58 protein-coding genes and 2 pseudogenes (2 of these 60 cut by a window edge) are annotated in these 56,490 nt (G+C 50.4%); 30 read left to right on the forward strand and 30 right to left on the reverse strand.

What is annotated here, in order from left to right:
- Window positions 1–1,871, reverse strand: partial view of a YdbH family protein gene (locus ACLJRS_RS04250; RefSeq protein WP_000677017.1) — the 5' portion only. 766 nt of this gene lie to the left of the window's left edge; 1,871 of the gene's 2,637 nt are visible here — the first part of the coding sequence; it begins with the start codon at window positions 1,869–1,871; the stop codon falls past the left edge of the window.
- A gap of 239 nt (window positions 1,872–2,110) precedes the next feature.
- Here ACLJRS_RS04250 and ldhA point away from each other — a divergent pair, with 239 nt between their 5' ends.
- Both ldhA and hslJ read left to right on the forward strand, forming a co-directional pair.
- Window positions 2,111–3,100, forward strand: coding sequence for a D-lactate dehydrogenase (gene ldhA, locus ACLJRS_RS04255; protein WP_000762206.1), 990 nt, complete (start codon window positions 2,111–2,113; stop codon window positions 3,098–3,100).
- A gap of 110 nt (window positions 3,101–3,210) precedes the next feature.
- Entirely contained in the window at window positions 3,211–3,621 is a 411-nt protein-coding gene (hslJ, locus tag ACLJRS_RS04260) for a heat shock protein HslJ (RefSeq protein ID WP_000725242.1), read from the forward strand.
- 43 nt (window positions 3,622–3,664) lie between these two features.
- Here hslJ and ACLJRS_RS04265 read toward each other — a convergent pair whose 3' ends face one another.
- Entirely contained in the window at window positions 3,665–3,931 is a 267-nt protein-coding gene (locus ACLJRS_RS04265) for a DUF333 domain-containing protein (RefSeq protein ID WP_001200680.1), read from the reverse strand.
- On the opposite strand from ACLJRS_RS04265, the gene ACLJRS_RS04270 reads away from it, so the two are divergent.
- The 3 genes from ACLJRS_RS04270 to uspF all read left to right on the forward strand — a co-directional run bounded on the left by ACLJRS_RS04270 (window position 3,847) and on the right by uspF (window position 8,647).
- Entirely contained in the window at window positions 3,847–4,146 is a 300-nt protein-coding gene (locus tag ACLJRS_RS04270; RefSeq protein WP_001137722.1) for a hypothetical protein, read from the forward strand. The genes ACLJRS_RS04265 and ACLJRS_RS04270 overlap by 85 nt on opposite strands.
- A 60-nt stretch (window positions 4,147–4,206) precedes the next feature.
- Window positions 4,207–7,731, forward strand: coding sequence for a pyruvate:ferredoxin (flavodoxin) oxidoreductase (gene nifJ, locus ACLJRS_RS04275; RefSeq protein WP_001193260.1), 3,525 nt, complete (start codon window positions 4,207–4,209; stop codon window positions 7,729–7,731).
- 481 nt (window positions 7,732–8,212) lie between these two features.
- Complete coding sequence (uspF, locus tag ACLJRS_RS04280; RefSeq protein WP_001082296.1) at window positions 8,213–8,647, forward strand: universal stress protein UspF; 435 nt, start codon at window positions 8,213–8,215, stop codon at window positions 8,645–8,647.
- A gap of 52 nt (window positions 8,648–8,699) precedes the next feature.
- Here the strand turns inward: uspF and ACLJRS_RS04285 are convergent, their stop codons facing one another.
- Complete coding sequence (locus ACLJRS_RS04285) at window positions 8,700–9,038, reverse strand: SMR family transporter (protein ID WP_000159240.1); 339 nt, start codon at window positions 9,036–9,038, stop codon at window positions 8,700–8,702.
- The gene (locus ACLJRS_RS04290; protein ID WP_000089155.1) at window positions 9,031–9,183 is read right to left on the reverse strand and encodes a hypothetical protein; all 153 of its coding nucleotides are present in this window, start codon (window positions 9,181–9,183) and stop codon (window positions 9,031–9,033) included. The genes ACLJRS_RS04285 and ACLJRS_RS04290 overlap by 8 nt, the downstream gene beginning before the upstream one ends.
- On the opposite strand from ACLJRS_RS04290, the pseudogene ACLJRS_RS04295 reads away from it, so the two are divergent.
- Window positions 9,139–9,287 (forward strand): annotated as a pseudogene (locus tag ACLJRS_RS04295) (tyrosine-type recombinase/integrase); the annotation flags it as partial. The gene ACLJRS_RS04290 and the pseudogene ACLJRS_RS04295 sit on opposite strands and share 45 nt — an antisense overlap.
- A gap of 105 nt (window positions 9,288–9,392) precedes the next feature.
- Window positions 9,393–10,328, forward strand: coding sequence for a tRNA 2-thiocytidine(32) synthetase TtcA (gene ttcA / locus ACLJRS_RS04300; RefSeq protein ID WP_001156222.1), 936 nt, complete (start codon window positions 9,393–9,395; stop codon window positions 10,326–10,328).
- Window positions 10,329–10,371: 43 nt separating this feature from the next.
- On the opposite strand, the gene dbpA is transcribed toward ttcA, so the two are convergent.
- The 4 genes from dbpA to smrA all read right to left on the reverse strand — a co-directional run bounded on the left by dbpA (window position 10,372) and on the right by smrA (window position 15,471).
- Complete coding sequence (dbpA, locus tag ACLJRS_RS04305) at window positions 10,372–11,745, reverse strand: ATP-dependent RNA helicase DbpA (RefSeq protein WP_000123687.1); 1,374 nt, start codon at window positions 11,743–11,745, stop codon at window positions 10,372–10,374.
- Between the two features lie 486 nt (window positions 11,746–12,231).
- Window positions 12,232–13,215 (reverse strand): zinc transporter ZntB, encoded by a 984-nt coding sequence (gene zntB / locus ACLJRS_RS04310; protein ID WP_000387373.1) that lies wholly within the window; start codon window positions 13,213–13,215, stop codon window positions 12,232–12,234.
- Between the two features lie 145 nt (window positions 13,216–13,360).
- A complete protein-coding gene (locus tag ACLJRS_RS04315) occupies window positions 13,361–14,515 on the reverse strand; it encodes a methyl-accepting chemotaxis protein (protein ID WP_000945630.1) in 1,155 nt (384 codons plus the stop codon).
- A 392-nt stretch (window positions 14,516–14,907) separates the two neighbouring features.
- Window positions 14,908–15,471, reverse strand: coding sequence for a DNA endonuclease SmrA (gene smrA, locus ACLJRS_RS04320; protein WP_001046799.1), 564 nt, complete (start codon window positions 15,469–15,471; stop codon window positions 14,908–14,910).
- 257 nt (window positions 15,472–15,728) lie between these two features.
- On the opposite strand from smrA, the gene ogt reads away from it, so the two are divergent.
- From ogt to uspE, 3 genes are all read left to right on the forward strand, one after another.
- Window positions 15,729–16,244 carry a methylated-DNA--[protein]-cysteine S-methyltransferase gene (gene ogt, locus ACLJRS_RS04325; protein WP_000945031.1) on the forward strand — a complete coding sequence of 172 codons (516 nt, stop codon included), beginning with the start codon at window positions 15,729–15,731 and terminating at the stop codon, window positions 16,242–16,244.
- A 195-nt stretch (window positions 16,245–16,439) separates the two neighbouring features.
- Window positions 16,440–17,192: a fumarate/nitrate reduction transcriptional regulator Fnr gene (gene fnr / locus ACLJRS_RS04330; RefSeq protein ID WP_000611914.1), complete on the forward strand. Its 753-nt coding sequence runs from the start codon at window positions 16,440–16,442 to the stop codon at window positions 17,190–17,192.
- A gap of 150 nt (window positions 17,193–17,342) precedes the next feature.
- Window positions 17,343–18,290, forward strand: coding sequence for a universal stress protein UspE (gene uspE / locus ACLJRS_RS04335; RefSeq protein WP_001262138.1), 948 nt, complete (start codon window positions 17,343–17,345; stop codon window positions 18,288–18,290).
- Window positions 18,291–18,344: 54 nt separating this feature from the next.
- Here uspE and ACLJRS_RS04340 read toward each other — a convergent pair whose 3' ends face one another.
- The gene (locus ACLJRS_RS04340; RefSeq protein WP_000605645.1) at window positions 18,345–18,599 is read right to left on the reverse strand and encodes a DUF2534 family protein; all 255 of its coding nucleotides are present in this window, start codon (window positions 18,597–18,599) and stop codon (window positions 18,345–18,347) included.
- Window positions 18,600–18,837: 238 nt separating this feature from the next.
- Here ACLJRS_RS04340 and ACLJRS_RS04345 point away from each other — a divergent pair, with 238 nt between their 5' ends.
- A complete protein-coding gene (locus tag ACLJRS_RS04345; RefSeq protein WP_000493670.1) occupies window positions 18,838–19,869 on the forward strand; it encodes a mechanosensitive ion channel family protein in 1,032 nt (343 codons plus the stop codon).
- An 85-nt stretch (window positions 19,870–19,954) separates the two neighbouring features.
- On the opposite strand, the gene ACLJRS_RS04350 is transcribed toward ACLJRS_RS04345, so the two are convergent.
- Window positions 19,955–20,557, reverse strand: coding sequence for a helix-turn-helix domain-containing protein (locus ACLJRS_RS04350; protein WP_000163371.1), 603 nt, complete (start codon window positions 20,555–20,557; stop codon window positions 19,955–19,957).
- A 43-nt stretch (window positions 20,558–20,600) separates the two neighbouring features.
- On the opposite strand from ACLJRS_RS04350, the gene ACLJRS_RS04355 reads away from it, so the two are divergent.
- Together ACLJRS_RS04355 and ACLJRS_RS04360 are read left to right on the forward strand one after the other, a co-directional pair.
- Window positions 20,601–21,287, forward strand: a complete 687-nt coding sequence (locus ACLJRS_RS04355; protein WP_000097246.1) for a B3/4 domain-containing protein — start codon at window positions 20,601–20,603, stop codon at window positions 21,285–21,287.
- A 27-nt stretch (window positions 21,288–21,314) separates the two neighbouring features.
- Window positions 21,315–21,653 (forward strand): antibiotic biosynthesis monooxygenase family protein, encoded by a 339-nt coding sequence (locus ACLJRS_RS04360; protein ID WP_000051809.1) that lies wholly within the window; start codon window positions 21,315–21,317, stop codon window positions 21,651–21,653.
- Window positions 21,654–21,758: 105 nt separating this feature from the next.
- Here the strand turns inward: ACLJRS_RS04360 and ACLJRS_RS04365 are convergent, their stop codons facing one another.
- From ACLJRS_RS04365 to zirU, 4 genes are all read right to left on the reverse strand, one after another.
- Window positions 21,759–22,316: a redoxin family protein gene (locus tag ACLJRS_RS04365; RefSeq protein WP_001119107.1), complete on the reverse strand. Its 558-nt coding sequence runs from the start codon at window positions 22,314–22,316 to the stop codon at window positions 21,759–21,761.
- 98 nt (window positions 22,317–22,414) lie between these two features.
- A complete protein-coding gene (gene zirS, locus ACLJRS_RS04370) occupies window positions 22,415–23,245 on the reverse strand; it encodes a two-partner-like secretion system exoprotein ZirS (protein ID WP_001242918.1) in 831 nt (276 codons plus the stop codon).
- Between the two features lie 20 nt (window positions 23,246–23,265).
- Window positions 23,266–25,248, reverse strand: coding sequence for a two-partner secretion translocator ZirT (zirT, locus tag ACLJRS_RS04375; protein WP_000232052.1), 1,983 nt, complete (start codon window positions 25,246–25,248; stop codon window positions 23,266–23,268).
- A 74-nt stretch (window positions 25,249–25,322) separates the two neighbouring features.
- Window positions 25,323–26,168 carry a two-partner-like secretion system exoprotein ZirU gene (gene zirU / locus ACLJRS_RS04380; protein ID WP_000273685.1) on the reverse strand — a complete coding sequence of 282 codons (846 nt, stop codon included), beginning with the start codon at window positions 26,166–26,168 and terminating at the stop codon, window positions 25,323–25,325.
- A 293-nt stretch (window positions 26,169–26,461) separates the two neighbouring features.
- Between zirU and ACLJRS_RS04385 the strand changes: the two genes are divergently transcribed.
- Window positions 26,462–27,319 (forward strand): GyrI-like domain-containing protein, encoded by an 858-nt coding sequence (locus ACLJRS_RS04385; protein WP_012543356.1) that lies wholly within the window; start codon window positions 26,462–26,464, stop codon window positions 27,317–27,319.
- 392 nt (window positions 27,320–27,711) lie between these two features.
- A complete protein-coding gene (locus tag ACLJRS_RS04390) occupies window positions 27,712–28,821 on the forward strand; it encodes a hypothetical protein (protein WP_000275507.1) in 1,110 nt (369 codons plus the stop codon).
- Window positions 28,822–29,034: 213 nt separating this feature from the next.
- Here the strand turns inward: ACLJRS_RS04390 and ACLJRS_RS04395 are convergent, their stop codons facing one another.
- Together ACLJRS_RS04395 and ACLJRS_RS04400 are read right to left on the reverse strand one after the other, a co-directional pair.
- A complete protein-coding gene (locus tag ACLJRS_RS04395) occupies window positions 29,035–29,271 on the reverse strand; it encodes a YgdI/YgdR family lipoprotein (protein ID WP_001168017.1) in 237 nt (78 codons plus the stop codon).
- Between the two features lie 128 nt (window positions 29,272–29,399).
- Entirely contained in the window at window positions 29,400–29,990 is a 591-nt protein-coding gene (locus tag ACLJRS_RS04400) for a TetR/AcrR family transcriptional regulator (protein WP_000208474.1), read from the reverse strand.
- A gap of 77 nt (window positions 29,991–30,067) precedes the next feature.
- On the opposite strand from ACLJRS_RS04400, the gene bdcA reads away from it, so the two are divergent.
- A complete protein-coding gene (gene bdcA, locus ACLJRS_RS04405) occupies window positions 30,068–30,781 on the forward strand; it encodes an SDR family oxidoreductase (protein WP_000171955.1) in 714 nt (237 codons plus the stop codon).
- A gap of 90 nt (window positions 30,782–30,871) precedes the next feature.
- Here the strand turns inward: bdcA and ACLJRS_RS04410 are convergent, their stop codons facing one another.
- Together ACLJRS_RS04410 and ACLJRS_RS04415 are read right to left on the reverse strand one after the other, a co-directional pair.
- On the reverse strand, window positions 30,872–31,741 hold the full coding sequence (locus ACLJRS_RS04410) for an aldo/keto reductase (protein WP_000456779.1): 870 nt from the start codon (window positions 31,739–31,741) through the stop codon (window positions 30,872–30,874).
- 273 nt (window positions 31,742–32,014) lie between these two features.
- Window positions 32,015–32,920 (reverse strand): LysR family transcriptional regulator, encoded by a 906-nt coding sequence (locus ACLJRS_RS04415; protein ID WP_000359198.1) that lies wholly within the window; start codon window positions 32,918–32,920, stop codon window positions 32,015–32,017.
- 118 nt (window positions 32,921–33,038) lie between these two features.
- Here ACLJRS_RS04415 and ACLJRS_RS04420 point away from each other — a divergent pair, with 118 nt between their 5' ends.
- A complete protein-coding gene (locus ACLJRS_RS04420; protein ID WP_000814361.1) occupies window positions 33,039–33,968 on the forward strand; it encodes an aromatic alcohol reductase in 930 nt (309 codons plus the stop codon).
- Between the two features lie 96 nt (window positions 33,969–34,064).
- Here ACLJRS_RS04420 and ACLJRS_RS04425 read toward each other — a convergent pair whose 3' ends face one another.
- Window positions 34,065–35,678, reverse strand: a complete 1,614-nt coding sequence (locus ACLJRS_RS04425; RefSeq protein ID WP_001216550.1) for an ABC transporter substrate-binding protein — start codon at window positions 35,676–35,678, stop codon at window positions 34,065–34,067.
- A gap of 189 nt (window positions 35,679–35,867) precedes the next feature.
- On the opposite strand from ACLJRS_RS04425, the gene mpaA reads away from it, so the two are divergent.
- Entirely contained in the window at window positions 35,868–36,596 is a 729-nt protein-coding gene (mpaA, locus tag ACLJRS_RS04430) for a murein tripeptide amidase MpaA (RefSeq protein WP_000219106.1), read from the forward strand.
- Here mpaA and ycjG read toward each other — a convergent pair.
- A complete protein-coding gene (gene ycjG / locus ACLJRS_RS04435; RefSeq protein WP_001258073.1) occupies window positions 36,571–37,536 on the reverse strand; it encodes an L-Ala-D/L-Glu epimerase in 966 nt (321 codons plus the stop codon). The two genes, mpaA and ycjG, sit on opposite strands and share 26 nt — an antisense overlap.
- Window positions 37,537–37,651: 115 nt before the next feature.
- Here ycjG and tpx point away from each other — a divergent pair, with 115 nt between their 5' ends.
- Window positions 37,652–38,158 (forward strand): thiol peroxidase, encoded by a 507-nt coding sequence (gene tpx, locus ACLJRS_RS04440; RefSeq protein ID WP_000084401.1) that lies wholly within the window; start codon window positions 37,652–37,654, stop codon window positions 38,156–38,158.
- An 89-nt stretch (window positions 38,159–38,247) separates the two neighbouring features.
- On the opposite strand, the gene tyrR is transcribed toward tpx, so the two are convergent.
- The 8 genes from tyrR to pspA all read right to left on the reverse strand — a co-directional run bounded on the left by tyrR (window position 38,248) and on the right by pspA (window position 44,483).
- A complete protein-coding gene (gene tyrR, locus ACLJRS_RS04445; RefSeq protein WP_001235493.1) occupies window positions 38,248–39,789 on the reverse strand; it encodes a transcriptional regulator TyrR in 1,542 nt (513 codons plus the stop codon).
- A 147-nt stretch (window positions 39,790–39,936) separates the two neighbouring features.
- Window positions 39,937–40,998: a YcjF family protein gene (locus ACLJRS_RS04450; protein ID WP_001294467.1), complete on the reverse strand. Its 1,062-nt coding sequence runs from the start codon at window positions 40,996–40,998 to the stop codon at window positions 39,937–39,939.
- The gene (locus ACLJRS_RS04455) at window positions 40,995–42,392 is read right to left on the reverse strand and encodes a YcjX family protein (RefSeq protein WP_000825860.1); all 1,398 of its coding nucleotides are present in this window, start codon (window positions 42,390–42,392) and stop codon (window positions 40,995–40,997) included. The genes ACLJRS_RS04450 and ACLJRS_RS04455 overlap by 4 nt, the downstream gene beginning before the upstream one ends.
- Window positions 42,393–42,540: 148 nt before the next feature.
- On the reverse strand, window positions 42,541–42,855 hold the full coding sequence (gene pspE / locus ACLJRS_RS04460; RefSeq protein ID WP_000913430.1) for a thiosulfate sulfurtransferase PspE: 315 nt from the start codon (window positions 42,853–42,855) through the stop codon (window positions 42,541–42,543).
- A 75-nt stretch (window positions 42,856–42,930) separates the two neighbouring features.
- Window positions 42,931–43,149 carry a phage shock protein PspD gene (gene pspD, locus ACLJRS_RS04465; RefSeq protein ID WP_001097611.1) on the reverse strand — a complete coding sequence of 73 codons (219 nt, stop codon included), beginning with the start codon at window positions 43,147–43,149 and terminating at the stop codon, window positions 42,931–42,933.
- Between the two features lie 22 nt (window positions 43,150–43,171).
- The gene (gene pspC, locus ACLJRS_RS04470; RefSeq protein WP_000508938.1) at window positions 43,172–43,531 is read right to left on the reverse strand and encodes an envelope stress response membrane protein PspC; all 360 of its coding nucleotides are present in this window, start codon (window positions 43,529–43,531) and stop codon (window positions 43,172–43,174) included.
- Window positions 43,531–43,755, reverse strand: coding sequence for an envelope stress response membrane protein PspB (gene pspB, locus ACLJRS_RS04475; RefSeq protein WP_001274953.1), 225 nt, complete (start codon window positions 43,753–43,755; stop codon window positions 43,531–43,533). The genes pspC and pspB overlap by 1 nt, the downstream gene beginning before the upstream one ends.
- Window positions 43,756–43,814: 59 nt before the next feature.
- Window positions 43,815–44,483 carry a phage shock protein PspA gene (pspA, locus tag ACLJRS_RS04480; RefSeq protein WP_000511006.1) on the reverse strand — a complete coding sequence of 223 codons (669 nt, stop codon included), beginning with the start codon at window positions 44,481–44,483 and terminating at the stop codon, window positions 43,815–43,817.
- Between the two features lie 170 nt (window positions 44,484–44,653).
- Between pspA and pspF the strand changes: the two genes are divergently transcribed.
- The 6 genes from pspF to sapF all read left to right on the forward strand — a co-directional run bounded on the left by pspF (window position 44,654) and on the right by sapF (window position 51,034).
- Window positions 44,654–45,634 carry a phage shock protein operon transcriptional activator gene (pspF, locus tag ACLJRS_RS04485; RefSeq protein WP_001669191.1) on the forward strand — a complete coding sequence of 327 codons (981 nt, stop codon included), beginning with the start codon at window positions 44,654–44,656 and terminating at the stop codon, window positions 45,632–45,634.
- A gap of 111 nt (window positions 45,635–45,745) precedes the next feature.
- Window positions 45,746–47,395: a peptide ABC transporter substrate-binding protein SapA gene (sapA, locus tag ACLJRS_RS04490; protein ID WP_001241620.1), complete on the forward strand. Its 1,650-nt coding sequence runs from the start codon at window positions 45,746–45,748 to the stop codon at window positions 47,393–47,395.
- Window positions 47,392–48,357: a peptide ABC transporter permease SapB gene (gene sapB, locus ACLJRS_RS04495; protein ID WP_000583298.1), complete on the forward strand. Its 966-nt coding sequence runs from the start codon at window positions 47,392–47,394 to the stop codon at window positions 48,355–48,357. The genes sapA and sapB overlap by 4 nt, the downstream gene beginning before the upstream one ends.
- Window positions 48,344–49,234 (forward strand): peptide ABC transporter permease SapC, encoded by an 891-nt coding sequence (gene sapC / locus ACLJRS_RS04500; protein WP_001146150.1) that lies wholly within the window; start codon window positions 48,344–48,346, stop codon window positions 49,232–49,234. The genes sapB and sapC overlap by 14 nt, the downstream gene beginning before the upstream one ends.
- Window positions 49,234–50,226, forward strand: coding sequence for a peptide ABC transporter ATP-binding protein SapD (gene sapD, locus ACLJRS_RS04505; protein WP_001128869.1), 993 nt, complete (start codon window positions 49,234–49,236; stop codon window positions 50,224–50,226). The genes sapC and sapD overlap by 1 nt, the downstream gene beginning before the upstream one ends.
- 1 nt (window position 50,227) lies before the next feature.
- Window positions 50,228–51,034: a peptide ABC transporter ATP-binding protein SapF gene (gene sapF, locus ACLJRS_RS04510; RefSeq protein WP_000230462.1), complete on the forward strand. Its 807-nt coding sequence runs from the start codon at window positions 50,228–50,230 to the stop codon at window positions 51,032–51,034.
- A 15-nt stretch (window positions 51,035–51,049) separates the two neighbouring features.
- Here sapF and ACLJRS_RS04515 read toward each other — a convergent pair whose 3' ends face one another.
- Window positions 51,050–51,757 carry an EAL domain-containing protein gene (locus ACLJRS_RS04515; protein ID WP_001268395.1) on the reverse strand — a complete coding sequence of 236 codons (708 nt, stop codon included), beginning with the start codon at window positions 51,755–51,757 and terminating at the stop codon, window positions 51,050–51,052.
- A 466-nt stretch (window positions 51,758–52,223) separates the two neighbouring features.
- Entirely contained in the window at window positions 52,224–53,597 is a 1,374-nt protein-coding gene (gene steC / locus ACLJRS_RS04520) for an SPI-2 type III secretion system effector kinase SteC (RefSeq protein WP_001116927.1), read from the reverse strand.
- A 34-nt stretch (window positions 53,598–53,631) separates the two neighbouring features.
- On the opposite strand from steC, the gene ACLJRS_RS04525 reads away from it, so the two are divergent.
- The 5 genes and pseudogenes from ACLJRS_RS04525 to ACLJRS_RS04545 all read left to right on the forward strand — a co-directional run.
- Window positions 53,632–53,811, forward strand: a complete 180-nt coding sequence (locus ACLJRS_RS04525) for a hypothetical protein (RefSeq protein ID WP_010989024.1) — start codon at window positions 53,632–53,634, stop codon at window positions 53,809–53,811.
- A complete protein-coding gene (locus tag ACLJRS_RS04530; protein ID WP_031604207.1) occupies window positions 53,786–54,085 on the forward strand; it encodes a hypothetical protein in 300 nt (99 codons plus the stop codon). The genes ACLJRS_RS04525 and ACLJRS_RS04530 overlap by 26 nt, the downstream gene beginning before the upstream one ends.
- A 117-nt stretch (window positions 54,086–54,202) precedes the next feature.
- Window positions 54,203–54,991 carry an enoyl-ACP reductase FabI gene (fabI, locus tag ACLJRS_RS04535; protein ID WP_000506501.1) on the forward strand — a complete coding sequence of 263 codons (789 nt, stop codon included), beginning with the start codon at window positions 54,203–54,205 and terminating at the stop codon, window positions 54,989–54,991.
- A 199-nt stretch (window positions 54,992–55,190) separates the two neighbouring features.
- A pseudogene (locus tag ACLJRS_RS04540) lies at window positions 55,191–56,168 on the forward strand (CMD domain-containing protein); the annotation flags it as partial.
- A gap of 244 nt (window positions 56,169–56,412) precedes the next feature.
- On the forward strand, window positions 56,413–56,490 hold the 5' portion of the coding sequence (locus tag ACLJRS_RS04545) for an exoribonuclease II (protein ID WP_000485056.1). 1,857 nt of this gene lie beyond the right edge of the window; the window shows 78 of its 1,935 coding nt (coding positions 1–78); its start codon is at window positions 56,413–56,415; its stop codon lies beyond the right edge, outside the window.

A 56,490-nucleotide genomic window follows, 5' to 3' on the forward strand; every position in this document is an offset into this window, starting at 1 on the left:
CAGGCGCTGCCGCCTTTTAACACGCCGTGTCCACCTGCTTCAAACCCCTGCCCCTGTGCGGCGGAAAAAGCCACCTGCGCATACAGTGAGCCTTCGCGCAGCGTCATTTTCCAGTCCGGTGGAAGCAACGGCTGGAAAACGATAAGCGACTGCTTCGGCCACCAGGCCTGTCCACGAAGGCGTTCGCCATCCCAGCGCCCATTCAACCGTACCGGCCCTATCGCCCCCGCCCGAAGGTCGCCTTTAAACTGGAACAGGGTTGGCTCGCGCCCTTCAACGCTAAAATTAATGGTAGAAGGCGGCAGCATGCTCCCGCTGGTAAATATGGTTTTTCCCGTCTCCAGAGACAGCGCGCCCTGTAGCGACGGCATTGTGGCGTCGCGAACCCAGACAATAGGTTTATTCAGCGCCAGTCTTGGCGATGTGACGGTCATTGCGCCATAGTGCAACTGATCAAAACCGGTGGATAAACTGGTCAACCTGATGGTGTTATCATGCCATTCGCCCTGTCCGGCAATATCCCAGCGGGCGCGCATTGGCGTAAAGCTTCCTTGCCCCCAGTAGCGCCACCGCCAGCGACCAGCATCAGGGAGAAAATCATTCGCCAGGCCATCAAGATGAAGAACGAAATCGCCCATCTCATTTTCGTGCGCCCGTAAAATAGCCTGTAATCGACCATCAACGCCGCGCGGTGTCACCTTGACGCCCGCCAGCGGCCAACGAATTTCATCAATATCTAACGCATCAATCACTCGCCCACGTGAGCGTAGCAATGCGCCAGGTGCAAAGGTGAGCTGCGGATCGGCCAGACTGCCGCGGAACATAGCGGGCAAGACGGCATAAAAGATTAAATCCTTCTGTTTAGCCTCGCCGGTAAGCTGTAGAGGCATCTCACTGCTATCCATGCTGAGTTTTCCCGGGCCGATAGTCAGTACCGCGTTCGCTTTACCGGCATCGCCCTGGGTCAGAATATTCAGGCGTCCGCTGACTCGCGCATTATCCGGCCCGGCTTGCCAGTTATCGATATTAAAAGCCAGACGTCCGCTCAAGGGGAATCCCTGATATGGCCAGTTCCAGCGGCCATCGCTGATGGTAAGCCGCTGACGCGTTACCGCCCAGGGGAGATCGAGAATCGGGTCAGGATTACCTCGCGCCATCACGATGAGCTGTCCGGCGTTATCACGCCACTCCAGTTCCGCATCCACCAGCGACGGTTCCTGCGGCAGACGCAAGGTCGCTGCCGCATGACCGCTGACCGGCAGGCCATCCGGTACCAGCGGCAACACAAATTCCCCCGCCAGGCTAACGGGAGGCTGGTTGGCCAGCGCGGCGATCTCCAGTTGGCTCACCGTCAATGCCTGACCGCGTAGCTGCCCTTGAAATTTTACTTTTTCGCCCTGATAACGTATCTGCTGAATGACCGGCGTCATGGAGATCGCCAGCTTGCCCTGCCATTCCGGCCAGGGCGCGAGAATGACATTATCGATGTTAATCCAGGTATTGGGCAGCATTGACTGCCACTGCGCCAGCGTACGCGGCGCGGCGGGAGAAGCTTCCGTAGCGGGCAGTTTCGCCAGGCACGCGGCATCCAGTTTAAGGCTTTTAATATTCAGCAACCAACGGCTGGGATGCGTCAGTTCCGCCTGGGTAATATGCGCTAACGAACAATCATTGACCAGATAGCGAAGATCGGGAATCACTAACCCATGACGTGTCAGGCGTGGACTTTGTTCCAGAGCGATACGGGTACCGACGGGTAGCCAAATTCCCGCCAGAGTGGGAACCCACAGCCCGAGGGTCATCAGTAGCGTCAGAGGGATAAGAATCAGCAGTAACAGTAGCGCAAGGGCGGCTTTATATTTACCCTTCATGGGCCATTAATTTCCTGATTTAACGAAAAATTCAGTCGGCTATCTCTTTATTTTGGCATGATTGCCCGTACATAGCCTAATAGTTCATGTTGCAGGGGCGCCCTCCGGCTATTTGAGGCGTTGTGGAGAATGATAACCTAAAATTATTCATTATATGTATGACTATCAATTATTTTTGATTTTTTGTAAGATAATTTTAAGCATATTTTTGTGATTCAAACATCACTGGAGAAGGTCATATGAAACTCGCCGTCTATAGTACCAAACAGTATGACAAGAAATATCTACAGCAAGTGAACGAAGCGTTCGGTTTTGAACTGGAGTTTTTTGATTTTCTGCTAACCGAGAAAACGGCGAAAACCGCCAATGGATGTGAAGCAGTTTGTATCTTCGTGAATGACGACGGGAGCCGACCGGTACTGGAAGAGCTGAAAAAACACGGCGTGAAATACATCGCGCTGCGTTGCGCCGGATTTAATAATGTCGACCTGGATGCCGCTAAAGAGCTCGGTTTGCAGGTGGTCCGCGTGCCGGCTTATTCTCCGGAAGCCGTCGCTGAACATGCGATTGGCATGATGATGACATTGAACCGCCGTATTCACCGCGCTTATCAACGCACCCGCGACGCTAACTTTTCCCTTGAGGGGCTGACCGGCTTTACCATGCACGGAAAGACCGCTGGCGTCATCGGTACCGGTAAAATCGGCGTCGCCGCGCTGCGTATCCTGAAAGGCTTTGGAATGCGTTTACTGGCGTTTGATCCCTATCCCAGCACCGCCGCGCTTGACCTCGGCGTCGAGTATGTGGATCTGCAAACGTTGTTTGCCGAATCGGATGTCATTTCCCTGCACTGCCCGCTCACGCCGGAAAACTACCATTTGCTGAACCATGCGGCATTCGATCAAATGAAAAATGGCGTTATGGTCATTAATACCAGTCGTGGCGCGCTGATTGATTCCCAGGCGGCTATCGAAGCTCTGAAGAATCAGAAAATCGGCTCGCTGGGGATGGATGTGTATGAAAACGAACGCGACCTGTTCTTTGAAGATAAGTCAAACGATGTTATCCAGGATGATGTTTTCCGCCGTCTGTCGGCCTGCCATAACGTACTGTTTACGGGGCACCAGGCATTCCTGACCGCAGAAGCGCTGATCAGCATCTCTGAAACCACGTTACAAAACTTAAGCCAGCTTGAGAAGGGCGAAGCCTGCCCGAACGCGCTGTTCTAATCCTGTCGCTCCCCTGCGCTCAGGGGAGCATTTTCGGATAACCCCTGAAGATCTATCCGGTCATATCATTACTATAGTCAGTGTTAACTATCAGATTACAGAGAATATCAATGAAGAAAATCGTCACGCTGGTCGCCCTGAGCATCATAATGACAGGGTGTGTGAGCAGTGGAAAAGTGTCCGTCAAACGCGAGCAACTGGAGCACCACCGCTTTGTTCTGGAAAGCGTAAACGGTAAAACGGTCACCGGCCCGGAGCTCAGCTTTGGCGAGGACATGACGGTATCCGGCAAAATGTGCAATCAATTCACCGGCGAAGGAAAACTGTCGGACGGCGAATTAAAAGTGAAAAATTTAGCGATGACCCGAATGATGTGCGCCGATCCACAGCTTAACGCGCTGGACGGCACCCTCAGCGAGCTCTTCAGCAAGGGCGCGCAGGTCGATTTAACCGCGAACCAATTAACGCTGGCGACGGCAGAAACAACGCTAATGTATAAACTGGCGGATTTAGCGCACTAAGCCATTAAGTGAAAAGTTATACGCGTCAGGCGAAACGCCGCGCTTAATAACTCCCGCAGCTTCCGGCGGCAAGCGACTGTTCGCTACAACGTTTGCCGTTGGGTAGCGCGCACATACCAATTACTGAACCATCAAGCTGCCGGGCCGCTGAAAGCGAACCGCCAATCATAGCGCAATTCGCTTCGCCGGCGCTGGACATCGCCGCTTTCATCCCTGGCGAAACATGTGCCGCGGTTGCCTGCTGAACAGGTTCGCTACTGCAAGCCGACAATAATAACGCGGCACATCCCACCCAAAACGCTGCGCGCATTTCTCTCCCCTCTGTTTATTCATCCAAACGACACCGCCCTAAATAATAGGCAGCAAAAACTGACGCGTCGAGAGGCAAAGCGCGCATTTATGCGCTTCATTAACATTTATTGGCAATTTTTTACGTCTTTTCGGCAAGAAATCGCCATTCTCCTCCCGCCAGGGACACAAAAGCGAAAATGGGGCTTGAAGGGCTTTGCTAAAATAAAAGGATAACTACAGGATGCGCTCACGATTATGCGTGTCCCTCTTTTTTGCGCAATGTAAGGGTGTCATATGCAAACAATTGACGGTAATGGCGCAGTAGCGTCGGTGGCGTTCCGTACCAGCGAGGTTATCGCCATTTACCCGATTACGCCCAGTTCAACAATGGCTGAACAAGCGGATGCCTGGGCCGGCAATGGGCTTAAAAATGTCTGGGGCGATACGCCGCGTGTGGTAGAGATGCAGTCGGAAGGCGGCGCGATCGCCGCCGTTCACGGTGCGTTACAAACCGGTTCGCTTTCTACGTCATTTACATCATCGCAGGGGCTGCTGCTGATGATTCCAACGCTGTATAAACTGGCGGGGCAGCTCACGCCGTTTGTACTGCACGTTGCCGCGCGCACTGTCGCCACACACGCGCTTTCTATTTTTGGCGACCATTCCGATGTGATGGCGGTCCGCCAGACAGGCTGCGCGATGTTATGCGCCGCCAGCGTTCAGGAAGCGCAGGATTTTGCGCTGATCGCGCACAGGGCTACGCTGAAAAGCCGCGTTCCGTTTATTCATTTTTTTGATGGCTTCCGTACATCGCATGAAATCAACAAAATTATACCGCTAACGGATGAAACCATTCTGAACCTGATGCCGCAGGCGGAGATCGACGCTCACCGCGCCCGCGCGCTGAATCCGGAACATCCGGTGATTCGTGGAACTTCAGCGAATCCGGATACCTACTTCCAGTCTCGCGAAGCGACCAACCCGTGGTACAACGCCGTTTATGATCATGTTGAAGAGGCGATGAGGGCATTTGGCGACGCTACGGGCCGTCAGTACCAGCCATTTGAATATTATGGCCATCCCCAGGCTGAACGCGTCATCATTATGATGGGCTCCGCCCTCGGCACTTGCGAAGAGGTCGTGGACGAGCTACTGATACGTGGAGAAAAGGTCGGCGTTCTGAAAGTCCGTCTGTTCCGCCCCTTCTCCGCCAAACATTTGTTACAGGCATTACCGGAAACCGTTCGCGCCATCGCAGTGCTGGATCGCACCAAAGAGCCTGGCGCGCAGGCCGAGCCGCTTTATCTGGACGTGATGACCGCACTGGCGGAAGCCTTTAGTAATGGCGAGCGCGAAACGTTGCCGCGCACCATTGGCGGCCGTTATGGACTATCATCCAAAGAGTTCGGCCCGGCGTGTGTACTGGCGGTCTTTAATGAACTCAGCCGTGCGAAACCCAAGCCACGGTTTACGGTGGGCATTTATGATGACGTTACTAACCTCTCGCTGCCATTACCGGAAAATACCCTGCCCGGCAGCGCTAAACTTGAAGCGTTATTTTACGGTCTGGGAAGCGACGGCAGCGTATCCGCCACGAAAAATAATATTAAAATTATCGGTAATTCTACGCCGTGGTATGCGCAAGGTTATTTCGTTTATGACTCTAAAAAAGCTGGCGGGCTCACGGTATCGCACCTGCGCGTCAGCGAAAAACCCATTCGTTCCGCTTACTTAATTGCTCAGGCGGATTTTGTCGGCTGCCATCAATTACAGTTTATCGATAAATATCAGATGGCGGAGCGTCTAAAGCCCGGCGGTATCTTTCTGCTTAATACGCCGTACAGCGCCGACGAGGTCTGGTCGCGTCTGCCGCAAGAAGTTCAGGCGGTGTTGAAACAGAAAAAGGCGCGTTTTTACGTGGTTAACGCGGCGAAAATCGCCCGCGAATGTGGACTTGGCGCCCGCATCAATACCGTCATGCAAATGGCTTTCTTCCACCTGACGCATATTCTTCCGGGCGATAGCGCCCTGGTTGAGTTGCAGGGCGCGATTGCCAAAAGCTATAGCAGCAAAGGTCAGGATCTGGTTGAGCGTAACTGGCAGGCATTGGCTCTGGCGCAGGAATCGCTGGCGGAAGTACCGTTGCAGGCGGTTAATCCGCACAGCGCGCATCGCCCGCCGGTCGTCTCCGACGCCGCGCCGGATTTCGTGAAAACCGTTACCGCCGCCATGTTGGCGGGCCTCGGCGACGCACTGCCTGTTTCCGCCCTGCCGCCGGACGGAACATGGCCAATGGGCACCACCCGCTGGGAAAAACGCAATATCGCCGAAGAGATTCCTGTCTGGAAAGAGGAACTGTGTACACAATGTAATCACTGCGTCGCCGCCTGCCCTCACTCGGCGATTCGTGCAAAAGTCGTTTCCCCGCAGGCGATGGAGAACGCGCCAGCCAGTCTGCATTCGCTGGACGTGAAGTCCCGCGATATGCGCGGCCAGAAATATGTGCTGCAGGTCGCGCCGGAAGACTGTACTGGCTGTAATTTATGCGTAGAGGTCTGCCCGGCTAAAGATCGGCAAAATCCACAGATCAAGGCGATTAACATGATGTCGCGCCTTGAGCATGTGGAAGAAGAGAAAGTGAATTATGACTTCTTCCTCGACTTACCGGAAATCGATCGAAACAAACTGGAACGAATTGATATCCGCACATCGCAGCTTATTACGCCGCTGTTTGAATATTCCGGCGCCTGTTCCGGCTGCGGTGAAACGCCGTATATTAAACTGCTGACTCAGTTATATGGCGACAGAATGTTAATCGCTAACGCCACGGGGTGTTCCTCTATTTACGGCGGTAACTTACCCTCTACGCCTTATACCACTGATGCCAACGGGCGCGGCCCGGCATGGGCGAATTCGTTATTTGAAGATAACGCGGAATTTGGTCTCGGTTTCCGTCTGAGCGTGGATCAGCACCGGGCGCGCGTCATGCGATTACTGGCGCAATTCGCCGATCGCATCCCGGCGGAATTAAACGATGCGCTGCATGCCGAAGCAACGCCTGACGTTCGGCGTGAGCAGGTCGCCGCATTACGCCAACATCTGAAATCGGTTGCGGGCGCAGAGGAACTGTTAAAGGATGCTGATGCGCTGGTAGAAAAATCAATCTGGCTGATTGGCGGCGATGGTTGGGCATACGACATCGGCTTTGGCGGTTTAGACCATGTGTTAAGCCTGACGGAGAATGTCAATATTCTGGTTCTGGATACGCAGTGTTACTCCAATACTGGCGGCCAGGCGTCGAAGGCGACGCCGCTTGGCGCCGTCACTAAGTTTGGCGAACATGGCAAGCGTAAAGCCCGTAAAGATCTTGGTGTCAGCATGATGATGTATGGTCATGTTTATGTCGCGCAAATTTCGCTGGGCGCGCAGTTAAACCAGACGGTGAAAGCCATCCAGGAGGCCGAAGCCTGGCCAGGACCGTCGCTGATCATTGCCTATAGCCCCTGTGAGGAACATGGTTACGATCTGGCGCTAAGCCATGACCAGATGCGCCAGTTAACGGCGACCGGTTTCTGGCCGTTATACCGCTTTGATCCCCGCCGTGCGGATGAAGGCAAGCCGCCGCTGGCTCTGGACTCTCGGCCACCGTCTGATGCCCTGGCGGAAACGTTGCTTAATGAACAGCGTTTCCGTCGCCTGAATGCGCAACAGCCTGAAGTAGCTGAACAATTATGGCGAGATGCCGCATTGGATTTGCAAAAACGCTATGACTTTCTTGCCTTGCTGGCAGGAAAAGCGGAAAAACCCGGCGCAGATTAAAAAATATTCTAAGGATTAACCTGGAAACAAAAAAAGCCCGAACATTCGTTCGGGCTTGTCAATTTATACGCTGGAAAGCAAAGGTTAACGCAATGGCCCAGCGACAAAATGAATATGTGACAATAAAGGCATATAACAGGCGTAGAATATCGTAACCGAATGATATTGTATAATTTTTATTTCGTATAATACCCCCAAAAGCATTCGTATAAATTATATCTATTTCACTGCGAATTATTTCATTAATTATTGAATTAAACGGTAACATCTCTTTTTAGGTCTTTCCTGACAAGGCATAAATAACGTTTTAACGTCAACTCGCTGATTATTTACGGGGAATGCGCTTAATATTACGCCGTCCTCCCCTGTTGGTAGTCCCCGCAGAGTATCGTGGAGCAGCACCTAAAATGTGACGTATGTCATTGTACATAAAGTGCCTTTAGGGAGTAGAATTTCAGTGGATACTTAAACAGGAGGTTTTATGAACAGAACGATTCTTGTACCCATCGATATTTCAGATTCAGAATTAACTCAACGCGTGATTTCGCATGTTGAAGCCGAAGCAAAGATTGACGACGCTAAAGTGCACTTTTTGACTGTAATCCCGTCTTTGCCCTATTACGCTTCCCTGGGACTGGCTTATTCAGCAGAGCTTCCCGCAATGGACGATTTGAAAGCCGAAGCCAAATCTCAACTGGAAGCGATTATCAAGAAATTCAACCTTCCTGCGGACCGCGTGCAGGCTCACGTTGCAGAAGGCTCTCCTAAAGATAAGATTCTGGAAATGGCAAAAAAATTACCGGCCGATATGGTGATTATCGCCTCGCATCGCCCGGATATTACTACCTATCTGTTGGGTTCCAACGCCGCAGCCGTTGTGCGTCATGCGGAATGCTCCGTACTGGTGGTGCGCTAAATACCCGAGCCCGCATAAGAGAGTGCGGGCTCAAATCAATCATCATCATCGCCTAGTGACTGACACTTTTTGAAAACAGATTGATTACGATTACGCCGCAGATAATAAGCAACATGCCAATAATAGCCGGCATATCCAGTTTTTGGCCAAGAAATAACCATCCTATCAATCCAATAAGAACAATCCCTACCCCAGACCAAATGGCATAAATGATACCAGCAGGGATGGTTCGCATTGGGATGGTAAGACACCAGAACGCAATACAATATCCGATGATAGTAACGAGGCTCGGTACCAGACGCGTAAAACTATCTGATAATTTTAATGAGATCGTGGCGATAACTTCCACCACGATGGCGATAAATAGAAAGATTACAGCTTCTTTAGTCATACATCTCTTCGTTCCAATATTTTTCGGGTCGTGATGATATCTTAAGTAATACGGATGACAGAATAAAGACGCTTTTGAACCATTGCGTATCTTGCCATAAAAACGTGCTGGCATTCGTCGCCGTAATCCGTACCATACGCGACATACTTTTGCCTGCTGGCTGTTGACGGCAGGAGCGAACCGGCATTTATCGCCAGCCAAATGGGGCATGAAACTGCGCAGATGGTGTATGAAATTTACGGTATGTAGATTGATGACATGAACGACGAACAGATAGCGATGTTGAATGCGCGGTTATCGTAGTTGCAAAGTTTGCCCCCAATTTGCCCCATTTAGTACCAGAGAACTGAAATAATGCAAGAAATTCAAAAGAATACAAAGAAAGAGCAATACAACCTCAACAAGTTGCAAAAGCGCCTGCGCCGTAACGTTGGCAAAGCGATTGCCGATTTTAATATGATTGAAGAAGGCGATCGCATTATGGTTTGCCTTTCTGGCGGCAAAGATAGCTATACGATGCTGGAAATTTTACGTAATTTGCAGCAAAGCGCCCCGATCAATTTTTCACTGGTCGCCGTCAACCTCGATCAAAAGCAGCCAGGTTTCCCGGAGCATATCCTGCCAGCCTACCTTGAGCAGCTGGGCGTAGAATATAAAATCGTCGAAGAAAACACCTACGGCATTGTGAAAGAGAAGATTCCGGAAGGAAAAACCACCTGCTCGCTGTGCTCGCGTTTGCGTCGGGGTATCCTGTATCGTACGGCGACTGAACTGGGCGCGACCAAAATCGCCCTGGGCCACCACCGCGACGATATTCTGCAAACCCTGTTTCTGAATATGTTCTATGGCGGAAAAATGAAAGGGATGCCGCCGAAGCTGATGAGCGATGACGGCAAACATATCGTGATTCGCCCGCTGGCTTACTGCCGCGAGAAAGATATTGTCCGTTTTGCTGAGGCCAAAGCCTTCCCTATCATTCCTTGTAATCTGTGCGGTTCGCAACCCAACCTGCAACGCCAGGTGATTGCCGACATGCTACGCGACTGGGATAAGCGCTATCCTGGACGGATCGAGACGATGTTTAGCGCCATGCAGAATGTCGTGCCGTCTCACCTTTGTGACACTAACCTGTTCGATTTCAAAGGAATCACTCACGGTTCCGAGGTCGTCGACGGCGGCGATTTAGCGTTCGATCGTGAAGAGATTCCCTTGCAGCCCGCTGGCTGGCAGCCGGAAGAAGATGACACCTCCTTAGAGGCGTTGCGGCTTGATGTTATCGAAGTGAAATAATCTGCAGGCGTCTCAGCACTCCGCTGAGACGCCATGCTATCGATCATTTTAATAGCCGTCCCCGGCATGACTTGCCTTTGATCTTCCCGTTTTGCAACTGCTTCCAGGCTTTTTGCGCTACTGCTTGACGTACGGCGACGTAAACGTGCATTGGATGCACATTAATTTTGCCGATATCCGCCCCGTCTAATCCAATATCGCCGGTCAGCGCGCCTAAAATATCTCCCGGACGCATTTTCGCTTTTTTGCCGCCGTCAATACATAGGGTAGCCATCTCTGCGGCCAGAGGAAGCAACGACTGCCGGGCGGGCGCATTCAGCCAGTTCAGTTTGAGTTGCAGCATTTCTGAAAGAATATTTGCCCGCTGCGCCTCTTCCGGCGCGCAGAAACTGATCGCCAGACCGCTACTTCCCGCGCGCGCCGTACGGCCAATACGGTGGACATGCACCTCCGGGTCCCAGGCCAGTTCATAGTTAACCACCAGTTCGAGCGATTTAATGTCTAATCCTCGCGCGGCAACGTCGGTGGCAACCAGAATGCGCGCGCTACCATTTGCAAAACGCACCAACGTCTGGTCGCGGTCGCGTTGTTCCAGATCGCCGTGGAGCGCCAACGCGCTTTGTCCTACCGCATTAAGCGCATCACAAACGGCCTGACAATCTTTTTTGGTATTGCAAAATACCACGCAGGACGCTGGCTGATGCTGGCTAAGCAACGTTTGTAGCAGCGAAATTTTTTCATGCGCAGACGTTTCGAAGAACTGTTGTTCGATAGCCGGTAGCGCATCTACCGTATCGATTTCAATACGTATTGGCTGCTGCTGTACACGACCGCTAATCGCCGCAATGGCCTCAGGCCAGGTTGCTGAAAACAACAACGTCTGGCGCGTCGCAGGCGCAAAGCGGATCACCTCATCAATGGCGTCACTGAATCCCATGTCCAGCATTCGGTCTGCTTCATCCATTACCAGAATGTGCAGCGCATCCAGCGATACGGTTTCTTTTTGTAAATGATCCAGCAGGCGCCCCGGCGTCGCGACAATGATATGCGGAGCGTGCTGAAGCGAGTCGCGCTGTGCGCCAAAGGGCTGCCCGCCACACAAGGTCAGAATTTTGGTATTTGGCAGAAAACGGGCCAGGCGACGTAACTCCCCGGCTACCTGATCCGCCAGCTCCCGCGTCGGGCACAGCACTAATGCCTGTGTCTGGAACAGAGTGACATCAATTCGATGCAAGAGCCCAAGACCAAACGCCGCCGTTTTACCGCTACCGGTCCTGGCCTGCACACGCACATCATTTCCCGCCAGAATGACGGGTAATGCTGCGGCCTGAACAGGCGTCATCTCAAGATAGCCCAGCTCAGTAAGGTTATTGAGCTGGGCGGCGGGCAAAACATTCAGGGTTGAAAAAGCGGTCACAATTTACTCTCGCGGTAACGACTCATAGTCAGCAGGCGCGTATCCTCGCAGATCCGGACGTTTGATGCGACATTTTAATCGGTTCTTCGTCCGGCGGCGGGTCGGGCATCGGCTGAGGGCGGGGAAGCGGCTCAGGAATGGGAACAGGGTCAGTGGGAATCGGGTCCGACAAGGACGAGTGTAGATATAATAAGGTTAAAAGACAGCTCATATTACCCTCCAGAATGTCATTCAGACTCTTAAAGGGTAGACGCTGATATCCTACAGGCAAAAAAAAGCCGACTAATCTAAGCCGGCGTCGTACGAATCAATTGTGCTATGCAGTAATTCAAAAAAGGAAGTAAGACAATATGGAGCGCAACGCCCATCGCTTGACGTTGCATTCACCTGCGAGAGAGATATTGCCCCGAATAGGTAGATGGTTTATTGACTTCGCTCAAATTTCTCGGCGTTTTTTCATACGAAATGGTCTGAAAAGCGCTTTTGTTACAACCATTTACTGCGATGCAACCATAAAGTAACACCACCGATCAGGACAACTAACAGAATACAAAACAGAGAAAAGCCGAACCGCCATCCGCCGCCAGGAATACCGCCCAGGTTAACGCCAAATAACCCTGTTAAAAAGGTGCTGGGCAGAAAAACCATCGCCATAAGCGACATGGTATAAGTTCTGCGCGCCAGAGACTCCTGCATCACCTGGGCAATTTCATCCGCCATGATGCCAGTACGCGCGATACAAGCGTCAATTTCATCCAACCCCCTTCCCAGCCTGTCGGCGATATCCTGCATTCTGCGCCGGTGATCGTCGCTCATCCACGGCAGCCGTTCACTCGCAAGCCGGGCATAGACGTCGCGCTGCGGCGCCATATAGCGGCGCATAACAATTAGCTGTTTACGTAGCAATGCGAGGAAACCGCGCGGTGGGATTTGCTGGTCGAGAAGATTATCTTCCAGATCGATAATTTTATCGTGTAGCTCTTCAATAAATTCACTGGCGTGATCGGTTAACGCATCGCACACATCCACTAACCAGCCGCCGCAATCTACGGGCCCGGTGCCCTCCTGCAAATCACTGACCACATCGTCCAGCGCCAGAACCTTTCGCTGACGGGTAGACACAATGAACCGCTCGTCCATATATAAACGCATTGCTACTAATTGATCCGGGCGTTCGTCAGTACTGCCATTAATACAGCGCAGCGTAATGAGCGTCCCTTCCCCCATACGACTTACGCGCGGGCGCGAGCTTTCACCAGCCAGCGCATCACGCACGTTATTGGGGAGTAAAGGCGTTGAAGCCAACCAGCGGGCGCTGTCCGGGTGGGTATAATTAAGATGTAGCCAACAGGGATGCTGACTATCGATCACATCATTATCTTCGAGCGGTTTTACTCCACCACGACCATCCAGTAGCCATGCGAAAACGGCATCCGGCACGTTCACATCCGATCCCTTAATGGCTTCCACAGCGCCTCCACGTTACAACTCTCATGCCGTTAGTCTAGCTTTCGGGAAAGGTTAAGCAATCTCTCATTTTCTCATTGCGCAAAAAGAATGACGGGAACGTGCGAAAAAAGCGCCTTAGCAACAGGCGCTTACCAAACATGTATTATCAGGCCTGGCCGCGCCTGGTGATGGTCGAAAGAGGTGATACATGAGAGCGCGACAGCGCATGTTCACTGTAACCCGGCTGGCTTAAACGAAATTTGTCGGTTTTAGTCTGTAACTCGATCACCTGCGCCTTTAAAACATCCGAAGAAGCAGATAGCGCTTCAACCATTAAGACATTGCTATGGGTTGCGCTTTCCAGATCGCTCAACGCCAGTGTTATCTGGTTAATGCCTTTTTCCTGCTCCCGCGTGGTGGTGGAAATTTCACTCATCAGCACGTTTAATTGCCCGGAACCGCCAACAATCTCCTGCATATTTTTTTCAGCCTCCTGCACTATGGCGGCCCCCTGCCGCACATTGTCATGCGTAACGTCGATCAGCGCCTTGATATTTTTTGCCGCCTCAGCGCTACGATGCGCCAGATTACGCACTTCCCCGGCCACCACGGAGAAACCTTTTCCATGATCGCCCGCCCGCGCAGCCTCTACCGCCGCGTTAAGCGCCAGAATATTAGTCTGGAATGCGATACCGTCAATCAATGAAATAATCTCCGTCATCTGCGAGGCACAGTCGGTAATAGAACGCATATTTTCTGTAACCCGCACCATTAATTCACCGCCTTTACGGGCGCATTGGGTTGCACAATCCGCCTGTATGCTCGCCATTCGGGTATTATCCGCATTGTTTTTGGTACTCGCCGCCATTTCATCCATACTGGCGGCAGTTTGAATTAACGAGGCCGACTGCTGTTCCGTCTTTACGGATAGCGACATACTGCGCGCCGCCAGTTGTTCGGAAAGGGTCATTGCCGTTTGCGAAGAGGATCTGATTTCGCGTACCAGCGCGGAAATATTCTCCGACAGGCTATTAATTCCGGGGATGAGTCGCCCGGCGCAATTATTGCCAAATTCGGAGATATGAATAGACAAGTTTCCTGCTGCGACCTCTTCAATACTTTTCTTCACGGTATTAATCGGCACTACCAGATAGCAGGTCATATACCACCAAAGCAGTAATGTCGAGATCAGATAAATGATATTACACGTAATTAAAATAGGGAGATCGTGCAGAAAGGTTATTTGTAAAGTATCCACCAAAAGAAACGTACATACCATGAATAGAATAATGCATGTCCTGACGCTGATATTTCTTAACATTTTTGATGGCCTACAACCAGGATAGGAGACAGGTTTTATTTTTATAGCATTTCAGATAGCTATTGCCATTCGTTTCTTTGACATTCTCCATATTCAATACCAGACCATCGTCATTTCCCTTAGTGCAACAGATAAAATCACCTATATTCGCTATGCCAGGATATTCATCCATCCATATTGACAAGTGATGTACTTATCACCATTTTCTGCTTAATAGTTAAGTCGAAAGCCAGTATATTTTAATAGACGCTTAAATAAGCGAATGACTGTTTCTCCGTGTTATTACCGCGGACAGCGTTATCGCCCGTTCTCTTGCAGAATCCTGAGCATCAGGCATAAAATCGGGTTCGCGCGAGCTTGCGCTGGCGGTCCTGTCCGCCAGCGGCAACGATTTACCGACTACGCTTCGCATGGCGCTCCCAGTTATCCTGTTTAGCCTGCACCGTTTTACGTAACGCGACATAACATGCCCCGCCGCCGCCATGGTGCGGCAGCGCCGAACAATAAGCCTGTACATCTTCAAACTCTGTCAACCAGCGGGCCACATAGCTTCGGACGATATTGGCATGCGACTTCGCCTCTCGCCCTTTACCATGAATGATCAGGACATTACGCAACCCCTCTTTCTGCGCCTCCAGGATAAAACGAAACAGCATTTTTCGGCACGTTTCGACCGGCTGGCGTAACAAATTGAGGCTGGCCTGCTGAGGGTATTTCCCACTGCGTAACTTGTCGATGACACCCTGCTGCAATCCTTCCCGACGAAATTCCAGCGGTTCATTCAGCGGCAGAATATCCAGAAAGCCCGTCGTCAGGAAATTATCAAGCTGAAGCGTGTCGATACGCTGGGGCGTTTTAAGATTACGCGTTGGCTGCCAGTGTACATCAGTATGGCGTTTCAGCGGCTGGACATCCTCCATGGCGTCAAGAAACAGCGCTTTATCGTCAAGGTTCATGGTTCATCCTCCAGCGTTTTTGCGACTGCCGTTATCATAACCGTGCCCTGTTATACCGACAACGGTTTACAGTTATTTCCAATAACAGCGACAATGTCAGGCAATTAACCGCCTCGCCAGGCTCTCTTTTTCTCCGCCTACGATATTACTGTCGCTAAATGTGTTATCCCTGACTATCTTTTAAGGAGTATGGTTGCGGGTATTCCTGGCATGATATCTTGTCTCTTACGTTAGATTAAGACGATGTGAGAGAACGGATGCTGAGATTACTTGAAGAGAAGATAGCCACGCCATTAGGTCCGTTATGGGTGGTTTGCGATGAGCAGTTTCGACTGCGGGCCATTGAGTGGGAACAGTACCGCGATCGTATGGAGCAACTGCTAAATATCCACTACTGTCACGAAGGCTATGAACGCGTTTCTGCGACTAACCCCGGTGGACTCAGCGATAAGCTTGCAGATTATTTTGCAGGCAATCTCGCCGTAATTGATACCCTGGAAACCGCCACGGGGGGCACACCTTTTCAACGGGAAGTATGGCAGGCGTTGCGCGCTATCCCCTGCGGGCAGGTGATGCACTATGGTCAACTGGCGGCGCAACTGGGACGACCGGGCGCCGCACGCGCAGTCGGTGCTGCGAATGGCGCTAACCCCATCAGTATTGTTGTTCCCTGCCATCGCGTCATTGGGCGTAACGGCACTCTGACCGGATACGCCGGTGGCGTGCAGCGAAAAGAGTGGCTATTACGCCATGAAGGCTATCTTTTATTATGAATATACAGGCAAAAAGTGCCTTATCGGTCACACTTTTATGTAAAGCAACAACAAATAAATTACGTATTTTCAAATAGATAAAAGTATTCATCAAACTTATACTTGAATTATTCCTTCTCCGGGATAGCTCAGACTTACGCGCTCACCAAAAAGATGTTAAAATTGACAAATATCAATTACGGCTTGAGCAGACCTATGATCCCGGAAAAGCGAATTATACGGCGCATTCAGTCTGGCGGTTGTGCTATCCATTGCCAGGATTGCAGTATCAGCCAGCTTTGCATCCCGTTCACACTTAACGAGCATGAGCTTGATCAGCTTGATAATATCATCGAGCGCAAAAAGCCCATTCAGAAAGGGCAAACTCTGTTTAAAGCAGGTGATGAATTGAAATCGCTCTATGCTATCCGCTCCGGAACGATTAAGAGCTACACCATTACCGAGCAAGGCGATGAGCAGATTACTGGATTCCATTTAGCAGGCGACCTGGTGGGTTTTGACGCCATTGGCAGCGGTCATCACCCGAGCTTTGCACAGGCGCTGGAAACCTCAATGGTATGTGAAATACCCTTTGAGACACTGGATGACCTGTCCGGCAAAATGCCTAACCTGCGTCAGCAAATGATGCGTCTGATGAGCGGTGAAATTAAAGGCGATCAGGATATGATCCTGTTATTGTCGAAGAAAAACGCCGAAGAACGTCTGGCCGCGTTTATTTACAACCTGTCCCGCCGCTTTGCGCAGCGTGGTTTTTCACCGCGTGAATTCCGCCTGACGATGACCCGTGGCGATATCGGCAACTATCTGGGCTTAACGGTCGAAACCATTAGCCGTCTGCTGGGGCGTTTCCAGAAAAGCGGCATGCTGGCGGTGAAAGGTAAGTATATTACTATTGAAAACAGCGATGCGCTGGCGGCCCTCGCCGGTCATACCCGCAACGTCGCTTAAACGTCAGCTAAACCATTGATGTTATCTTCTGCCATATCGTTAAATTTTTCTCATTTATTGATCTGGCAGAAGCGCTTCCTCTGTTTCATTCACCATATTTGAGTTACTCTTTAGTTACAAACTGCGATGACAGTTGTAAGGAGACCCTGTATGGCTATGTATCAAAATATGCTGGTGGTCATCGATCCCAATCAGGACGACCAACCCGCATTACGGCGAGCAGTTTATTTGCATCAACGGATTGGCGGCAAAATTAAAGCTTTCCTGCCTATTTACGATTTCTCGTATGAGATGACCACCCTGCTTTCTCCTGACGAACGCACCGCAATGCGTCAGGGCGTAATAAGCCAACGCACAGCCTGGATACGTGAGCAGGCGAAATATTATCTTGAAGCCGGTGTCCCCATTGAAATTAAAGTGGTCTGGCACAATCGTCCCTTTGAGGCCATCATCCAGGAGGTTATCGCCGGCAGTCACGATCTGGTGTTGAAAATGGCGCATCAGCACGATCGACTGGAAGCGGTCATTTTTACCCCTACCGACTGGCATTTGCTGCGTAAATGCCCAAGCCCCGTGTGGATGGTCAAGGATCAGCCGTGGCCAGAGGGCGGCAAAGCCCTGGTCGCCGTGAACCTGGCAAGCGAAGAGCCCTATCACAATGCTCTCAACGAAAAGCTGGTAAAAGAGACCTTACAATTGGCGGAGCAGGTTAATCATACCGAAGTGCACCTGGTCGGCGCCTACCCCGTTACGCCAATCAATATCGCCATTGAGCTGCCGGAATTTGATCCCAGCGTGTATAACGACGCCATCAGAGGCCAGCATTTACTGGCGATGAAAGCGCTGCGCCAGAAATTCAGCATCGATGAAAAAGTTACGCATGTAGAAAAAGGCTTGCCTGAAGAAGTTATCCCGGATCTTGCCGAACATCTCCAGGCGGGGATCGTTGTGCTTGGCACCGTTGGACGTACCGGACTCTCGGCCGCGTTTCTGGGGAACACGGCCGAACAGGTCATTGACCATCTGCGCTGCGACCTGTTAGTCATTAAGCCTGATGAGTATCAAACACCGGTTGAACTGGACGACGAGGACGATTAATCCCTCTTCCGTCCTGCCGGATGGCGCTGCCATCCGGCCAATACCTCATTCCTGTTACTCATCTCCGCCGAGGAAATAGATCCCCAAAGGAATCGCCAGCAGAATAGTGAACACCAGACTGTAAACGAAAATCATTGCCGACTGAATGGCATACATAGAGCTTGTCCACTCGGACAGTGGAATATGATATTGCTCAATCACACCGCCGATAGTCGCGCGCGTTACCACCGATGCCGCAACGATAAACACTGCCAGCAGGCATAACAGAAATTTTTTCCCCTTCGCCGATTTCAGCTTCATCATGATCATAGTATTGTCCTTTACAGATGACTTTGTTACCTGATAGCAACAATACCATGACAATCACGCGATGTCTGCTCCATAAAACGTGACATTGTATTTACATAAAAAGTAAACCGCTGAGATTAAAGCTGATAGCACTATTTCTTCTTTTTACTTATCGATGATCTACGCGTTTATCCTGGGTAAAATACCTGTTAATCAGGTCATTCTGAGCTGTTATCGTAGGAAGGAGCGGAAAACAATAATGTTCACTGAATTTTTTCTCAAAAACGCATTTAATCTGGCGATACTTTTCAGTTGCGGTATGGCGTTGCTGGTCGTGAGATTTTGGCTCAGCCGTAACGTACAGTGGAAGAAAGGATTCACGTTCCATGCGGCACAGTTTTTTATTTATGCAATTATTATTGGAACCATCGGGAGCATCCTGAATAATGCTATTGAAGATTATAATTTGCGTTTTATCTCTTCCGGGGTCATTGATTTTATCTGCACCTCACTCATTGCGCTTATTCTGACGATAAAACTTTTCCTGATTATTAACCAATTTGAAAAAGCACAGGTCAATAAAGGTAGAGATGTCACCAGTACACGTATTCTGGCACGGGTCATAAAAATAACCATTATTGTCGCGATTGTCTTACTGTATGGCGAACATTTTGGCATGAGTCTGTCCGGTCTGCTGACCTTTGGCGGTATCGGCGGTATCGCTGTTGGTATGGCGGGCAAAGATGTCCTGAGCAATTTTTTCTCCGGTATTATGCTCTATTTCGATCGCCCCTTCAGTATCGGAGACTGGATTCGTTCTCCTGACAGAAATATCGAAGGTACGGTCGCCGAAATCGGCTGGCGAATTACACGAATTAACACATTCGACCACCGCCCGTTGTACGTGCCTAATTCCGTCTTTTCATCCATTAGCGTTGAGAATCCGGGACGGATGACCAACCGTCGAATAAAAACGGTTATTGGATTACGTTACGAAGATGCCGACAAAATTGGCCTCATTGTTGACGCTATCAGAAACATGTTGCAGGCGCACAGCGATATCGATCAGAAACAGACGCTGTTGGTCTATTTTAATGAATTCGCCGACTCTTCGCTGAATATTATGGTGTATTGCTTTACCAAAACAACAGTATGGCAGGAATGGCTTGCCGTACAGCAGGATGTTTACCTGAAAATTATTGCGATTGTCCAGGAAAACGGCGCTGACTTCGCCTTCCCAAGCCAGACGCTCTATATCGATGACCCGGAGGCCGCGCCTGCGATAAAATAAAAGATAGCCGGTGCCCGATAACGCTTATCGGGCACCGAGGCTTCCCTGTCCGAATGACGGGTTGTTAGCGCCTTCCTCACGGTGATCAACGGCTCTTTTCATTCACCGTCATGGTAAATTCAAGCACCTCATTAGTGTCGTTAACGTAGGCATGAGGCATGTCGGTTCTGGCTACAGCGGAGCAGCCCTCCCGAATAATAAAGCGTCTACCGTCGACTGTTAATGTCAGTGTTCCCTGATTAACAAACAGTAATTCACAGGTGTCTGCCGGATGCCCTGCCGATTCAAACTGTTCACCAGGATGCATTATCCATTGCCAGAGTTCCAGCATATCTGGCCCGCTGGTTCCCGCCATCAGTTTTGCGCTGCCGCCTTTCTCGCCGCGCCACAACACCGGAATAGCATCCCGGTCGATAAGATGGACCATCGGCTCGCTGGCGACGTTGACAACATCCGCCACGGACACTCCCATTGCCGCCGCGATCTTACATAACAGCGCAATGCTTGGATTGGCTTTACAGCCTTCAATTTCCACCAGCATTCCTTTACTGACGCCGGAACGCCGCGCAAGCTCATCCAGCGACATCTTTTTTTGGCTACGAAATTGTTTGATACGTTGGGAAACAGCTTCATTTATTGTGCTGACGTCGGCGCCCGCCGTGGTCGATAAGTTGACTTTTTTGGTCATTGGTCGATATCATAGAAGAAAATAGTCATTACAGGATTATGCGATGTCTTCTATGTTACCGTCAATCAGCCCGGAACTGGCCCGTATCGCTCCCGGCTTTCGTGCATTAAGTATTAATGTTATTGCCGCTCCGATTCGCGATGCGCAGGTCGGAGAAATCGCGCTAAAAGAGGCCTGTCAGGCCGTAATTAACGGCCAACCGGCGTGGGCACAGGCGCATATAGACGCCTGGAATGCGGTGTTTAAAGCATTCGGCGCAAAACCAAAGCGCACCCCCTGCTCGGCTGAAGCGCTACGAAAACGCGTGTTGAAGGATGGAACAATGGCGGCGCTGGATCCGGTCGTGGATCTTTATAACGCGGTGAGCCTGCGCTATGCCGTACCGGTAGGCGGCGAAAATAGCGCGGCTTATTGTGGATCGCCGCGGCTGGTTTTCGCAGACGGTAGTGAAACATTTGATACTCTGAAAGAAGGACAACCCGCCACCGAGTCGCCAGAACCGGGCGAAGTTATCTGGCGCGATGACAGAGGCGTCACCTGTCGGCGCTGGAACTGGCGTCAGGGAGTACGTACCCGACTAAGCGCTTCAGATAAAACGATGTGGTTTATCCTTGAAAGCTTGCCGGAAATGCCGGTTGATGAATTGTACGCGGCAGGAAACATGCTGACTGACGGCCTTAAAAAAATGATGCCAGGTTTACGTTTTGAATCCACGTTGATAGGTGTTTGATTGATATTGCGTAACAGGAGAAATACCATGTCGCTGTTTCTGACAAGTTTTATTTTCGAAAAAAAAGAGTACGACGAAGAGTTTTATCAACTGGATGGCTGGATTGAGCGCTATACGCAGTCTATTGATGGCTATATTGGGATGGAAAGCTATACCGATGCCGCCAGCGGAAGAATAGTTAATAATTATTACTGGCAGACCCGCGAATCAATGGAGCTATTGATAAATAATTTACAGCACCAGCAGGCCAAATCACAAAGTCATAAGTGGCTTTCCGGTTACCAGACGATTATTGCAGAAATTCAGGGGTGCCATAACGTTAACCTGCCCCATCCGCTGGCATCATTTTCAGTTCCTTATGCGTGATGCAATAGTATATATATTAAATGTGGGGGCACACAAGAGAATGCCTGCGCCCCTGCATTGCCGGTTATTCGGTTCTCTGTGCAGGGGCGGTGCTGATATAAGTGATTAGTAAACAGGAAGATGAGTGATATCTCGTGGTACACTAACACGCGTAACCACATTGTTTTCATCGCACTCTATCAACGCTCTGGCAAAAATACTGAGCTCATTAATTTTCAGCCCGGAATTATCCAAAAACTGGCGGCAAGCGTAGTCAGAAACAAAGGTTATGCCGGGATGAATATCATGTTCCCGAATAAAACGGGCCTGAGCAAATGGCGTATCCATACTCAGCACATATACCGCCCGGTTTGAGTGGCTACCCGCTGATTTAAGGCGGTCACTATAGTCTTTTACCTGCCATTCACAAACCGGCGTATCCAGTGACGGGACGACAATAATCCGCTTTTTTATCCCCGGGATACAGTAACCCGGTAATAAATTATGGCTCACCAGCCCCTTTGTGCAGGGTAATGGTTCGCCTTCAGCCAGTATACCGGGTTTGAGGGTCAGCTGCGTTTTGCCAAAGGTGACAGCGTGTTCCTGACCCAATGAAATATAATCTTGTGTTGTTGCTGGTGTCATAAAAACTTCTCCTTTTAACGTTTGTATTCTTTTAGCCATAATAATTATTTAGCAATCCGCTAAAAAACCAGGTGAACATCCATAATAAGATGATGGTGATAAAAAGAATTATATTAGTCATAATAATTAATATAGTTTTATAGTCTTCCTCTGATGGAAATTTCTTTCGTGAAACTCATTGCATATTTAAAAGATATGTCAATACGTTCATTACTATGCCCACGATAGGTTATAACTTGTGTATATTTACCTGGAACATTTTCTTTCTTAAGAGGGCCATAATCCCATAAGCCTTTTAAATTTTCACGCGCTACAGTCTTATTAATGTGAACTTCATTTACAGGATTCCCGTCGATATCCTTAACAATAGTTGTGATGGTGGCACTTTCACCCGGCGATAATACAGACTTATCTATACTCATAACTGTTAAATCTGGGCTTGGCGTATTAGATATAGTTTCTGTTTCAATATACTGGAACTCAGATACCGATGGCACAGGCGTGTACCCTGACGCTGAAGCCATATCCGTTTCATTATAAATTTCTAATTTAATCTTTGAACCCCGATGTTCCTTTTGGATATTAAATTTATGCTCACATGGCTTTTCACGTTTAAGTATATGCTGAGAGTTATCTTTATTGATCTGATAATACGTACATACTGTAGTAAAAGTTTCCGCAGACTGATAGTTATTATCCGGATCTCTGATGCCTACATTTCTGGCATTCCTCGCAATAGTCATTCCCGGAAAAGGTGTATACTTTTCAATAGAAAAGCCAAGTCCATTAAACTGCAATTCGTAGGTATCACGAGGTGTTCCAGGCCTGTGCCCAACGCTCGGCGCCGTAGGAGGAGAAAACATCCCGACGGTTGCCGCGGACGTTGTCGACGAATCCGCCAAGACGCTTATCGGCGCAGCCGCCAGAAGCAGGCTATAGATAATAAGATTATGTTTCGACATACGCACTGTTGATCCTTTTTAAAACATTAATTCGCATCAGATGCTGCGGTAGAACTCTTGGCATTTTCTTTATCAGAAATAATTCTGACGCGGATATATTTATTCTGAAGCGATTCCCCGTTAAGGCTATAAGGGATAAGCCAGGTGGCCTTTGTCGCCCCCGGTACGGATTTCCAGGATTTCATTTCATCCGAGATTTCCCACTGATAATTAAACGCATCAGTACAGTCCGTGTTATTTACACAAAGCGTTCTGGCTCGCATTTCCGTTCCGACGACTGGCGCGGTAACGCTTCCGTTGGCCTCTTCAGTACCCGGCGTAAAAAGCACCTCCACAGAAGTGACCTTCTGCGCAATGCTGTCTGACTGCGCTTGCAGCAGTACGGTCCCCTTCACTGGATGTTTATCGTCTGGTCCGCTTGCTTCAATATGTAATTTGAGCGGGCGAGCATCATCGCCGATATGGGTCACCAGAACCCGTTCAACCCAATGGCCGTCACGCTCTGTACCACCGAGCGCTTTAAATGCCAGACCCGGCGTATCTGATTGATACTTAATATGACGTGGTTTGAGCGATGCCCACTCCTCTTCAGAGCGCTCGCGCACGTAGTGCCACTCAATAACCTTCCCCTCTTCTCCGGCAGGAAGCGGCGTACTGATGACAAAGTTGCCGTCCTCAACCTGAACATCGTCATTGATAACATTTATCCAGGAACGGAAACTGGTCTCATCCTGTGTCACCCTTACCGGGATACGCTCGGAGGTCACGCGAGTACCCCGGCTGTCAGTCACCGTTAAATAAAGGCTATACTCCTGACCGTCGGTCACCGTCAGCGGAAGTTGTGGAAGGATAAGGCCGCTGCCCAGACTCCCCTGAAGCTGGAGTCCGGCGAGAAGTTCCGCATCACCCGACCACTCAACCTTCTCAATCGGGTAACGGCTATCTACCGTCGCCATTAATGTCACCAGCGTCCCGGACAGGCCTGAAACCGGCATTGCCGTAATGCGGATTTTACTGGCCTGCTCCCGATACGCCATGACGATATCGTAATTACGATCAACAAAGGCACGCCGGTTAGTCGTATTCGACGGCGCCCCAACGTTGCGGTAATCAAGCTGTTCATGTAACGGCGTACCGAAGGAATAATTGACTCTCAGACCGCCCTCTGCCTGCGAGCCGCCGTTACCGGCGTCCCGATATCCTGCTCTGACCTCAAGTAAGGGGACGGGATTCCAGACCAGAGCCGCACCTGCGGCGCGGGGATTCCGGCTTAATGTACCGTTACCCAATAGATCAACTTTATCCCCGTAATACTGTTCATATGTCAGCTCGCCACTGAACCAGGGAAAATCGGGAAGCGTGCCTTTTGTTCGCAGATCAAAGCCATATGCCGGACGCTCATCATGTAATTCATGAACTGCTGACGTTTTCCAGCCGGTGAGAGGGAAATAATAGTTGCCGGAAAAGGCCAGACTGTCTTTATAGACTTCCCCGCCAATGCCGCCACGTAAGTGGGAATAACGGATGTCGGCATCCAGAAACGTATTGACGCCGAGCAGCCATCCATTGACCTCCTGGCGATAACCCACACCAACGTTAACATAGGTGCGGCCATCGAAACTGCTGCTGTCGTGGTCGCGAAAGCCAAGCTGGCCAAAGAGTAAAGACGATGTTGTTTCCTCGACAGGAATAAACATATCGAACTCTGATGAGCGATATTTCGCGCCATCTTCAAGATTGACGCCACCACGGAAAATAATCTCCGGAAAAGCGCTCTTCATCCCTTCGTTCACCAGATGATTAGCGGCTTGCCCTGGTAACGCCTTTATTTTTCCTTTGGCATAATCCTCCAGCGTCCCCTCCTGCAGATGCGGAGAAATAGACGATGCCGTCCCCGCAATCCACGACTGAATTTCACTATCGCTATCAGCAATGACCGGCAGTGAAATCTGACTGGTAACAATGGCCCAGGTTATATATTTAGTAATGGGTTTTTTAGAAAAAACCACTGTATTGTCTCCTGCTATATCCCCCTGCCTGGCAGGGGGAGCATTTAAATAAGATGTTTATTTAGCGATAACCATCAGCGACGGATAGCGCGTTTATTCTCCGGCGTGGCTTTCGTCGTTTTAGGCGTAACGTGGACACGGAACAGTTTATTCTGCTCGGTTCCCTTAATAATATATTTATGTTTTTCAGCGTTGGTATTATTCAGATCGGTGAACTTATCTGGTGTCCCGGCATCCGCCATCTGCCAGGTAAAGTTATAATTACTGACATCGCACTCAGCCGCCGCTGTGGTGGCACACTCCAGTACCGCTTCAAGGGTGCCGCCCACCACTGGGGTGTTGGCGTCATTGGTACCGTTGAGTTCATCAGTTGGTTTACCACTTTCATTCACCACATTGATAGTGACAGAACGTAGCTTATTAGAAATTGTACCGTCTGCGGCGGAGTCGCCGCCCACCCCAGAAGATGCAGAAGTTAATAAGACAGTGGCAGGCAAGAATGCACTATCCGGCACCCCCGTTGCCGTCTTAATTCGGTAAACGATTTTAATTTTTTTACCACCTGCATCAGCAGGAATGGTAAAAGCCGTCCCGGTTGCCGCCGGGGTTCCAGAAGGATCGGCGGCCTCATTATCCACTAGATACCATTTAATATCGTCGGCATTATTCATTTTATCCAGCGATAAGGGATCCCCATCCTCATCCCTAATAAAAACATCCGCTATCTGGAGGGTTGAACCGGTCGTCAGTTCCCCAGACACTTCTATTTTTTTTGCATTAGTAGTTGCCACAGGACGGTGACCAACAGAAGCAGGTGTAGCAGAAGAAGCCATATCATTGGCTCTGGTATTCGCCACCGCCTCTACTGAGACCACGGATGCACAAATTGCTAACGCTAATAAAGATCTTTTGAAGTACAAAACAATTCCCTTTTATTAAATCATTAGAAATAATTATGAGATTTATAATCTCACGGGCTAAAAATTCAGGGTTATTCAATCATTTTAACCGCCTGTGAAATTATGCCCTTCGCCATGCCAATTACTTAGCTTTACTGGCAAAATCTGATCTCCAAGTGTAAAGTTTATTCAGAAATGTCAAGCAATTTAAATCTTTCTTGTTTTGCCAGAAAAGCTAACAACCCCCCACTGGTTTAATAACACAGTATGTCAAACACCTTAAATGTTTATATTTTCGGCTTCAATAAAGAGGAATGATGATGAAAAAAGCCATAATAATCTCAGTATTAGAGCAAATAGAAAAAAATCTTGAAGAGAGGATTGATATTGAAAAGCTGGTTGTTATAACAGGTTATTCGCGAAGGAGTTTGCAGGATTTTTTTAAAGAAAAGTGTGGCGTCTCAATCGGAAAATATATCAGACAACGCAAGTTGAGCAGAAGCGCCACTCTGCTAAAGCTGACCTCTCAGTCGGTCACAGATATCGCGTTCAGAATGGGGTTTGATTCAGTGCAGTCCTATAGTCGAGAGTTCAAAAAAACATTTGGCGTCAATCCCAATAACTATCGCAAGGCTGATTTCTGGGATCTCAGAAACCTACGGCCTCCCTACTGGCTTGACTGTGATGAGCATTATCAGTTCGAAATTTGTCAGCTTACGTCAAAAGAAATTTTCGGATTTCAAACGTCTCATCAGATCGCAACAAATGACCTTCCTAAAAAAGCGTCGCCTATAAAATGGAAAATCATTCATGAGACGCTCAGAACGTGGGGCGAAAATGTGTATTGTCTCTCGTCTTTTAAGCCGGATAATACCAAAGACCAGGTCATCGCCGTAAGCAGTTTTTTTGGTATGGAACATAATTCCGTCGATGGAGGGAAAATACCCATGTCGAGGGTAATAAAATGTGGTAAATATGCAAAATTCCATTTCGTTGGTCATAAGGAACAATATCAACAATTTTCCAATACAATATATATGTGTATATTGCCAAAACTGAATCTTATCAGGAGAGAAGGAGAAGATATTGAATACTTCCATTTGGCATCCGTCCAAAAGCAACAGAGTAATGAATCCATTGTCGATCTTTATTATTACATCCCTGTACTGTAATGACTTCGTACCATCCACGCATTTCATCTGAAAAGTCTTCTCTTTTCAGAACGGTAATAAAACTCTCAGTATTGATTCTGGTAAAATAAGTGACTATTAAATATAGTTAACGTTTTGAAAGAATTTAAAAAAAATAAATTGCGTGCACGCGACACCGGGGACAGATTTCTGACAGTACTGTACGGTGTAGTGATCAGGTAATATTGGCTACAGTTTACGGTAAAAGCAAAGTCCATACTTTAACTATTAATGGGAGTATGCTGGCCGGGCGGCTTGCGGGGCCTTCATGCTCCCACATCTATAATGTTGGTATAATTACATTCTCTCTATACTTTACTGTGCTAACCTTTTATCTCGTTGAGATAACGTTTAATTAAAATGCTCTCTTTTTGATGTACATTATAAGAGGAGACATTATTCATATTTTCGAAATCAGGGCAGACGATATGTATACAACCATCAGAAACACAACGCTAGCAATGGTAGCGTGTTTTTCGTATATCGCACATGCCAGTACCCACCCTCCTCTTATTATCACCAGGGGAGCCGGAGGAGACGCCTCCGGAGCCGCAGTCATTCATGATAATTGGCGGCATGGCACTCCTGACCTGGTCAATCTTACCGATATCCCCATAGATAAAATCAGACCAGAAAAATACCGTTGCGTACTGATTATTGGGCAAGGAGCTATAAAAGAGATGCTTCTTGCGAACAATGCCTCAGCAATACTTTCCGGAAAAACTGTTGGTCTTTATACTCATCTGATCGATCAGAACACGCTCAGATTACTTCGGCAATTGCAGAACAAAGTGAGATTCAATCTCTTTTTTACCCGCTCGCAGATAACTCTACTAAAACTAAGGAACATTTCAGAATATAATTTTTTGAGTTCTAAAGTAAATAATGTCTGGGGACAAGACTCACTAGCAATTGAAACAGTGGCACCTGACAGGGGTCATATACCGGAAAAAACGCTTCCCCTCAAAACAACAGATTATGTGATCTGGCTGGGTGGAAACTATACTACCTCCTCTGGTACGCAGCGTATCTTCACAAACAATCAGATTGTTGTAGCCCTGAAACCACTACATAATGTTATTTCACCAAATGCATCGATTGCTATTATGCTTTCACCACGTTTTTTTGATAATAGCATGAGTAAAGAAGCAAAAGTTAAACGACTGAAGGCAGTGCTTAACACCTTTTCGCGAAACAGGGTCACATTTTATATGAGTAAGGAGATGCTTGCTAATCTGAAAGAATTTGATTTGCCAGTTCAACTATCCCCTTCTTACGCAGAGCTGATGCGAATGCCCTGGGCCAGCGCTACCCGGCATTTTGCCTCTGTGGATCAATATAACCTGTTTGCTGATCTCATACCTAAAGTTACGCCGTTTCTTCTTGAACCGAATGATGCCGATCAAGCTCTCTATGCGACGGATTATCTTAATACCCGGCGTGTAAGTCTGACCCAAAATATTCTTAACCACGGTTGTGACTAAATAAAACGCGCAGAATCCGGGATAGTTAGCAATCCAAAACAGACCGTTAGCCATGAGTACTGTTTATCTTCACTATACAGGGAACAACCAAATAACTGACAACACAAATCAAGCCGAGACCCGGAATTCGGCTATACAGGCGCTCTATTCAATTCAGGCCCAGAAACAGTCCGGTACCCATACTGGACACGGCCTCCCAACTGCTTTAGCGCATTACCAGTCCAGCTTCGATGCGCCTTCTGTCGTCTGCACTATTTCACTGGTTTTAATAACGCGATGATAACCATAAACATCAGCGTATTTCGTCATTCCGGTTGCGGTGTCAACCTCCGGCTTACCCTGCGTTTCAATAATCTCTCCCGTCCGGGTCGTCATGGTATAGGTCGTTGTACATCCGGCTAGCATCAACACTGATAAGCTAAGTACCGTAATAAGACTACATTTTTGCATTTCTCGTTTCCCTGACACCTCTATTTTTGATGTACTTTACCGAATACCGCAACGGCAAGATGGATGATTAGGGCTATTGCTCCCTGTTTGCCCGTATCTGATTGGCTCAGGTTTTTTGATGCACTGCGTTAATCCGGCAGTAATCGCTCCAGCACATCCCCAGCCAGAAGCACGCTCTCCTGAAGACGCTCCAGGCTATACCCCGCTCGCGCCTTGGCGGAAAGTCCCGCCATTAGCGTCCCCATAAAGTCCGTCGTCCGGTCAGCCTCTTGCGGATACCGCATGGCGACATAAGTGCGAATCAGGTTTTCAGCAGCGATGTAAAACTCGCAGGCGGCCTCTCGTGCCGGTTTATCGTTACAATGAGCGCCCTCCAGAACCAGACATCCAGTGGCATCAGGATCGGCAGCGTAACGTCTTGCCGCTTCCATCAGCACATCGATAAGGCACTTCGCGGTCGGGCGATCGTGACGCAGAAGCGCCCCGAGCGGAATCGCGTCGGTCATCCTGTAACGTTTTAATACGCGAGTATACAGCCCCAGCTTGCTGCCAAACGCCGCATAGAAACTGGGAGGATTGATCCCGAACGCTTTTGTCAGATCCGCTACGCTCACCGCGTCGTATCCGCGCGAATGAAATAAGTGTTGAGCGGTTTCAATGGCTTGCTCCGGATCGAACTGGCGAGGGCGACCCGGCGTTCGGCTATGTTTTGTAGTCATCACTACATAACTCCTTGACGGCATGATTTCATTACGCATATTGTAGTGGCTACTACAATATCATAAAGGACATCCTGATGACGCTATTTCGCAACAAATCTGTACTGATTTTAGGGGGAAGTCGTGGTATCGGCGCGGCTATTGTACGACGCTTTAGCGCTGACGGCGCATCGGTCGTTTTCAGCTACGCCGGATCGCGCGAAGCCGCCGAAAAACTGGCAGCGGAAACCGGAAGCATCGCCATCCAGACGGATAGCGCCGATCGTGATGCCGTCATCAGCCTCGTGCGTGAGTACGGACCGCTGGATATTCTGGTCGTCAATGCGGGCGTCGCTCTCTTCGGCGATGCGCTGGAACAAGATAGCGATGCGATAGATCGTTTGTTCCGCATTAATATCCATGCGCCTTACCATGCGTCAGTCGAAGCAGCCCGCAACATGCCGGAAGGTGGACGCATTATTATTATCGGTTCCGTGAATGGCGATCGGATGCCCGTACCGGGAATGGCCGCGTACGCCGCCAGTAAATCAGCCCTACAAGGGCTGGCGCGCGGTTTAGCCCGTGATTTTGGCCCCCGCGGGATTACAATAAATGTAGTGCAGCCAGGCCCCATTGATACCGACATCAATCCGGAAGATGGCCCAATGAAAGAGCTAATGCACAGTTTCATGGCGATCAAACGACACGGAAGACCTGAAGAAGTGGCTGGAATGGTGGCATGGCTTGCCGGCCCGGAAGCCTCTTTCGTCACCGGCGCGATGCACACCATCGATGGTGCCTTCGGCGCCTGACGGCCAGGCGAATATCATACGGTTGCCGTCTACGCTCCGGCAACCGTGTTAGAAGCTGTTCATGCGAGAAAACATCCGCAAGCGCCGGGATCAATCGTGGATTTTAACGCCAAGACAACCGCGAACAAATTCAGGATTAAAATGCTTCACCGCTTCGCCAACGTAGCCTAAATCAAGGGCGTTGATTTGAGCCATTTCGTTATCCGTTAGTGAGAAATCCCAGATAGCAAAGTTCTCTTCAATACGTTCCTGTCGAGTGGATTTAGGAATAACCGTGACGCCACGCTGCACGTTCCAACGCAGGACAACCTGCGCGATGGTTTTTTGATGGGCATCGGCAATCCCTTGAAGCATGACATTTTCATACGGTTTATGTCTCCCGCCGCCTAACGGCGCCCACGCTTCAGGCTGAACGTTATAATGCTTCATGGTTTCCAGCGCGGCGGGTTGTGCAAAGTATGGATGCAATTCGACCTGGTTTACCATTGGCGTAATTCTGACGGTTTCACAGAAGTTGGCTAACACATGCGCATAGAAGTTGGACACGCCAATGGCTTTTAGTTTACCAGCTTCATAAGCGTCTTCCAGCGCGCGCCACGCGCTAAAATAATCGCCCATTGCCTGATGCAATAAATAGAGATCAAAATAATCTAACCCGGATTTTTTCAGCGACGCTTCAATACCTGCTTTGGCCAGATCGTAGTTAGCCATATCTTGCACCCACAGTTTAGAAGTAATAAATAACTCCTCACGGGTACACAGACCTGTCGCGATAGCTTTACGAACAGCGTCACCAACGGCATCTTCATTGCCGTATACCGCAGCGGTATCGATAAGACGATAACCGCTGCGAATAGCGCTTAACACTGACTGCTGACATTCTTCTTTGTCGGTTACCTTAAAAACGCCAAAACCCACCATAGGCATTTTAAGGTTGTTACTTAATATTGAATATTCCACGCTAAAGCACCCTTTCGTCGTAAAGACGCCATGATAAGAGCAAAATACAGGTACAATGAGTATTGTTAAATCCGATTATATTTATACAAAAAGTTCATTAATAACAGTTATACAGATTTTTTATTGCATCTAAACGTTCAGTGCTTGCTATATCCTCGCCGTGTAGCACCTGTTTGATAATGACTTTTCTTATGCGTCAAAACCAGTACCGTCATTTTGACCGTCTGTGAAAAAGTTTTCTGAACAGGCAATGCGATATCCGGAATAATATTTTTAGCGAAGAGGCGCCGGCTGGCTCAGCGCCGTTTTGCACCAGTCATAAAAAGCGCGTACCGCAGGCGGCAGAAACCTGTTTTGCGGATAGACCAGCGCAAGCGGCAAATCATAAGAATGGTTGTCCATGCAGGTCACCAGCGCCCCACTGTGCAGATACGGCGCAACCAGATAGCTGGCGACGCGAATTAACCCCAGCCCCTGTATTCCGGCCTGAATATAAGCGTCCGTATCATCGACAACCAGCGTCTCCTGCACCCGCATCGCGTAATCCTTCCCCTCACGCGTAAAAAACCAGTCGGTGGTACGCCCGGTGCGGTGGTTCAGGTAGCCGACCGCATGGTGTTTTTGCAGATCATCTAAATTTTCAGGGCTACCGTAACGCTCAATGTAAGTGGGCGATGCTGCTATCACCCAGTTAAAGCTGGCAAGTGGACGGGCAACCAGCGTGGTGGAATCATCGATTCTGCCGGCCCGAATCACGCAGTCATACCCTTGAAGGATAATATCCTCCACGCTATCGCTGGAACAAAGTATCAGCTCCAGCTCCGGATACTGGCACAAAAAGGCCGGGAGCGTAGGAATAATGCAATGCCGGGCGAGAGATTGCGGCATCCCCACTTTAAAACGCCCTTTGGGTTGTGCCGCCCGGCCGGGAAATGACGACTCCATGGCCGCGATATCTGCCAGCACTCTTTTGCACTCTTCGTAGTAACGCCGCCCCTCTGCGGTCACACTAAGTTTGCGAGTTGTACGTTGCAAAAGTTGAATCTTAAGCCAGGATTCCAGTTCTTTAACCACTCGCGATACCGTTGAGCGCGGCACGCCCAGCACTTCGGCGGCTCTGATAAAACTATGGGTATCCACTACGCAAACATAGACCTGCATCGCTTCCAGCTTGTCCATTTTCCCCCCGCCAATTATCCCATTTATCAGAACAGTCTAACCCGTCTTCGGCGTCTTATCGAACGCAGATCCCTGACGTAATCTCTATCTACAGGTGAATCAACACAGAGAGGCGCAAATGAAACAATCCAATAATCAGGTGGGTGAAAAAGTATTGGTGCTGGGCGCGGGACAACTGGGGGCGTCAGTGCTGGCGTCGTTGGTTCCGGCGGTCACACAGCGTAATGGTTCCGTTAGCGTTATTGTGTCAGGGCGATCCAGGGATAAACAGAGCAAACGACGTTCCAGCATTCATCAACAACTGGCAGATGCCGGTGCGCGGTTTATCCCGGTCGACATCGCAGGCAGTTCGGTTGCAGCGTTAAAAGATCAATTCCACGGTTTTGATACGATCATCAATTGTATGGGGTTTGTCGCCGGTGCGGGTACCCAGATAAAAATCACCCGCGCGGTACTGGAGGCGGGCGTTAAGCGCTATTTCCCCTGGCAGTTTGGCGTGAATTACGATGTGGTCGGCAAAGGCAGTGGCCAGCCGGTGTGGGACGAACAGTATGACGTCAGGACGCTTTTGCGCGAGCAAAACGTCACAGAGTGGGTGATTGTTTCAACTGGTATATTTACCTCTTTTCTCTTCGAACCAGCCTTTGGTGTGGTCAACTTAGCCAAAAAAACCATCAATGCCCTCGGCGGATGGGAAATGCAGGTCACCGTCACGTCGCCTGCGGATATTGGTCGCCTGACCACTGAAATTTATCTGCATCAGCCGCGTATCACTAACGAAGTCGTCTTTGTCGCGGGGGAAACGACCTCTTATGCAAAACTGGCGGAAACGGTCGAACGCGTGACGCAGCAAACTTTTACCCGAGGCGTATTGACGCTACCTGACTTACAGGAGCAACTCCGTTTACATCCGCATGACCCAATGCTGCGCTATCGCGTCGCCTTCGCGCGTGGTGACGGTATGTGGTGGCCGATGAGTGACACCTGGAATGCACAACATCATCTGCCGACACAGGATATTGCCGCCTGGCTGAAAACACACCAATGAGAACGGCGGCATCAGGCGCTCGCTTAATCCCCATGCCTTCTGCCAGCATCAGGCGGCGGGCGTGGCTACCTTGAGTTAACAAGAAACCAGTACGCATCAGTGCTTCACGATATACATTGTACGGCTATAGGCCACATCTTCCGGGTTAGTAATGGGGTATCCCTTTACCCACGGTTTAATTAACCGGCCATTGGTATACTGATAAATAGGCGCTATAGGCGCTTGTTCCGTTAAAATTTTCTCCGCTGCATTGTAATCCGCGTTACGCGCTTCGGCGGTATTTTCCATCGTCGCTTGCGTCAGGATTTTGTCATAAGTCGGATTAGTAAAGCGTGAAATATTCCCCGTATGCGTGGACGTTAATAAGGATAAGAAAGTCGACGGTTCGTTGTAATCACCCACCCAGGAGGCGCGAATAACATCAAAATTACCGGTATTACGGCTGTCGATATACGTTTTCCACTCCTGGTTTTGCAATTTCACATCCACCCCCAGATTTTTCTTCCACATTGACGCCACCGCAATCGCGATTTTCTGATGGTTTTCTGAGGTATTGTAAAGCAGAGTTAATTTAAGCGGCTTCTGCGATCCGTAGCCTGCTGCACGCAGCAATGTTTTCGCCTGGGCGTTAAGTTCTTCCTGGCTCATTTGTTCAAACGGTGAAGGATCGGGCTTAAATCCTGCCGTGACATCCGGTGTAAAATGCCAGGCCGGTTTTTCACCGGTACCTAAGACTTTTTCCGCCATCAAACGGCGATCAATGGTCATACTTAGCGCCAGACGAACGCGGGAATCCGCCGTCGGCCCTTTCTGCGTATTAAACGCATAATAATAAGTCCCTAATTGCGGCGGCGTATAAACTTGCCCTGGAATATCCTTCAATAATTTCTGGTACATATTTTTAGGGAAAGATTCGGTGATATCAATATCACCGGCAAGGTAACGTTTCGTCGCAGCCGATTCCTGGTTAATGGGTAAAAATGTCACTTTTTGCAGTACCGTTTTCGCGTTATCCCAGTAATGCGTATTAGGCACGACCACCAGTTTTTCATTTACCACGCGCTCTTTAAGCACATACGCGCCATTGCCAATCAGTTTTCCCGGCTTCATCCAGTCTTTGCCGCTTTCGACATTCGCTTTTTGGACCGGATAAAAGGCAAAACTGGCGGTCAGACTGGCAAACCAGGGCAACGGCTTGTCAAGCTGAATACGCAAAGTGTGCGCGTCCACGGCACTGACGCCAAGCTGATCCGGCGTGACTTTACCGTCGATAATGGCTTGCGCATTAGTGATGCCAGCCAGAGCGGCAAACCAGGCGAAGGGGGAAAGCGTTTTGGGATCAACGAGGCGTTGCCAGCTATAGACAAAATCCTGGGCGGTCACCGGCGTTCCATCGGCCCATTGCGCATCATCCCGCAACGTAAACGTCCAGATACGATTATCATTGCTCTTCCACTGGCTGGCGACGCCAGGGATAATTTCACCCTTTTCGTTCTGGTTAACCAGCCCTTCAAACAGATCGCGGATCACCTGAATTTCAGGCAGCCCAACGGCTTTCGCTGGATCTAACGAAGCGGGCTCATCTTTGATATGACGCACCAGTTCTTGTTTCTCTGCCAGTACCGTTCCGCCGGGAACATCCGCAGCATATGCCAGGGAAAAGCTGCTAACCAACAGCGCACAACAGGTTACTGAAACAGAATGCCTCATAGAAGTTCCTCAAAGATGAGTTAAATGACAACGTAATTATTTGTTTCAGCAGAAAGAAATGCAATTATCTTCCGCCAGAAAGTTGATATCGCGCCATACAAGAGGGTAAATAGAAACCATTTGATAATCGGCGGGTTTTACACAACACTACGATGATTACCCTACTGGTCTCAGCTTCGGGAAACGCGTATGACTGTCACCCGCCCCCGTGCCGAGCGCGGCGCATTTCCGCCAGGCACTGAACATTATGGACGTTCGCTACTTGGCGCGCCGCTAATCTGGTTTCCGGCGCCTGCCGCCGATCGCGAAAGCGGCCTGATACTGGCTGGCACCCACGGGGATGAAACCTCATCCGTGGTGACGCTCTCCTGTGCGTTACGCACCTTAAATCCAACCCTTCGCCGTCATCATGTCGTACTTGCCGTTAATCCTGATGGCTGTCAACTGGGGTTAAGGGCAAATGCGAATGGCATTGATCTAAACCGTAACTTTCCCGCCGCCAACTGGAAAGCGGGTGAGACAGTTTATCGCTGGAATAGCCGCGCGCAAGAGCGTGATGTCGTGCTGCTAACCGGCGACCATCCCGGCTCAGAACCGGAAACCCAGGCGCTTTGCCAGTTAATTCATCGACTCCAACCCGCCTGGGTCGTCTCTTTTCACGATCCGCTAGCCTGCATTGAAGATCCACGTCGCAGCGAGCTAGGCGAGTGGCTGGCCGATGCGTTTGCGTTGCCGCTGGTGACCAGCGTAGGTTACGAAACGCCCGGTTCGTTTGGCAGCTGGTGCGCCGACCTCAACCTGCACTGCATTACCGCCGAGTTTCCCCCTGTTTCCGCCGATGAAGCCAGCGAAAAATACTTGCTGGCGATGTCGAATCTGCTCCGCTGGCATCCTAAAGATGGAGTTGACCCGTCGTAAAGCGTAGCGCAGGCTCAACATCAACCGCCAGCCATGTTGGGCCATCAAGATCGGCGAAGCTCACCTGCGGCATAAGCGGCAGCGCGGCGCTAATCGCTCTTGATGTACAGAGCATACAGCCCAGCATCAGGCCGAATCCTTGCTCCCGCGCCTCCGTTGCCAGCGCCAGCGCCTCAGTCAGACCGCCGGTTTTATCCAGCTTAATGTTGATCATATCGTAGCGCCCCGTCAGGGCTTTCAGACTACTGCGAGTATGGCAGCTCTCATCTGCACAGATGGGCAACGGATGAATAAAATTTTCCAGGGCGGCGTCATCCTGCGCGGGCAGCGGTTGCTCCAGCATCGCGACATTCAGATCCGCCAGTAACTGGCAACGCGCCGCCAGCCCCTCCGGACGCCACGATTCATTGGCGTCCACAATGAGCGTCGCCTCCGGCACCGCCGAGCGGATCGCTACCATACGTTCGCTAATCAGACGAGCATCGAGTTTGATTTTCAGCAACGTCGCCCCTTTTTCCCATAGTGCCGCCGCACTGGCTGCCATCTGTTCCGGCGTGCCTATCACTACCGTTTGCGCGGTAGTAAAAACCGGGGCCAGCGTCACGCCGAGCAGCCCGGCAAGGCTTTGCTGCCGCTGGCGGGCCTGCAAATCCCATAAGGCACTATCCACCGCGTTGCGCGCCGCGCCTGCCGGCAACAGTTTCTGCAATGCTTCGCGAGTCAGCCCGTTTTCCAACTGAGGCACAATACTCATGATTTGCGCCATGACCGAGGCATCACTTTCACCATAACGTGGATATGGCGTACATTCCCCGATGCCTTTTACGCCCTCTTCTTCCAGTTCGACAACGACAACATGCGCTTCGCTTCGGCTACCACGCGCAATAACGAAAGGCGTATGTAACGGCCAGGTTTCCTCATATACCTTAACAGATCTCATCTCTTCCCCTCTGATAGCGCCGGACGCGGCTTGCTACAAATAGTATTTGCCGTGTTAATGAATAATGACTTAAACTGGATTTCGACGTTAACTATAAGTAAATAGGAACATAATTATGTCACAGACTGTACATTTCCAGGGTAACCCGGTCACCGTTGCCAACGTTATTCCGCAGGCTGGTAGCAAAGCACAGGCTTTTACTCTTGTCGCAAAAGATTTGTCTGACGTTTCCCTCAGCCAATATGCAGGCAAACGCAAAGTGCTGAATATTTTCCCAAGCATTGATACTGGCGTATGCGCCGCATCAGTTCGTAAGTTTAATCAACTGGCCACAGAAGTGGAGAATACCGTCGTATTGTGCGTTTCTGCTGACCTGCCTTTTGCACAGTCGCGTTTTTGCGGCGCGGAAGGCCTGAGCAACGTTATTACGCTTTCCACTCTGCGTAATAACGAGTTTCTGAAAAACTACGGCGTCGAAATCGTTGACGGCCCGCTGAAAGGTTTGGCGGCGCGCGCAGTCATCGTGCTTGACGAAAACGACAACGTTATTTTCAGCCAGTTGGTGGATGAAATCACCCACGAGCCGGATTACGACGCCGCGCTTAATGTCCTGAAGGCATAAGCCAGCGCCGGCTGGCGCTACGTTTGTCAGTACTACAGGCGGTGCTCTTTTGTCACAAGAAGGCCTCTATCCGGAGGCCTTCTTTTTTTCTACTCTTCACCCTTCTTCTGGCTCAGACCATATTCACGCAGCTTATTGGCAATCGCGGTATGCGATACCCCCAACCGTTTCGCCAGTTTACGCGTACTCGGATAGCTACGATAAAGCTGAGTAAGGACAGAACGTTCAAAACGACTGGTAATGTCATCCAGCGAACCTTCCATCGCATCCTCGCCGACTGCCACCGTCGCGGCATCGTAGTCAGGCAGCAGGATATCCTGCGGACGCAGCTCATACCCTTCCAGTTGCGTCAGCGCCCGGTATATCGCATTTTTAAGCTGGCGAACGTTACCCGGCCAGCCGTAACGAGTGAGGACCGTACTCAGATCGGCAGACAGTTTCGGTCGCGGAACGCCCTGTTCGTCGGCAAAACGCGCCACGAACAGTTCGGTCAACGGCATAATATCCTGCGGGCAATCGCGCAACGGCGGCAAATTAAGCGTCAGAACGTTAAGTCGATAATAGAGATCTTCGCGGAACAGTCCTTTTTGCACCAGCTCCACCAGATTTTTCTGCGTGGCGCAGATAACGCGGACATCAACATGAATTTCGTGATCTTCGCCGACGCGACGGAACGTACCATCGTTGAGAAAACGCAGCAGCTTCGCCTGCATACGCGGCGACATTTCGCCAATTTCATCCAGCAGCACCGAACCGCCATTCGCCTGTTCAAAAAAGCCTTTTTTACCTTCCGGCGCATGGCCAAATAGTTCGCTTTCTACCGCATCTTCCGGGATTGAAGCGCAGTTGAGCGCCAGATACGGTTTCGCTGAACGAGGGCTTGCCTGGTGACAGGCATAGGCGAAAAGATCTTTGCCGGTTCCCGTATCGCCGGTAATCAGCAGCGGCGCGCTGAGCATCGCCAGTTTGCGCGCCTGCTCAACGACGTGCTTCATCTTTGCGCTCACGGCAATAATCTGACTAAACGCGCTCAGATCCTGCGTGGACAAATTCTGTAGCTGCTGCCCCATACGAATCGTGGAACGCAACATCACGACCGCCCCGGTCAACACGTATTCGTCATTTTCGTTTTGTAAATGTACCGGCGTAATCTCCATCAGGAAGTTTTGCCCGTTGATCACGACATGTTCGTTATGGGAGCTTTGCGGGTTACCGTCCAGCCAGCGCTGAAAATTGAAGCCGTTGATTAATTGTGCGGCGGTATGGTGCCGCATTCGCTCCTGGCTCTGGGCAAAAAGCTGACAACTCGCCGGGTTCGCCATCTCCACTTTACTCTTCATATCCAATGAGAGCACCGGCTCCGGCAACGCCTCAAGCAGCGCGCTCAGGGCCAGATGTTCACGTTCGGACGGCATCCAGGGAACGGTACGGACATCCGTTACGCCGGAAATACGGCGGATTTCGGCCATCAGGCTGCTGAAGTCGGTGAATTCCAGCTCAGCAAAATTAAGATAAATTCGCCCAATGGGATCAATCTCGATTCCGCGTAAATCAATGCTACGTAACACCAGTAAATCAAGTAATTCGCGGGTCAGACCAAGTCGGTCTTCACAAAAGACTTCCAGACGCATGGGAACCTTCACCTGAATAATGAACCATTAAATAGATGATAAGCCACTATTCGGCTGGCAGGAAGGATTCTGTCAACAAATATTGACAGCATGACGGAAAAACGGGCGCTGCGGCGTAAAGCCAGGCAATCAGCGCCCTGTGGAAGGTCATTTCTCCGGCGACGACTTACTCTTTTGCAGGGTCTCTTTTAGCTGACCGATAAGCTGACGACGAAAATCACCGAGACGTGGTTTATCGTTGTCGATCCACGGCAATGGCCGACATAGCTCCATCGCTTTTATTCCCAGTCGAGCGGTAAGGAGGCCTGCGCCAATCCCCTGCGCCGCGCGCGTAGACAGGCGTGCGGCCAGATCCTGAGACATCCAGTCCATACCGACTTCACGTACCAGCTCACTGGCCCCCGCGAACGCGATATTTAGCAACACCAGACGGAACAGACGAAGGCGGCTGTAATAACCAAGTTCAATGCCATACAGCGTTGCGATACGGTTAATCAGGCGTAAATTACGCCAGGCAATAAACGCCATATCCACCAACGCTAACGGGCTGACGGCGATCATCAGAGTCGATTCCGCGGCGAAACGGCTAATCTCACGTCGCGCCTGCGCGTCAAGTACCGGCTGTACCAGATTCGCATACAAACCGACGATTTCCCTGTCGTTTTGCGTTTCGTGAATAGCGGCATACCAACGTTGTAATGCCGGATGTGATTGATCAATCCCCGCCTGCTGCGCCAGTTTTTCGCAAAATGCGCGACCTTTCCCGACGCTATGGCTATGTAACAGTTCACGCGCCTCATCGCGCTCATGCGCCCGCTGGCGCAAGCGCCATAATCGCCGCCACTCCGTGACCACCGATCCCACGCCAGCGCCAATGATCAGCGCGCCTGCGGCACAGCCGCCTAAAGCGACCCAGTCCTGAGTTTGCCAGGCATTCATTGTCCACTGTACGCCTTGCCCGACCACGCTCGCGCCAAACAGCGCCAGCCCTCCCATCACCATTTTACGCCACAGACTGCGTTTGGGGCGCAGCGCGGCATCGACCGCCGCTTCTGCCACGCCTTCGTCTTCCGGGCGCTCATCGATAGCTGCAGGCGCAAATGTACGCGACTCCGCTTCGCTAAAAGTTTGCTGCGCTTTGAAGGCCGACGTAGGTTCCTCCTTTAGCGGTTCTGCAAAATCAATACGCGGTTTTAACGGTTCGCTCATCGCAGCTTATCTCCTATTAAAAACTCCAGCGCAGCGTCCAGACGAATATGTGGTAACGGTTTATCAACATCCATCACCTGCGGACGAAAGGCTTCGAACTGAAAACCCTGACTATCCCAAAACGCTTGTCCCGGCAAACGCGAAGGCACTTCGCCGGGGTACACGGTTAACGGCGCGCCGTCACTCAAACGGTTTCCACGTAAAGCCGGGATTTTTTCACCGTTGACCTCAATCACGCCGCTGGTGGTCGCCTGTACCGACGCCAGCCCCAGGCAATCCATACTAATGCCTTCAAACGCGGCATTTTGCCAGGCATCCTGAATAAGCTGCTGGAGCAAGGCCACCATATTGGCATGTTGGTCGAGGGTGACATGGTCGGCTTTCGTCGCGGCGAACAGCAATTTATCAATCACCGGCGAAAACAGGCGGCGAAACAGAGTCCGCTGGCCATAGTGAAAACTTTGCATCAACTGCGTTAAGGCGAGACGCATATCATTAAACGCCTGCGGCCCGCTATTAAGCGGTTGCAGACAGTCGACCAGCACAATCTGGCGATCAAAGCGTAGAAAATGATTTTTGTAGAACCCCTTGACCACTTTTTCGCAATAGTAGTTAAAGCGTTCGCGCAGCATTCCAGCGTTGGTCTGTTTATCCGCCTGCGCCAGTTTTGACTCGCCGAAGGCGTCCACATCCGGCCACGGGAAAAACTGCAACGCTGGCGCGCCCGCCATATCGCCCGGCAAAACAAACCGTCCAGGCTGAATAAAATGCAATCCCTGCGATTTACACTGATGCAAATAATCCGTCCAGGCGGCGGCAATCTCCGCCAGCCGATTTTCATCGGCGGGCGCCAGCGGATCGAGTCCGTCGCATAGTTGCCGCCATTTTGCGGCCCACTCAGCGCGTTGCCCTTGTAACAAGCCGTTCATCTGACGGGACCAGCTTAAATAATCCTGAGCCAGCATGGGCAGATCGAGTAACCATTCCCCTGGATAGTCCACAATCTCCAGATACAATGTCGAGGTATCTTTAAAATGGCGCAGCAGCGAGTCGTTGGAGCGATAGCGCAACGCCAGCCGAATCTCACTCACGCCGCGCGTCGGTGTGGGCCATGCGGGAGGATTGCCATAAAGCTGAAGTATCCCCTCGTCGTAGGTAAAACGGGGAATACCAAAATCACGTTGAGGCACGCGCTTTACGCCAAGCAGGCGTTCTTCGCGTACCGCGCTGAGCAACGGTAAGCGCGCGCCCGCGTGGACATTAAGCAACTGGTTAACCATCGCCGTGATAAACGCTGTTTTACCGCTGCGGCTCAACCCGGTTACGGCAAGACGCAAATGCCTGTCTACCCCACGATTGACCAGCGCGTTGAGTTCAGTTTTAAGTCGCTTCATTGACATCCTGTTGAGCCTGAAGAGAAGAAAAAATAATAACGAGCCTGCGTTATAGATATGTGCAAAAACGTTATTATCAACTACCCGGAGAGATCAACAACGGCGCATTAAGCGCCGCGGTTAGTATGAGTATTGAGCAATAGATTATCTATTTTTTTACTTTCGGCATATCAAGACGACTGATACCGCCCATATTCATCGCGTGCGTATACCCCATATCAAGCAACATTTGTTTTGCCATGCCCGACTGTCGTCCGGAGTTGCAATATAACTTTACCGTATCGTTCCTGTCTGGAACTACCGTTTCGATATGAGATTTAATCTCCTGCAATGGGATATTAATCGCGCCCTGAATATGCTCTCGCTGATATTGTTCCGGAATGCGGACATCTATCCAGTATTCTGCGGCATAAAGCGGCATGGCTATGAATAACGCTAACGCAAATATTCCTTTTTTCAACATACTTCCGTCCTGACACGTAATGTATTTCGCACACACTATACGCCAGAGCTTAACGAAATATTATGACCAGACTCGCTATTTGTAACGCCGCGAAATTTTATTCGCCGCCTTACGAAGTACTGGCTCCAGCGCAAACGCCAGCAACATTTTTAGCGGACGACGGGCGACGGATTTTACCGCCCATCCCGCCACGCCGGCAGGCCCGTAGCGTAACGCGGTCAACAGAACCAGCTTACCTGCTATTTTGAAGCCGGGCTTCACCTTCTGCCCGACGCGTTGCCAGCGAGTATTCATCTTCACCTTCCCGATATAACACTTAAAGTTGACGGAAACGACTACGCAGTGTGAACGTATCTGACGTGACGTAGCGTTCCATTTCTCGCAAACGCTTTTCGCCTGCGGCAAGCTCTCTGTCTACGGTATCCAGCAGTTCGCCGCTGGTCGGCTGCGGTTTGCCTGCGGCCAGATTATCCGGCATAGGGTCCAGTACAAAAGACAGAACGATATAGGCCACTACGGTAAAAAACGCCAGCCCAAAGAAAATCGACAGCACGACCAGAATACGCACCAGTTTTACCGGTACATCAAGGTAGTCGGCGATCCCGGCGCAAACGCCACGCACCATGCCCTTTTGCGGCATACGCCATAGTTTTTTATTCAGATTGATTCCACCCATTAGCGCTCTCTCCAGTTCGGATGCTCTGCATCAAGAATGTCTTCCAGCGCCTGAATGCGCTCGCGCATACGTTGCGCGTCGTCTGTGAGTTGCAGTAAGCGTTGCTGCTCGCTTTGCGACAGTTCTCCCCGACCGGCGCGGTTGCTGTAATGCAGCCACAGCCAAATCGGTAACACAAACAACACAAAAATGGTTAACGGGATGGCCAGAAATAGCGCGCTCATGCGTTCTCCTTACACCTAAAGCTGATGAGCGACGGCGCGTATCGGCGCCGCCATTGTCATTATTGATTATCTTGCTTCATTTTGGCTTTCAACTGCGCCAGCTGCTCGCTGATTTCATCATCGGCTTTCAGGTTGGCAAACTGTTGGTCCAGCGATTGCTGCTTACCAAAACGATGGCTTTCCGCTTCCGCTTCCATTTGATCGATACGACGTTCAAAGGATTCAAACCGCGCCATGGCTTCATCCAGTTTGCCGCTGTCAAGCTGACGACGGACATCGCGGGAAGAACTCGCCGCCTGATGACGCAGCATCAGCGCCTGCTGGCGAGCGCGTGTTTCGCTGAGTTTGTTTTCCAGCTCGCCAATCTCTTTCTTCATGCGCGCCAGCGTGTCATCCACCAGCGTGACTTCCTGTTCAAGCGTAGCAATTAAATCGGTCAGCTTTTGTTTTTCAATCAATGCGGCGCGCGCCAGATCGTCTTTATCTTTGCGCAGAGCCAGTTCCGCTTTTTCCTGCCACTCGGTCTGCTGAGTCGTGGCCTGTTCAATACGACGGGATAACTGTTTCTTTTCCGCTAAAGCACGCGCGGAGTTCGAGCGAACCTCCACCAGCGTATCTTCCATCTCCTGAATCATCAGGCGCACCAGCTTCTGCGGATCTTCCGCTTTTTCCAACAACGCATTGATATTGGCGTTCACGATGTCGGCAAAACGAGAAAAAATACCCATAATTCAATCCTCACATAATGTTCTGATAACGGGCGATGCCCTGCTACATGATTAATACAATTTTCGTGCCAACTTTTCATATCACTGATAATAAAGAAATTGTTTCGTTTTACCTCGCCAGCAAAAAAGGATAAAGTGGTGAAAAACACTAACAAGTGGCGATTTTCATCATGGCTGAATTTAAAGATAACCTGCTCGGCGAGGCAAACCGTTTTCTTGAAGTACTGGAACAAGTCTCCCGGCTCGCGCCGCTGGATAAGCCAGTGCTGATTATTGGCGAACGCGGGACGGGTAAAGAACTTATCGCCAATCGCCTGCACTATCTCTCTTCACGCTGGCAGGGGCCGCTTATCTCGCTTAACTGCGCGGCGCTTAACGAAAACCTGCTGGACTCCGAACTGTTTGGTCATGAAGCGGGTGCTTTTACCGGGGCGCAAAAACGCCATCCCGGTCGCTTTGAACGCGCCGATGGCGGCACGCTGTTTTTGGATGAACTGGCGACAGCGCCGATGCTGGTACAGGAAAAGCTGCTGCGGGTGATTGAATATGGCGAGCTAGAGCGCGTCGGCGGCAGCCAGCCGTTACAGGTTAATGTGCGATTAGTATGCGCCACTAATGCCGATTTACCCGCCATGGTGAAGGAAGGGACATTTCGTGCCGATCTGCTCGACAGGCTGGCTTTTGATGTTGTACAACTGCCGCCGCTGCGCGAACGCCAGAGCGATATTATGCTGATGGCCGAGCATTTTGCTATTCAGATGTGTCGTGAGCTACGTCTGCCCTTATTTCCCGGTTTTACCGATCGGGCAAAAGAAACGTTGTTGCATTACGCCTGGCCGGGTAATGTCCGCGAGCTGAAAAACGTAGTCGAACGTTCAGTGTATCGCCACGGCAGCAGTGAACATCCTTTGGATGAAATTGTTATCGATCCTTTTCAACGCCATCCCGCCGAACCGCCCACGCCCGCCCTGCCAGCGGCATCCGCCACGCCTGACCTGCCGCTCAAATTACGTGAGTTTCAACTGCAACAGGAAAAAGCGCTGCTGCAACGTAGCTTACAGCAGGCGAAATTTAACCAGAAACGAGCCGCCGATTTGCTGGCGCTCACCTACCACCAGTTTCGCGCCTTGCTTAAAAAGCATCAGCTTTAGCTATTTCTCCGGCTAATTGACGACATTTACGCCAGTTATCCACCGACATTTTTACGTGGCGGGCCGAAGTGCGATACACTTTGCAAATTGAACTTCAAAAACTTAACTATTATGCGCCTGGTTTTATCGTCTCTGATCGTGATAGCGGGTCTACTAAGTAGTCAGGCTACGGCTGCGGCTGCGCCCGAACAAACTGCGAGTGCAGATATTCGCGATAGCGGCTTTGTGTATTGTGTCAGCGGGCAGGTCAACACCTTTAATCCGCAAAAAGCGAGCAGCGGCCTTATCGTCGATACCCTGGCAGCCCAGTTATATGACCGCCTGTTGGATGTCGATCCCTATACTTATCGTTTAGTCCCAGAGCTGGCAGAAAGCTGGGAAGTGCTGGATAACGGGGCAACGTACCGTTTTCACCTGCGCCGCGACGTTTCCTTTCAAAAAACCGCCTGGTTTACGCCGACCCGAAAACTCAATGCTGATGATGTCGTCTTTACCTTTCAGCGGATTTTTGATCGTCGGCATCCGTGGCATAACATCAACGGCAGTAGCTTCCCCTACTTTGATAGCCTACAGTTCGCCGACAATGTAAAAAGCGTGCGTAAGCTGGACAATAACACCGTTGAGTTTCGCCTGACGCAGCCAGACGCCTCCTTTTTATGGCATCTGGCTACACACTACGCTTCCGTCATGTCCGCTGAGTACGCCGCGCAGCTTAGCCGAAAAGATCGTCAGGAACTGCTAGACCGCCAACCGGTCGGCACCGGGCCTTTCCAGCTTTCGGAGTACCGTGCCGGACAGTTTATTCGTCTCCAGCGCCACGATGGGTTTTGGCGCGGCAAACCGCTGATGCCGCAAGTGGTAGTGGATTTAGGCTCCGGCGGTACCGGGCGTTTATCGAAATTACTGACCGGTGAATGCGATGTTCTGGCCTGGCCCGCCGCCAGCCAGCTAACTATTTTACGCGACGATCCGCGTTTGCGCCTGACGTTGCGCCCGGGGATGAATATCGCCTATCTGGCCTTTAACACCGATAAGCCGCCGTTGAATAATCCCGCAGTGCGCCATGCGCTGGCCTTATCGATCAACAACCAGCGTCTGATGCAGTCGATTTATTACGGCACGGCGGAAACCGCAGCCTCCATTTTACCGAGAGCCTCATGGGCTTACGATAACGATGCCAAAATTACGGAGTACAATCCGGAAAAATCGCGCGAACAGCTAAAAGCGCTGGGCATTGAGAATCTTACGCTGCATCTCTGGGTGCCGACCAGTTCTCAGGCCTGGAACCCAAGTCCGCTAAAAACGGCGGAGCTTATTCAGGCGGATATGGCGCAGGTTGGCGTAAAAGTGGTCATTGTGCCGGTTGAAGGTCGTTTTCAGGAGGCGCGCCTGATGGATATGAATCACGATCTGACCTTATCCGGCTGGGCCACGGACAGCAACGATCCGGATAGCTTTTTCAGACCGCTGTTAAGCTGTGCGGCCATCAATTCGCAAACCAATTTCGCCCACTGGTGTAACCCTGAATTTGACAGCGTGCTGCGTAAGGCACTGTCGTCGCAGCAGTTGGCTTCGCGCATAGAAGCGTATGAGGAAGCGCAGAATATCCTGGAGAAAGAGCTGCCGATACTGCCGCTGGCATCATCACTACGCCTGCAGGCTTACCGCTACGATATTAAAGGGCTGGTGTTAAGCCCGTTCGGCAATGCGTCTTTTGCCGGCGTCTCCCGCGAAAAACACGAAGAGGTGAAAAAACCATGATTATCTTCACCCTGCGTCGGTTATTGCTGTTGCTGGTGACGCTCTTCTTCCTGACCTTTATCGGCTTTAGCCTGAGCTATTTTACGCCGCATGCGCCGCTACAAGGCGCATCATTATGGAATGCCTGGGTTTTCTGGTTCAACGGTCTGCTGCACTGGGACTTTGGCGTGTCCAGCATTAACGGCCAGCTGATCTCCGAACAGCTTAAAGAGGTGTTTCCCGCCACGATGGAGCTGTGCATTCTCGCCTTTGGTTTTGCGCTGATGGTCGGCATCCCGGTCGGGATGCTGGCGGGCGTGACGCGTAGCAAATGGCCGGATCGTTTTATCAGCGCGCTGGCACTATTAGGTTTCTCAATTCCGGTTTTCTGGCTGGCGCTTCTGCTCACACTGTTCTTTTCGCTCACGCTGGGGTGGCTGCCGGTATCCGGGCGATTTGACCTGCTTTATGAAGTTAAACCGGTTACCGGTTTCGCCATCATTGACGCCTGGATTTCAGATTCGCCATGGCGTGATGAAATGGTGATGAGCGCCATACGGCATATGGTTTTACCGGTGCTCACGCTCTCCGTCGCGCCGACCACAGAAGTGATCCGCCTGATGCGAATCAGCACTATTGAGGTCTACGATCAGAACTACGTTAAAGCGGCGGCCACGCGCGGCTTATCGCGCTTTACGATTTTACGCCGTCACGTGTTGCATAATGCGCTGCCGCCGGTCATTCCCCGTCTTGGTCTGCAGTTTTCAACCATGTTAACGCTGGCGATGATTACCGAAATGGTTTTCAGCTGGCCAGGGCTGGGACGATGGTTAATTCACGCCATTCGTCAGCAGGACTATGCCGCTATTTCCGCTGGCGTGATGGTCATTGGGTCGCTGGTTATTGTGGTCAATGTGATTTCCGATATTTTGGGTGCTATGGCTAACCCTCTGAAACATAAGGAATGGTATGCCTTACGATAGCGTATACAGCGAAAAGCGCCCGCCAGGCACCCTGCGCACTGCCTGGCGTAAATTTTATAGCGACGCGCCTGCGATGGTAGGTCTGTATGGATGCGCCGGTCTGGCGTTGCTGTGTATTTTTGGCGGCTGGATCGCGCCCTATGGTATCGATCAGCAATTTCTGGGCTATCAGCTACTGCCACCCTCCTGGTCACGCTATGGCGAAGTCTCCTTTTTTCTGGGGACTGACGATCTGGGGCGCGATGTGCTGAGCCGCCTGTTAAGCGGCGCGGCGCCCACGGTCGGCGGCGCGTTTATCGTAACGCTGGCGGCTACGCTATGTGGATTAGTCCTCGGCGTAGTGGCAGGCGCGACGCACGGTTTACGCTCTGCCGTGCTGAACCATATTCTGGACACGCTGCTTTCCATCCCTTCGCTCTTGCTGGCGATTATCGTCGTGGCATTTGCCGGCCCACATCTGTCACACGCGATGTTTGCCGTCTGGCTGGCCCTGTTGCCGCGAATGGTACGTTCCGTCTACAGCATGGTGCATGATGAACTGGAAAAAGAGTACGTCATTGCCGCCCGTCTGGATGGCGCGACAACGCTGAATATTCTGTGGTTCGCCATTTTACCGAATATTACCGCCGGTCTGGTCACCGAAATTACCCGGGCGCTGTCGATGGCGATTCTGGACATCGCCGCGCTGGGATTTTTAGATCTCGGCGCGCAGCTTCCCTCTCCTGAATGGGGCGCCATGTTGGGGGATGCGCTGGAGCTAATCTATGTCGCGCCGTGGACCGTTATGCTACCCGGCGCGGCGATAACGCTCAGTGTTTTACTGGTAAACCTGCTCGGAGATGGGATTCGTCGTGCGATTATTGCGGGGGTGGAATAATGCCGTTACTGGATATCCGCAATCTCACCATTGAATTTAAAACCAGCGAAGGTTGGGTAAAAGCGGTCGATCGCGTCAGTATGACATTAAGCGAAGGTGAAATTCGCGGCCTGGTAGGTGAATCGGGTTCCGGAAAGAGCTTGATTGCTAAAGCTATTTGCGGCGTCGCGAAAGACAACTGGCGAGTCACTGCCGACCGTATGCGTTTTGATGATATCGATCTGCTGCGCCTCTCCTCACGTGAACGGCGTAAGCTGGTCGGACATAATGTGTCGATGATCTTCCAGGAGCCGCAGTCGTGCCTTGATCCTTCCGAACGCGTCGGCCGCCAGTTAATGCAAAATATTCCCGCCTGGACCTATAAAGGCCGCTGGTGGCAGCGTTTAGGCTGGCGTAAACGGCGTGCAATTGAATTACTGCACCGGGTGGGAATTAAAGATCATAAAGACGCGATGCGCAGTTTTCCCTATGAACTGACCGATGGTGAGTGTCAGAAAGTTATGATCGCTATCGCGCTGGCGAATCAACCGCGACTCCTGATCGCTGATGAACCCACCAACTCAATGGAACCAACGACGCAGGCGCAAATTTTTCGCCTGCTGACCCGACTGAATCAAAACAGTAATACCACCATTCTGTTGATTAGCCACGACCTGCAAATGCTGAGTCAGTGGGCTGATAAAATCAACGTTTTATACTGCGGCCAGACGGTAGAAACCGCGCCAAGTAAAGATCTGGTGACGACGCCACATCATCCTTATACGCAGGCGCTTATCCGCGCGATTCCGGATTTTGGCAGCGCGATGCCGCATAAAAGCCGTCTGAATACGCTGCCAGGCGCGATCCCGCTACTGGAGCAGTTACCGATAGGTTGTCGTCTGGGGCCACGCTGCCCTTACGCGCAACGAGAATGCATTATCACGCCACGCTTAACCGGCGCGAAAAATCATCTCTATGCCTGTCATTTTCCGCTGAATATGGAGAGAGAGTGATATGGTGGAAACTCTGCTTGAAGTGCGCAACCTGAGTAAAACCTTTCGCTACCGGACAGGATGGTTTCGTCGCCAGACCGTCGACGCCGTGAAACCATTAAGCTTTACGCTTCGTGAGCGTCAGACCCTGGCCATTATCGGCGAAAACGGTTCCGGCAAATCCACGCTGGCGAAGATGCTGGCCGGCATGATTGAACCCACCAGCGGCGAGCTTCTTATTGACGATCATCCCCTGCATTACGGCGACTATTCGTTTCGAAGCCAACGTATTCGAATGATTTTTCAGGACCCCTCAACGTCACTGAATCCACGTCAACGTATTTCGCAGATCCTTGACTTCCCCCTGCGCCTTAATACCGATCTGGAGCCGGAACAGCGGCGCAAACAGATTGTCGAGACGATGCGTATGGTGGGGCTATTGCCCGATCACGTAAGCTACTACCCGCATATGCTGGCGCCGGGGCAGAAACAGCGTCTGGGCCTGGCCCGCGCGCTGATTTTACGCCCTAAAGTCATTATCGCGGACGAAGCGCTGGCTTCGCTTGATATGTCCATGCGCTCGCAGCTCATCAATCTGATGCTTGAATTGCAGGAAAAGCAAGGCATCTCCTATATCTATGTCACGCAGCATATCGGCATGATGAAGCATATTAGCGATCAGGTATTAGTGATGCATCAGGGGGAAGTGGTTGAACGCGGCAGCACCGCCGATGTGCTCGCCTCTCCGCTACATGAGCTTACCCGCCGTTTAATCGCAGGCCATTTTGGCGAGGCGCTGACCGCTGACGCATGGCGAAAGGATCGCTAAGCGAAACAAATACCCTCAGTTCGATTCTCTGAGGGTGTTCATGCGACTGCCCAACAGCAATGTTTCAACCTCTTCTAACGCAACGGAAGGAAATAACGTGCCCTGGGTTGCCCAAATGCCTGCCGTTTTTAACACCGGCAAATAGCGTGTGTTTTCCTGGCCCCCCACCACGATCTTGTCACAATAACGCCGGATATGTTTGACAAGCAGCGGAAACGTCATTTTTTCAATTTGTGAGACAAAAAAGCTGCGATCAAGTTTTACGCCGCTAAAACACCCGCAAACTAATGGCGCAGCAGTTGCATTCCCTACGCCCAGGTCGCCCAGCCATAATGGATTAGGTTGCTTATGAAGCGCGTGTATTAAAGGATCGATTAAGGCGTTATCTTGACATGAAAAATGTTCAGCGACCTGCAGCTCCACAAATAGCATGGCGTGTAGTAATGCGCGAATATCTTTATCCTGAAGGACAAGCTGCGCCATACCCCGATCAATATTTACGATACAGAATAGGCCGTGGCGTAGAAACCAGCCATGTTTGGCCGCGATTGTCCGCAACAGATCAAGCAGAAAACGGCGCTTCTGCGAATTGTCCCATGACGAGATAACAAACTCAGGGTGTAGCGGACGAGCGGGCGACGATGCAAAATGGGTAATAATTTCGACACCCAGTAAATCCCCCTCCATTGCCCTTATCGGCTCTGCCATAAAAAAATAGCGCATGTGACCACTCCACTTGATCTTAACTCCCTGATAATGCGCTTTTAACGCAAATCAATCAATAAAAACGATCAATATATAAAAAATGATCGAAAAAAACAATATATGTTAACTTCATGATAACTTGCTAATTTTATGTTTTGAGAATGTTCTTCTATTGCTATAAGGAAATTTACATACTACGCCGAACAACGCTAATACGACGGCATGAGACCATCCGTAAAGCCAGGTTTTTCTTGTCAGGCAGAGGGGAAAAATCAAGGCGAGTTAATGTTGTTACACCATTGCGAGGCATTTCACCCACTATGGCAGCGCGGCATCGCCAACCCTAGTGGCGAGTTGCATCTCCGCTACAGGCTGTCCAGATCCCCCGAACGACCTTTAAGCGAATAGCAACTCTCAATAATTGATCGGTAAATCTGTAGCGAATGTGCCCCCGGCGATTCGCAGAAAAGAACGGAACTAAATGCTATTTTTTTAATTCATCCTTTAATACCTTAGCCACAAGAGTCCCTTCCTCCGGCGCGGCTAGTTTAAAACGTCTTCCTGGCGCAGGTGCCTGTTCTTCCTCTCCGATTAACTCATCAAGTTCTGTAATAAGTGACTTATAATATTCAATATCTTCAGTATTTCCTTCGGTCTCGGACTGCTTTAATTTTACCAGGTAACGGGCCTTAATTTGCTCTTCCAGTTGCCTTGTTGCAAGAGAAACGCTTCGCTGTTGCCGGGATTCTTGTGACAGCACGATTTGATCGCCATCGACAAAGAAAAGTACCCCCTCTTTAATCAGAATATTACCTACGTTATCTATATCATGCATATAAACCCCCCGGGATTCAAGAAGCGCCTCCGCCATTCGATAGTTATCTTCATCTTCAATATCGAACTCCTGACCTTGAATATATTTTGAAACTAAAACTGTAACGTCTTTACCATTAATATTCATGGAGGCCGAACGAGAAAAATTCTTGTCGTCATTGGCCATATTCAAATACTTACTGACACGATCAGGATGACAATTACGATGCTCCGGAGAGTTAACATCCACTTTTATTCCCCGCTCATTAATTGGAATCTTAACAACAAACTCATCATTTAACAGATAGACTGTCCCATAACTTCCGCTACCTATTTTATTTTTTTCAATATCACGCATGCGAATATTTTTCTGAAACTCCGGCGAGTTAATAAACGCCTCTATTGCCGCTGGTTGTGATGCATCCGTCTGATCAATAGCGCCGCTCTCATCACCAGACGCCGTGGCGGGCGTGGTCAGGAAGTCTATCAAACGTTGCTCAAAAGCCTCATAGATTCCATTACTACCTGCCTCGCTCGGCGGTAGATTATCATTACCCAAAGCGGCAAGCGTAATTTCCCCGTTATTATAATTAAACATCGTTTCTTTTAAAAAATCGACGCAACGTTCAGAACACTCCGTCTCGGTCACTAATACTCCGTCGTAAAACATCTGTAGTAGTAACATATTTTCTTGATGTGCTAATACCTCTACAGTGTATTTATCCATTGTTTCAGGCCTGGAGACATCAATAAGTTTAATATATCCAAGAAGGGGGCGCCATCGTGTACAGTCTTCATCTCGCTTCGAAAATGGTCCTGGAGAGAAAGGCCCTTTAATATCGGGATGCTCTTTTTTTTGGCACAGCAGATTATAGATTTCTCTATAATCAGAAATTAAACTTCGCCTGGTAAATATATTCCTGAAAAAATCTATAAATTTCTCACACGTTGAAAAAACATGCTCTCTTTTATTATCGATGATATCTCTTAAATACCTTTCTGATATCTGGCAACTATGATTTCCGATCTGAAATGTAAACGGCATATGTCTCATCCTCTGAAAATTTATTATAATATACATGCAAACATATAAAAACCTGATTTGTAACTACTGTAATCACCTGATTTCCAAAATTTTTCATATTCAGTATTACTCTGCATCAATAAATAGAGAAAACCTTCAGCACCTAAAAAAGAAATTATTTTTGTTAAGCATTTGCTGGTTAAAATTACATGTCCATAACATCGCTAATAGGTGAGGTAAACCATTTGGATGAATATTCAGGCTTCCTACAGAACCTTTATTTGTCTGGTGGAAAGCGCATCGCTATCGTACTTGCTGTCCGTCCCGGTGTCTCTGGTTGGATGAGGCGAACCTTACACCAGCTGGTATACTGCACCGTAGGGCCTGTCCCATTAGACTCTTTGATTTGCCAGTTTGGCCCCGGGGAGTGCTCAAAATCCTCAGGGACTTCGTTACCGTGTGGTTTTAGAACGTCACCTGCCGGTGATAGCGGCGGAAAAATAGCGTGACACACGGGGCCAGGAGTGGGATATAATTTCAGACTAATTTCGAATAATGTTGAAAAGTTGCTGTTAACCATTGTTCGTAAAAGCAAAAAATAAGCAATGACTATAAGGATTAAAGCTATGGGTTTTCTTTCCGGTAAGCGCATTCTGGTCACTGGCGTGGCCAGTAAACTGTCCATCGCCTACGGTATCGCACAGGCGATGCACCGCGAAGGAGCTGAACTGGCGTTCACCTACCAGAACGACAAACTGAAAGGCCGTGTAGAAGAATTTGCTGCCCAGCTGGGTTCCAGCATCGTTTTACCGTGTGATGTCGCTGAAGATGCCAGCATTGACGCTATGTTTGCAGAGCTGGGTAACGTTTGGCCGAAATTTGACGGTTTTGTACACTCGATCGGTTTCGCGCCTGGCGATCAGCTGGACGGCGATTATGTTAATGCGGTTACCCGCGAAGGCTTTAAAATCGCTCACGATATTAGCTCTTACAGCTTTGTTGCCATGGCGAAAGCCTGCCGCACCATGCTGAATCCGGGTTCTGCGCTGTTGACCTTGTCTTATCTGGGAGCGGAGCGCGCCATCCCGAACTACAATGTCATGGGTCTGGCGAAAGCCTCTCTGGAAGCCAACGTGCGTTATATGGCAAACGCTATGGGACCGGAAGGGGTTCGCGTCAACGCCATCTCTGCGGGTCCAATCCGCACGCTGGCGGCGTCCGGTATTAAAGACTTCCGTAAAATGCTGGCGCATTGTGAAGCCGTTACGCCAATTCGTCGCACCGTGACCATTGAAGATGTGGGTAACTCAGCGGCGTTTCTGTGTTCCGATCTCTCGGCAGGCATTTCTGGCGAAGTCGTCCATGTTGACGGCGGGTTCAGCATTGCGGCAATGAATGAACTGGAACTGAAGTAAGCGCATTAAGTTTATTAGCGGGCGGCACGGCTGTGCTGCCCCATTCCCCTCACTCACCGCTCATCTCGTTATATAGCGTTCTGATATTTGTTATCACCTAACAATCTTTCATCCCTTTCCCGCATACGCCAGGATAATCCAGCATAAACGATCCGACGCCGAATCATTATCGATCGCCATTTCATCCTCGGGAAACCCTATGGAACAATGCCGAAAAGCGGGTAAAAGCCACTGGTATCATGAAACACAATCCACTATGTCGTCACAACCCCCGCTTTCGCTGATGCCGGAAGCCGCGTATGTTAACGATCGTTTTTTACTGGATTTAACGGTATCAGAAACCGCGTTGACGCCTTTTGAGTCATGGTTAAAGCCCGCTCGCCAGTTGGCGGATGTCTTATTTCCCCGCACGGTTCTCAACGACCGGCTTCATACGTTTAGCGCCTATGAACGTATGAGCACCGCGCTGACCGCCGCTCAGGTATTTGGGGTTCAGCGTTTGTGCCGCCATTATGCCGCGCGTCTGGCGCCGCTACCTGGCCCTGACGCCTCAAGAGAGAGCAATCAACGGCTGGCGCAAATTACGCAATACGCTCGTCAGCTTGCCGGCTCCCCCTCCGTTATCAATACGCGAGCCCGCGAACAGCTTGCAGAGGTGGGATTAACCGCCCGGGATACCGTACTCATCAATCAGATCATTGGGTTTATCGGTTTTCAGGCGCGGGTAGCGGCGATATTTCAGGCGTTTTGCCGTCTGCCCGTGCGCGAACTGCCCGGCCAGGAGATGCAGCGCTTTGCCAGGGCCGCGCGGTTTCAAAACCCCCAGACGATATGGCGGCCCGCCGCCAGTCTGGTAGAATATCCTCCAGCCCATACCAAAGTTCGGCGGCAATATTCGTCTTCACAATGCCAAATGATGGCGCCGGTACTCATGCGCGATCCGTCTTCATTCGCGTTACTCGAACGCATACTGACCAGCACATTACACACTGCATCGCCCCCTTCTTTACTTCCACTTATCACGCTCCTCACATCACGTATCAACGGCAGCGCCGCCTGCTTTAACGAACAGGCAACCCAACCTGGCGCGTGGCGTCGCGCTGTCATCACGTTACGCCAGGAAGACGACGACATCGCTCGTTGGGAACTTGAGCCTGCGCTGACACAGGCGATACAATGGCTCACCAGAGCGCCCGATCGCTTTAGCGCCGCGCATTTTTTCCCGCTACTCACCAGGGGAGTTTCATCGGAGCAGGCCATTAATATGTTAGGCTGGTGCGGCGTGTGCGGATGGTTAAATCGTTTAAAAATCGCGTTGGGCGAAACCTATTAACTCATCCATTACTGAAAGAGCGCTTGCTGCGCCAGGCAGAATCGCGTAAAACTGTCAGCCGCTCTTTTGGCTACGAAAATAGACGAATATGTTTCAGGACAACCCGCTGCTAGCGCAGCTTAAACAGCAACTGCATTCCCAGACGCCGCGCGCTGAAGGGGTCGTA

This window comes from Salmonella sp. SAL00670 (assembly GCF_046552235.1).
Lineage (GTDB): Bacteria > Pseudomonadota > Gammaproteobacteria > Enterobacterales > Enterobacteriaceae > Salmonella > Salmonella enterica.

What these genes read in the sequence shown, in the direction of transcription:
- ldhA (WP_000762206.1), top strand. Translation starts at nt 2,111, where the DNA reads ATGAAACTCGCCGTCTATAGTACCAAACAGTATGACAAGAAATATCTA.
- hslJ (WP_000725242.1), top strand. Translation starts at nt 3,211, where the DNA reads ATGAAGAAAATCGTCACGCTGGTCGCCCTGAGCATCATAATGACAGGG.
- ACLJRS_RS04265 (WP_001200680.1), bottom strand. Translation starts at nt 3,931, where the DNA reads ATGCGCGCAGCGTTTTGGGTGGGATGTGCCGCGTTATTATTGTCGGCT.
- nifJ (WP_001193260.1), top strand. Translation starts at nt 4,207, where the DNA reads ATGCAAACAATTGACGGTAATGGCGCAGTAGCGTCGGTGGCGTTCCGT.
- uspF (WP_001082296.1), top strand. Translation starts at nt 8,213, where the DNA reads ATGAACAGAACGATTCTTGTACCCATCGATATTTCAGATTCAGAATTA.
- ACLJRS_RS04285 (WP_000159240.1), bottom strand. Translation starts at nt 9,038, where the DNA reads ATGACTAAAGAAGCTGTAATCTTTCTATTTATCGCCATCGTGGTGGAA.
- ACLJRS_RS04290 (WP_000089155.1), bottom strand. Translation starts at nt 9,183, where the DNA reads ATGTCGCGTATGGTACGGATTACGGCGACGAATGCCAGCACGTTTTTA.
- ttcA (WP_001156222.1), top strand. Translation starts at nt 9,393, where the DNA reads ATGCAAGAAATTCAAAAGAATACAAAGAAAGAGCAATACAACCTCAAC.
- ACLJRS_RS04315 (WP_000945630.1), bottom strand. Translation starts at nt 14,515, where the DNA reads ATGTTAAGAAATATCAGCGTCAGGACATGCATTATTCTATTCATGGTA.
- smrA (WP_001046799.1), bottom strand. Translation starts at nt 15,471, where the DNA reads ATGAACCTTGACGATAAAGCGCTGTTTCTTGACGCCATGGAGGATGTC.
- ogt (WP_000945031.1), top strand. Translation starts at nt 15,729, where the DNA reads ATGCTGAGATTACTTGAAGAGAAGATAGCCACGCCATTAGGTCCGTTA.
- fnr (WP_000611914.1), top strand. Translation starts at nt 16,440, where the DNA reads ATGATCCCGGAAAAGCGAATTATACGGCGCATTCAGTCTGGCGGTTGT.
- uspE (WP_001262138.1), top strand. Translation starts at nt 17,343, where the DNA reads ATGGCTATGTATCAAAATATGCTGGTGGTCATCGATCCCAATCAGGAC.
- ACLJRS_RS04340 (WP_000605645.1), bottom strand. Translation starts at nt 18,599, where the DNA reads ATGATCATGATGAAGCTGAAATCGGCGAAGGGGAAAAAATTTCTGTTA.
- ACLJRS_RS04345 (WP_000493670.1), top strand. Translation starts at nt 18,838, where the DNA reads ATGTTCACTGAATTTTTTCTCAAAAACGCATTTAATCTGGCGATACTT.
- ACLJRS_RS04350 (WP_000163371.1), bottom strand. Translation starts at nt 20,557, where the DNA reads ATGACCAAAAAAGTCAACTTATCGACCACGGCGGGCGCCGACGTCAGC.
- ACLJRS_RS04355 (WP_000097246.1), top strand. Translation starts at nt 20,601, where the DNA reads ATGTCTTCTATGTTACCGTCAATCAGCCCGGAACTGGCCCGTATCGCT.
- ACLJRS_RS04360 (WP_000051809.1), top strand. Translation starts at nt 21,315, where the DNA reads ATGTCGCTGTTTCTGACAAGTTTTATTTTCGAAAAAAAAGAGTACGAC.
- ACLJRS_RS04365 (WP_001119107.1), bottom strand. Translation starts at nt 22,316, where the DNA reads ATGGCTAAAAGAATACAAACGTTAAAAGGAGAAGTTTTTATGACACCA.
- ACLJRS_RS04385 (WP_012543356.1), top strand. Translation starts at nt 26,462, where the DNA reads ATGATGATGAAAAAAGCCATAATAATCTCAGTATTAGAGCAAATAGAA.
- ACLJRS_RS04390 (WP_000275507.1), top strand. Translation starts at nt 27,712, where the DNA reads ATGTACATTATAAGAGGAGACATTATTCATATTTTCGAAATCAGGGCA.
- ACLJRS_RS04395 (WP_001168017.1), bottom strand. Translation starts at nt 29,271, where the DNA reads ATGCAAAAATGTAGTCTTATTACGGTACTTAGCTTATCAGTGTTGATG.
- ACLJRS_RS04400 (WP_000208474.1), bottom strand. Translation starts at nt 29,990, where the DNA reads ATGACTACAAAACATAGCCGAACGCCGGGTCGCCCTCGCCAGTTCGAT.
- bdcA (WP_000171955.1), top strand. Translation starts at nt 30,068, where the DNA reads ATGACGCTATTTCGCAACAAATCTGTACTGATTTTAGGGGGAAGTCGT.
- ACLJRS_RS04415 (WP_000359198.1), bottom strand. Translation starts at nt 32,920, where the DNA reads ATGGACAAGCTGGAAGCGATGCAGGTCTATGTTTGCGTAGTGGATACC.
- ACLJRS_RS04420 (WP_000814361.1), top strand. Translation starts at nt 33,039, where the DNA reads ATGAAACAATCCAATAATCAGGTGGGTGAAAAAGTATTGGTGCTGGGC.
- ACLJRS_RS04425 (WP_001216550.1), bottom strand. Translation starts at nt 35,678, where the DNA reads ATGAGGCATTCTGTTTCAGTAACCTGTTGTGCGCTGTTGGTTAGCAGC.
- mpaA (WP_000219106.1), top strand. Translation starts at nt 35,868, where the DNA reads ATGACTGTCACCCGCCCCCGTGCCGAGCGCGGCGCATTTCCGCCAGGC.
- ycjG (WP_001258073.1), bottom strand. Translation starts at nt 37,536, where the DNA reads ATGAGATCTGTTAAGGTATATGAGGAAACCTGGCCGTTACATACGCCT.
- tpx (WP_000084401.1), top strand. Translation starts at nt 37,652, where the DNA reads ATGTCACAGACTGTACATTTCCAGGGTAACCCGGTCACCGTTGCCAAC.
- tyrR (WP_001235493.1), bottom strand. Translation starts at nt 39,789, where the DNA reads ATGCGTCTGGAAGTCTTTTGTGAAGACCGACTTGGTCTGACCCGCGAA.
- ACLJRS_RS04450 (WP_001294467.1), bottom strand. Translation starts at nt 40,998, where the DNA reads ATGAGCGAACCGTTAAAACCGCGTATTGATTTTGCAGAACCGCTAAAG.
- ACLJRS_RS04455 (WP_000825860.1), bottom strand. Translation starts at nt 42,392, where the DNA reads ATGAAGCGACTTAAAACTGAACTCAACGCGCTGGTCAATCGTGGGGTA.
- pspE (WP_000913430.1), bottom strand. Translation starts at nt 42,855, where the DNA reads ATGTTGAAAAAAGGAATATTTGCGTTAGCGTTATTCATAGCCATGCCG.
- pspD (WP_001097611.1), bottom strand. Translation starts at nt 43,149, where the DNA reads ATGAATACTCGCTGGCAACGCGTCGGGCAGAAGGTGAAGCCCGGCTTC.
- pspC (WP_000508938.1), bottom strand. Translation starts at nt 43,531, where the DNA reads ATGGGTGGAATCAATCTGAATAAAAAACTATGGCGTATGCCGCAAAAG.
- pspB (WP_001274953.1), bottom strand. Translation starts at nt 43,755, where the DNA reads ATGAGCGCGCTATTTCTGGCCATCCCGTTAACCATTTTTGTGTTGTTT.
- pspA (WP_000511006.1), bottom strand. Translation starts at nt 44,483, where the DNA reads ATGGGTATTTTTTCTCGTTTTGCCGACATCGTGAACGCCAATATCAAT.
- pspF (WP_001669191.1), top strand. Translation starts at nt 44,654, where the DNA reads ATGGCTGAATTTAAAGATAACCTGCTCGGCGAGGCAAACCGTTTTCTT.
- sapA (WP_001241620.1), top strand. Translation starts at nt 45,746, where the DNA reads ATGCGCCTGGTTTTATCGTCTCTGATCGTGATAGCGGGTCTACTAAGT.
- sapB (WP_000583298.1), top strand. Translation starts at nt 47,392, where the DNA reads ATGATTATCTTCACCCTGCGTCGGTTATTGCTGTTGCTGGTGACGCTC.
- sapC (WP_001146150.1), top strand. Translation starts at nt 48,344, where the DNA reads ATGCCTTACGATAGCGTATACAGCGAAAAGCGCCCGCCAGGCACCCTG.
- sapD (WP_001128869.1), top strand. Translation starts at nt 49,234, where the DNA reads ATGCCGTTACTGGATATCCGCAATCTCACCATTGAATTTAAAACCAGC.
- sapF (WP_000230462.1), top strand. Translation starts at nt 50,228, where the DNA reads ATGGTGGAAACTCTGCTTGAAGTGCGCAACCTGAGTAAAACCTTTCGC.
- ACLJRS_RS04515 (WP_001268395.1), bottom strand. Translation starts at nt 51,757, where the DNA reads ATGCGCTATTTTTTTATGGCAGAGCCGATAAGGGCAATGGAGGGGGAT.
- steC (WP_001116927.1), bottom strand. Translation starts at nt 53,597, where the DNA reads ATGCCGTTTACATTTCAGATCGGAAATCATAGTTGCCAGATATCAGAA.
- ACLJRS_RS04525 (WP_010989024.1), top strand. Translation starts at nt 53,632, where the DNA reads ATGCAAACATATAAAAACCTGATTTGTAACTACTGTAATCACCTGATT.
- ACLJRS_RS04530 (WP_031604207.1), top strand. Translation starts at nt 53,786, where the DNA reads ATGTCCATAACATCGCTAATAGGTGAGGTAAACCATTTGGATGAATAT.
- fabI (WP_000506501.1), top strand. Translation starts at nt 54,203, where the DNA reads ATGGGTTTTCTTTCCGGTAAGCGCATTCTGGTCACTGGCGTGGCCAGT.